The organism is Dinghuibacter silviterrae, from assembly GCF_004366355.1.
Classification (GTDB): Bacteria; Bacteroidota; Bacteroidia; order Chitinophagales; family Chitinophagaceae; genus Dinghuibacter; species Dinghuibacter silviterrae.
This window is the reverse complement of record NZ_SODV01000001.1, coordinates 1,146,586-1,204,256: the sequence shown is the minus strand read 5'-3', so window position 1 is coordinate 1,204,256 and position 57,671 is coordinate 1,146,586. Positions and strand designations below refer to the sequence as shown.

The following is a 57,671-nucleotide window of genomic DNA, read 5'->3' as shown; positions in this document are numbered from 1 at the left end:
CTGGTAACACCGATCCTTCAGCCTGACTTGCCACCAGCGCAAAAATCTTTCAGATATCGGGCTGCGACCCAAACCGATAAAACCCAGGTTATACATGCCGGAAAATAGCAGTTTTTGCTCCGGCAATGTTCCGGCGTAGTCCACCTCCATTGTCGTGATGTGTGGCGTAAGAAGGACGGGATATTCCGCCAATGGCAAGTAAATGCTGTTTAATGTTGCGAAGACCAATATATCGGGATCGAAATAAACAATAGCATCCATGGGATACTTTTCGAATAGATAGTCGAAACACCATGGTTTTATCGCCGTACAAAATTCGGTAATTTCATATTTAAAGCACATCCGATACCATTCATCCTTTGCTATGTCCAATACGTCTTTCGCCACCAACACGTTGCCGGGCAATTCTTCCGTAGCATCACCGGGGCCGAATTCATCTGCGACAAAAATAAAAAAGTCGGTTTCAGGCGAGTGTTTCCTGATCGATTGCTCTAAAGTTTGAGCCAGACCTATGTAATTTTTCGCGCAAATAGTAAAAGCTGCCTGCTTCATGAAAATGTCAAATTAATAGTCGTTCAATCGTATCCAGGAATCAGGGTAAACATCACTAGTGGTGTCGCTGTTTAGAAACCGGCCCGGCGAAATAACGATCTTTTCAGGGTTTTCATTGAGCCATGCAGCCCACCAGCTAAAGGTGCTGTTTGCTATGATGTTGTGCTTGCAAATTGACATGAGGTACATATCCTTCCAGGATTCGCCACCGGCATTACCGGTAACATAGGTGGCATTTTCCACCGGAAGGTTCTCTCGCACCCAGTCGGCATCGTTTGAAAAAATAAAAAACCTGGGAGACCGGACGCTTCCCTTTATCCGGTCGATGGCCTTCTCATAATAATCCAGGGTGCAAACTTCTCCAAACAATTTGAGGTTTGCGGGGCTCAGGTAGTCGCCCCGCCGGATATGGATGGAAACACTGTTCCCCTCTCCGATGTCCTGGATATATTCCCCATTGTCCGGATCTGTAGGTACTTTGAATGTAAATGCCTTCTTGATCTCTTCCCTTACCTCGGGGAAATACTGTTCAGAATGCCAGCCGCCATAGTAAAACCTAACACCCCTGGAAGGTATTAAAAATTCGTGCTTAAAACTATAGTCGAAATTCTCCTTGACGATCTCCATGCCCATCCGGTTAAGGATCCGCCCGAGTGGCCGGGTGATCCAGCCGATTTTCTCGGTAAGGAGGATTCTGAACAACGCATAAATGCGACGAGGGGATTTCGTCCCCCGGAGATCGACGTCAAATACCTTAGTCAGCTCAAATCCATTATGGTCACTGCAAAACAAAAGAATCTTTGAGGAGTCCTCTGTTCTCCGTTTTTGAAGATAAAACGCATATTGGGACATCTGGTTGCCAAGACCGTTAAATAATACGACAACATCCATATCAATCCCGGTTTCTGATAAACTTCGCGGGATTTCCACCCCAAATCTGATTGTCCGGTATATCCCTGGCGACAACGGATCCTGCTGCAACAACTACGTTTGATCCGATGGTTACACCTTTTAGTATAATCGAGTCCATACCTATAAAAACGTTATCCCCAATCTTTACGGGTGCACTGTTCATATTTTTATCATCTTCGGCGGTATGCCAATGGGCCGAATTCAGAGAGTGGAAATCTGTATCAACGATGGTTACACCGCCCCCAATCAGAATATTGTCCCCGATCGTGATTGACTTTGACACAATGATAGCGGCACTGCTCATTCCCACGTGCCGTCCGATCGACAGGGATGCCCCCTCTGCCACCAACAACTTGCACCGGTTGGGCTTTCCCAGGGTCGCATACCGGGCGCAATTCACCATCCGAAAACCGTCACCCAGTACACAGCACGCACCGGGATGAATGTCGAGCAGGGGCACGCCTAAAGAAACGAACTCACCTCTTTCCACCCGGTTCAAATAGAAAATGGCCGCTGTCAATAGACAGCTCCATCGAAGGTATACGGCCCTGCGTACCCGTCCGGCAAACCGATATAACGATATCAGTATCATTTAATTTTTAATATCCTGCTCATCTTAATAGTCATAGCATTTACAAATATCTTCGGAAATTTAAGGGCGGTTTTCCACCTCAATCTTAACGCCACGTACATCTGGATATTGGGTTGATAGTGGTTTTCTACCTCCAAATGAAGGTCTGAGAAAGCCTCATAGTCCACATATTCTTTCCTTCCTACCCGTTTACTGACGTTATTCTCTAGTAAATATCGAAGCTCATCGTTAAATACCAACGGGGGAATGACGCATCGTTTCAAATGATCACCCTCCTCCCTCCGGTAGGTTTCATCGTCGCACAGCCGCTTGCCCCTTGCATAAAAACCCTCCAGGGAAGTATCGGTTATATGTGCTTGATCCTGGTGGCAAACCAACCCCTCGATCATATTTATCCCAAGCTTGGGGTCGGTATACGCCAGGATGGCCTTGCCACTTACTGCCGCATACTGGGACATCAGCCCTCCGCAAATAGGGTATGTACCCAGATAAAAATCGCAAGTCTGAAAAACCCCGTCTATATCACCCCGGTTGCCCAGCAGAATTACACGATCTACCAACCCGTTTTCTTTTATATACCGCTTTAACTTCGAGCCGTTGCCAGCCCCTGCATACAACACCACGGCTTGAGGATTTTCGCTTAGCAGCCGCCTAACCATATCGAAATATAATCCCTTTTCCCCGTAGATCTTGTAGAATGATCCCCCTGAAAATACTTTTACCGCATCTTCCGGGATCCGAGCGGGAAAACCCTTGAACGCCGCCCCGTTTGAGATGGGATAATACGGCAGCATCAACAGTTGGCTCTTTTTTAACCCTCGTTGTTCCAGGGATACGGTATATCCATAGTCCCGGAATTCTATGCAATAGTCGATGCATGAAGCCCCCAGCCAAAACGCATGATCAGTGGCATTAATATTGTACCGGTCCACCCCTTTCAATAAATTACACACCATCACAGCCACCGCATCCCAGGGCAAAATATGCATTATATATTTTCGGGGGCGGTATTCCCTTATAAAGTCCGCGATAGCCCTGGTCTTATGGATATCCGAGTTGCCCTTTTCAAAGGTAATCACCGTCGCCTTGGGGTAGTCCCGGATTTCTCCTAAAATCGTTTTTATGCGACCCAGATCGGCGTCTTCATATACATATGCAAACTCAGCCCCAGCCGCGATCAATGCCCGTATATATTGCTGGGTCAGCCCGTGATTGTCACTTCCGTCCGTATCTATGAAGACCAGTCTATCTCCCGGAGTATCCGCTTCCACACGGATATCGCCCCCGCAGACGACCTGCGCGATGTCTCTCAGCAGCCCATCCAGTTCGGGATCGGTATAAAAGAAATTCGAATGATAGGCGATACGGCTACACGCCGACACCCATTCAATGGCCTTATCATGATCGCCACTTTCAAAAGAAGCATGGGCCGATTTTTTGAAATGGTCGTATACGCGTATAATATCCTCTTTTCCGAGATTCCTCATTTCGCAAATATTAAGCGCCGGAAAATGACTAACATCACCAGCAGATAAATAAAATAATTCGCCGCAAAGGCGATGGTTATACCACTGAGCTTGAAATAATCGACACACAGGTAACCCAGCAGTACATAACCGGCGCTGAACATGACCTCCGTCAGTATGTAAATCCGGGTCATGGACTTGGCGAGCATCAAAAAGGCTAGTACGTATGCAGTAATCTTGAAAAAATCCCCCAGTAATTGCCAGAAGAACAGGGTTTCCATGGGCAGAAAAGCCTTTGTAAACAACACTCTTACGATGATATACCGCAAAAAATAGATTACCATGCAGCTCGCCAGTACGACGGGTACAATGATTTTATACCCAAAAAAAATTTCGTGCCGCAACTCCTCCCGACTGTGAAGCCCTGACAATTTGGGCAGGTAGTAGGTCAGCAAGGACGTCGTGATCAACAGCAAATACCCATCCGAGATGCGCATCATTGCTTGCCAGTAACCCGCGCTGTCAATTCCCAGCTTTGAGATCACCATATTCCTAAGAAATATTTGGGACAAAGGACCAGTGATCGAACTCACGAGTGTCATCAGGCTGTACTTCGAAAGCTTTATGGCCATCCCTTTGTCAAAAACACGGTTGAAGTAGGACCAGGAGAACCAGTCGCTTTTGACGATCATGCCGACCGTAACAAAAAACACGATCGACTGAGACAAGACTAGCGCATAAAGGGCGCCCTCTATCTTGAAGAAATACACCAGACTGACGGTAAACAGTAATGCTACAAGGCTCCCCACCGTATTGACGACAGTATAAGTGCTGATTTGCTTTCTGCCATTTAAAATGGAGATTAATAAGGTATTGAGCGAGTACAGGATAATGGTTACACCCAGAACACGAACGGGATTCACATAGACCCGACCGTCGAAAATCCATTTCGCACACCAAGGTGCCGTCAACAACAAGACCGATCCGAACACCGCTGAACAATAGACACTTATCTTCAGGGAGGTGCTGAAAAGCTGTTTTAACCTGTTTTCATCCCCTTCATATTCCGCCGTATACTTGACAACACCTGTATTGATGGCCCCGTTGGCAAAAGTCAGTACAATAGTAATAAAATTGTTAAATTGACCGATGAGGGCAACACCTGACGGCCCCGTAAACAAGGCAACTATTTTCCCGGCTACAAAACCAGAAGCCGTTCTGATAAAAGTAATGATGGCGGAAAAAATAGTTGTCTTAACAAGTTTCACTTCAATAATTATTCAATACATCGATAATATAAGAGACCTCTTCGTCCTTTAGCACCGGGCTCATGGGTAGGCTCAGCACCTCCCGGTGAATTTGCTCGCTAATCGGAAAGATTAATCCTTGCAGTTCGCGGTAAGCCTCCTGGCGGTGGGGCGGGATCGGATAGTGAATGACTGTCTGAATCCCCTTGGCCTTCAAATATTCCTGCAAACCATCCCTATCTTCCGACCTGATGACAAACAGATGCCAGACATGGGTACCTTCGCCCCCTGGTTCTGGTATTACGATCTTTGGGTTTTTTATCCCCTCGATATACCGCCGTGCCACTGCCTTTCGGCGTTTGTTCTGTTCATCCAGATTTTTCAACTTGACGCTCAAAAGAGCCGCTTGCAATTCATCCAGTCTGCTGTTGACGCCTTTATACAGGTTCCGATATTTTACGTGGGAACCATAGTTTAACAACGCTCGAATACATCCCGCCAATGCATCGTCCCCGGTGGTCACCAATCCGGCATCGCCCAGTGCACCCAAGTTCTTTCCAGGGTAAAAACTGAACCCCGCTGCATCCCCAAGTTGGCCGGCGCGCCTCCCATCCGAAAGTTGGGCGCCTTGAGACTGGGCGCAATCTTCTATTACCTTCAGGTTATACTTCCCGGCAATCGCCATAATGGGTTCCATATCGCAAAGCCGGCCATATAAATGAACAGGCAGTATAGCCCTGGTCCTCGGGGTGATGGCCGCCTCGATCAGCCGAGGGTCGATATTATACGACAAAATATCCGGTTCCACCAATACAGGCGTCAGATCGTTGGCGGAAACGGAAAGGATACTGGCTATATAGGTATTGGCCGGGACAATAATCTCGTCTCCGTCCGCGAAAATTCCCAGCTCTTTATAAGCCTTAATGATCAGGGTAAGAGCGTCCAGGCCATTTGCTACACCAATAGCATGTTTGACACCGCAGAAGGCCGCAAATTCCTCCTCGAATGATTTTAGCTCGCTGCCCATGATGAGCCAGCCGGAATCGAGGACCCGATCGAAGGCTACCCTCAATTCTTCGCGGTATTGCGCATTGATACCCTTTATATCCAAAAAGTATATCATTCCTTTACAAGCTTTTCTCCTTCTAATCTGTATTGTACCCCGGTCTTATTGTCCACCAGTTTCATATCCAGCAGCACCGAGTCCCCGGTAATATAGCCCCTATGCCTGGCCGGGTTCCCGTACCACACGGTATAGGGAGGCACGTCCCTGGTCACCACGCTCCCGGCGCCGACCAGCGCAAACCGTCCTATGGTCACCCCCACAAGGATCGTGGCATTGGCCCCGATCGATGCGTGCGATTGCAATGTGGTCTTTTCATATTTCCCCAAGTACACTTTTGAGCGAGGCACGGGGTCGTTGGTAAAAGTCACATTGGGTCCGATGAAGACATTCTCTTCCACCCTGAGGCCATCCCATAGTTGAACACCCGATTTTACAGTCACATTGTCTCCGATCACCACGTCATTCTCGATAAAACAATGACAATTCACATTGCAGTTAGCGCCAATCACTGCGCCTTGTAGTACGACAGAAAACTGCCAAATGCTGGTATTCTCGCCGATATGACTGGTATGAACGTCTGAAAGCGGATGAATCATTTTGGCGGGTTTATGTAACTCAAATATTCTTGATAATCCCTTATATAATCAGACTCATCGTAATAGTTAGAAGCCAGCACAAGACATATAGACCCTGATGAGAAATTAATCTCTGAGGCCCATATACCCGGCGGAATGTGCAAACCGATATAAGGCCTGTTCAACTGAACCGTCCGCCTGGTCTTGCTGTCGTCCAGCAAAACCTCGAAGCTGCCGCTGGTGGCGATCAGAAATTGGTGACATGCCTTGTGTGAATGAGCCCCCCTGGATTCTCCTCCCGGAATGTCATACAAATAAAAAACCCTTTTTATGGCAAAAGGAATCTCTATATCATTGTGAACAGGTGTGATATTCCCCGCCCGGTTTTTGATTTTCGGCAGCTCATAAATAGAGCAATCGTACACACTAGGATTCCTGGGATGCATTATTCAACATTAAAAATTGAGAATAATCGCGCTGATAGTCATGCTCGCTATACACCGTCGAAGCCACGATAAAAGCGAGGGAATTGGTAGAAAAATTCTCCATCGATCTCCAGATTCCTTTGGGTATGTACAACCCGTAGTATGATCGGTTCAGGCTTATCCTTTGTTTATTGCGCCCATCGTCGATCAGTACGTCAAAACTACCGGACAGCGCTACAATGAATTCTTCCGTAGTTATGTACGCATGTCCGCCCCGCTGTTCCCCGCCAGGAACGTCGTAAATCCAGTAAGACCGCTTTATTTCGAACGGGATATGCTTATTGGCTTCCAAAAACGAAAGGTTGCCCCGTTCATCAAAAACCTTTGGCAGATTTATAAGTTGAACATTAGATATTTGCACTGGATTTCATCATTTCTTTGAACGAATTGGCGACCAACAAAACGATAGCGCAAAGAATCCCCGCTATCAACCCGCCCAGGATAATACCCTTTAATTTTCCAAACTTCATCCTGACCAAGGGCGTCCTTGGCTCATCTATAATTTGATACAGCGGCATTTCTTTCTGAAGCGTAATCTTGGCGATTTCAAGGTTTCTTATGACTTCCCCATACGCAGTGCCCAGCACTTGGGACTGAATCTGATGTTGCTGCACAGGCGCACGTTGTACCTGTAATGCGGGGTTCAGGTTGAAGGTATTGTCAACCTTGTTAGCCGTGCTGTAGATCGCTCCCTCTAATTTAATCCTCAGGCTGTCTGCCTCGTGCTGTAACATGTCCAAATTGGCCTTGGCGGTTGCTGTTTTTGTCTCAATATATAAATGAGCCGCTTCCTCTACGAGATAGCGGGTCAGGTATATGGAAATATCCTCGTCCGGCGTAGTCGCGCTGACCAAATAAAAGCTCAGCTTTTTGTCGGGCTTTGATATATCGAGGTAATTCTTCATGATATAACCGTGAAGGACGGAGATCAAGCTATCTTGAATGGGCACCGTCGTGTCTGCCGAAAAAGGGATCAGTCCGGAGACACGTTCATTTTGCATCCAGCGTCTGAATAAACCCGATTTTTCGCCAATCAGGTTGATCAGCAGCGTCCCCCTGGGTGGAACGGTTTTGAAAATAGCGCCCCGAATAATCCGCTCGGATTTTAACAATTGGGTGATATTCTCCCCCTCGAAGGCGCCGCTGTTCTCCCCCTCCGAACCGATATCAATGCCGAATTGACCCGCAATACTGCTCAGCCCACCGGCCCGGCTCTCGTTGGACAATACAAAAGTCAGCGCCCCTGTATACGTCGGTTGCTTCAAAAACGCATACGCCAAGCCGATCCCTCCACCCGCAATGCCGGCAATCAACAGGATCAACCATTTCGACACCAGGTAACGAACCCACTCTCCAACCCTCAGGATGATTTCCTTTAACGATATTTCATTTTTACCCACGGACATTTCCAGTTAACGTTTCGTCATTTCAGAACCGTGATCATCAGCGCCGCCACCGTGGCTACCGCAGTTACGATCCCCACGATGGAAGTCGTATCGAGGCCTTTACGTTCTTTTCTGGCTGGCACAAATATCTCCGAACCAGGCTTCACCCTGGGATAATGATTGAAGAACAATATTTTGGTGGTGCTGGACACTTCCCCATTCGGATATACAACATAGCTCCTTCGCCGAAGGGCTTTGGGTGTAAATCCGCCCCCTTGACCTATAAAATCCTTAAACCTAAACCGTTTGTCAAAGCGCACTTGTTTCGGATAAAATATTTCACCATAAAGGGTGACGGTTTCCAACTTCTTGGGAACTTCTATGATGTCCTGCTCTTCCAGCAAAAGGTCATACTTGGATCCCGGCGACTGGAGGGCCTTGTCCAGGTTGATGCCCACCAGTTGAACATTGGCCGTTTCATTTTTTGCCCTTAATACTTTTGCTAATTCTGCCGAATCATTTCCCTTGTTTGCATCCCGGAATACGTCGAGTTTGTTCTGCTCGAAAATGGCGGTCGCACCGTCCTGGTTGCCCTGTCTTAACAACAACGCGCCCTCGGAAAAAGCGACAGGTTTCAGTCCACCGGCTTTGCGGATCAGGTTGCTCAACCGCTCATTCCTTGAATCGATGACGTAGGAACCGGGATAGGTGACCTCACCTTCCACCGACACGATGATCTGTTCGTGATAACCAGGGGCGTGACGCACCATAATACGGTCAAAGGGCTCCACCGAAAATGAAGCGGCTGCGGGGTTTTCGCTCATGTCGCTTTGGATTGAAAAGCGCTGCACGATGGCCAGGTTGGTGTCCGCGGGGCTATATTGCTGGGAGCGGATGCGCCGGCCGACCTCGATCTGATTGAGGGAAGCTGCGTCCTTCAATCCACCGGCCAGCAAAATCACATCTCCTAGACGCATGCTGTCGGCATAGGGTATGGTGTCGGGGTGATTCACTTCCCCTGCTACGATGACATAGTAGGGTTCCCTGATCTTAAACTTAGAATAGATAAATATGCTGTCCTCCCTTTGAAGGGGGACGGATACTGTGCCCGACTCCACATCTCGTACATTAAAATTCAATATCTCCGGAGAATAGTCGGCCCTCAGCCTTTTAATAAGCCCCCTACTCATAAATGCATCCTCCTTCAGCCCGGCGGCCTTGGAGATCAGGTCTTTCGCCGTCATACCAGGTTCCAGGGCAAAAGGCCCGGGATGAAACACCGAACCGCTGATAACTACCCTGTTGGAGAACCGGTTGAGGATGGAATCCACATAAAAAATATCCCCGGAGCGCAACGAATAAGCCCGTGCGGAATCCGCAGGCACGGTAAGGATTTCCCGTTCTTGGTCGTTGATTCGGACGGCCCGGATAAAGCCTTTGTAGGCATTGGCGGTATACCCTCCGGCATAGGTAATCATATCCCCCAATGTTTCCCCCGGCTTGGCTTCGAAAATCGCGGGGTGTTTTACCTCCCCGGACAACTCTACCCGGACCTGGTAGGGATTGACCTTGATAATATCCTGCTCCCTGAGCAACACATTATTCGCCAATGTACCGTGAACGAGGAAATCGTACAGATCAAAGGTAACGATGGGTTTCCCGCCCCGAATCACCTGAATGTCGCGGAATGAACCGTTGACGTTGGGGCCCCCCGATACATACAGGGCGTTGGCTACAGTGGCCAGGGAAGGGAGCGTATAGGTCCCTGGTCGCATAATCTCACCGATGACGATGACCCGGATACTCCGGATATTACCAAGCAATAACTGGACGTGTGTGTTCCCGGAGGCAATCCCCGGATAGATGGTTTCCAGACGGTGTGTAAGACGATCCCGCGCTTCGTCAATGGTCAATCCGCTGACCACCACCGGACCGATGTTGGGGACGTTGATATTGCCTTCAGGAGTGACGGTCAAACGGCTGCTTTTTTCAGAATAACCAAAGATGTCCAGGGTCAATTGGTCCCCCGGGCCTATGACATAATTCCCCGGAGTGGCGATATTCAGGTTGGGTTCAAAAGTGAGGTTGGCGTTAGAAAAAAGACTCGCGCCGAATATCCGGGCGCGGATGGCCTCGTGCTTTTGGTTTTCGAGTATTTTGAGGGAATCATCCGGCGTCCTGGGCACGTATCCATATTTTCGGCTATAAATGGCTTCGCCGGCCTGGATGTTATCCCCTTGCGGCTGTCCATTCCCCTGACTTATCTGGGCCAACCGGTCCCTCAATTTGGCCGCCTGATCAGCAGGCATACCCTTGGCCTGGGCTTGTTGTACTATGTCGTCCACACTCAACCCATTCTGCTGGGCTTTTTCCCAAAGTTGCTGGATCTGCTGGTCGCTAAGCTCGTCGACGTTTTGGGTGGCGATATTTATATTAGAGGGAAGCTGTTGCGCGTGAAGCCGGACCGAACTGATGCACATGCCTATGAAAAACAATGCAATACAACGTCGTATATCGGTTTTAAGAAGATGGTACATCTATAGGTTTAACTGTTTCAGAAATTACGCAAATATAAGCCCATCTTGGACATTATAGCTGTTATCTGTTTAATACCGAATATATATTATATATATTTGACATATATCGCTCTATCGTGAAATGCTCCCGGACCGATTGAATACAATTCTTACGCATTTTATCGCCCAACCCGCGTTCTGTAAGTAACCATTTCATTTTTTCGGATAGCTCCACAGAACCCCCCTCGTAGAAAAGGCCGTTATGATGGTCAACAATGATCTCTCTGGTCCCCCCGGCATTATAGCCGATGACCGGAATACCGTAACTCATCGCTTCAATGGTAACCCGTCCCAATGCCTCGTTGTGGGAACACATGAGGAGCACATCGATTTTTTCATAAATCGAGGACATGTCTTCTACAAAACCGGTGAATTGAATATCCGCCCCCAGCCCAGTATCACTGACAAATCCTTTTAGCAATTTCATGTAGTCATAGTCTTGGCCATCACCGACGACCAGCAGACGCGTATTCTTGAAATCCATGCGAACCAGTGCAAACGCCTCCAGTGCCTCCAGAATGTTCTTGGGGGCCACGACCCCACCGACGATGGCGAACGTCGTTTTGCCATTCACGATCTTCTGGCGACTTTCCAGGTAAGACAGGTGTTTTTCAAAAACCACGCCGTTATATACGACCTGTTCAAACGGCAACTTTACACTGCTGACCCTTTTATCGCGGACCGCCTTACTGACACTCACCACAGCAGATGCGCGCTTTAACCAAAATTCGAAATATTTCCTTCCAAAATTATACTGGAGACCGTAGTCATCCCAGGCAAACTCCCTGATATGCCATATATGATCCACGCGTAGAAAAAAGGCGAAATAAGCGCCGATAAATGTCACCGAAGAATTGGTGTGGATCATGGTTTTCCCCTTGCCTTTGATGGTCCAAAAGTGACGAAATACCAACCCCCAGTTATACAAAAATTTATAAAGGTCTCCTATGGTGTGGAGCTTCCTTTTCCAACTGGCGTCAAATATCTCGTTGAAGAACGGCAGGACAATGCATTTAACATTTAACCCCCTTGCTTTTTGCAAAACGGGGCCTTCCTCGGGCGCTACCAACACCAGCTCCATATCCTTCTCCCTGGACAGGCCTTCCAACAGGTTCAATAAAGACCTGTTTGCCCCGTAAAGGGAAGTATAGTGCGTGAAGTAGACACTTCTGAGCCTGGGGGTCGTGTCCATTTTGCGATTCATACGAAGAAAAGGTTTAAGCAGGAAATGCCGGTCAACAGAGCCATTATCGCAAGGTTATATATTTGTTGATCTCTTGAATATGTCGTTCCAGGGTAAAATGTTCCCTGATCCGTTTACGGGCGGCGGTGCCCATTTGCCTTGCGAGCGACGGGTCGTCCGCCAGTGCGCCCATGGCGATGGCCATCGCCTCCACGTCACCTTCTTCCACAAGAAAGCCGGTTAGCCCGTCTATGACCACATCCGGTATGCCCGCGTGTCTGGTCGCCACCACGGGAAGACCACCGGCCCCGGCCTCCAGGACGGCGACGGGGGTTCCTTCCGAATCCCCGTCGGGTGCAACCCGGGAATGCTGTACAAAGGCGATGGCTTCCTCGAACAAGGGCAGCAACGCCGCTGGGGATAACACCCCGGCGAAAACGACATGGTCCTCCATCTGTAATTCCCGCACCCGGCCCCTGCATTGTTCCAGCAGGGGGCCGTCTCCCACCATCGTAAGGATGGCATCAGGAAACCGTTCCCGTATTTTGCCAAATGCCTCGATCGTAAGGGACGGGGCTTTTTTCTCTACAAACCGCCCCACCGACACAAAGCACCCCGGCCTATACCTGTTGACAACGTCAAAAAAGAATTCTCCCGGGCCGTAATGATTAAGTACCAATCGCTCTGGATCGCAGCCCAACGTCAGCAACTGCCGGCGCATGTGTTCCGAAACGACAAAGATCCTGGTTGCCAGGCCGAACATTTCCCGGTATCGCGCTCCATAGTCCCTCAGAATATCGAATTTATAGGCATCCAAACCATGAAAATGAACGAAAAGGGGCAAACCCGTCTTTTTCGCAACCCCCATCAAACTGGCCCCCGTCATGCCAAATTCAGCCAGTACCACGTCGACCTTGCGGGCTTTAAGAAATTTGACCAGCTTTCGCTCATGAATGTTTAAAAGACGGGGAAACAGAAGGCTAAAAATCTTTCGGAAAGCCCTGGCGGGCAATGAGGAAGCAAGGAGGGGGCCTTCTTCTGAACGCCTTGGCAAAAGTCCCTCGTAAAGAAGGAATACCTCTGCGTCTATCCTCGTTCTATGAAAACGGATAAAAGTCTCGGAATAAGCGTCCTTTTGAGGACATATCAGAGCCAGCCTTATTTTCCTGTTGGGTTGCATTATCGGGTTACCTCAACGCGGTACCTGCGATCCCGGTGATCATATACCCATCGTCAAATGTCTGGGGGGGACGATCCAGTCTCAGCAGCAGTCGCATGACAGGCAAAAATAGGAAACTAATCAATACACGAATGGGTCTTCTAAGTCCTCTTCGCCTCGCCCAAAGCCCCATCATCTGTGCAAGGCTTGCATCCCAGCCCCCCATGGCGGACAAACGCAGGGACGAAAAGCCTTCTGCGGTCAGCAGGCGCTCCAGGGCGAAGGGTGTATAGCGGTACTCGTCGTGAGGAATTTCGTGCAGGGGCCACAGGAAGGGCACGGTAAAAAAAAGAATTCCTCCGGGCCGGAGGACCCGGTATATCTCGGCCATCACCAATCCCGGGTCCGGACAATGCTCGAAGACTTCCGTGGCCATGACACTGTCGAAGGAAGCATCGGGGAACGGCATGCGGATGCCGTCCCAGGTGACGTCGGGCGGTGGTCCTCCGTAGTCGATGGCCGTTGCTATATCCAAACCCGTATACGTGCGAACCTGGCCGAGGATCAGCTCCTTATAGGGCATTCTGCCGCATCCTACGTCGAGAAGATCTCCCTTTAGTTCCGGGAGGGTCTTCCGGAGTGCGTCCAGGATGGACTTCCGCACAATATACTTGTCCAACGAGCCAACGCTCCAATGCAGGTCTGTAAACGCACCCATACAATCAATTGAATCTTATTTTAAGTTTTCCCGCGGCATCCCGGACCATCAGGGACACTTCCCCATAAAATGGCCTGTTGAGCCACCGGTTGACAAGACCGGCCAAACCGATCATCGCCACACCGCCCAACGCCAGTTTGGCCAGCGGGTGAGGCAGGTTCGCCAGGCTACAGGCGTACAACGCCAATCCCGCCACCAAAGCCACCAGAAGAGGCCGCAAAAGGGCGCCCAGGTACTCGCCAAGGGTGGCCTGGCAGCCTGGGTATATCAACCATCGCCAGGCCGGTAGGATCAATAAAATTTGCAGCAACGTCAGCGCCAATCCTACCGCCCAAAGGGAAAACCGCGCCCCCACAAAGACCGCCACCGGAACCAGGCACAACATGGCAACATTCCACCAGAACGTCTTTCTGACCATGCCCCGGGCCAGCATCAGGGAGCCGATCGGATTAAAGATAGACCTTGTCATCGTATACAGGGACAGGATTTCCAGGATCGGCGCCGCCGGACCCCATTTAGCGCCAAACAAAACCCTGACCAGGGGATCTGCGAAAGCGATCAGAAAAACATACACGGGGAAGTTGACGGAACAGAGATAATTCAGCCCCTTCAGGTAGATCGCCTTGAGACGGGGAAGGTCATTTTGGGCCTTGGCCATGACCGGGAACGACACCTGGGTCACCACCGGGTTGATCATTTGAAAAGGGCGGAAGGCGATGGTTTTGGCAACGTTGTAGATGCCGAGTTCAGTGACGCCCAATATCCTGCCGACGACCAGGACGTCTATTTGGGAATTGAAATAGTTACAAATACCCTCCCCCGTCTGGTACAACCCGAAATGCAGGAATGGTTTTATGTCGCTCCAACGGAAATGCAAACCCGGCCGGTGGTGTTTCAAACCGGCGCTGGTGAGCAGGAGAACGGATACAAGGGCGTAGGAAAGTTGTGCCCAAACCAAGGCATAAACGCCCCACCCGCGCATGGCGCAGACAATCGCCACGAACATCCCCACCACTTTTGCGAAAATATCCCGCTTGGCGATGGCGTCGAAATGAAGCTCCTTTTTCAGGAGCGCATAAAACTGTTGCTCGAAGGATTGCAGGATAAACGAAAAGGAAACCAGGTAGAGGACGGGCCGTAAGGCAGGCTGATCGTAAAAACGGCAGATGGCCGGCGCAGCCAGGACCACCAGGGCAAATACCGTCGATCCCATAATGACATTGAACCAGAAAAGGCTGCTGAGCTGAGGGTGCGAAATATCCTGGCGGTGTATGATCGCATTGGATACCCCCAAGTCAATGAACAACTGGGAAAACCCGATGACGACGGACGCCAGCGCCATCAATCCGAAATCCCGCGGGCTCAGGAACCGGGTGACGACCATCAACTGCAATGTCTGAATACCCACGCTTATAACCGCAGACAATGACGTCCACCTGACCCCCTTTAGCGCCTTCTCTTTTAACATCCGGCTAAAACTACTACAAATAAAGAAATCCGGCCCTTAGGGAGCCGGATTTCCAAAATTCAATTCCATTCTATTGCTGGGGGATATTTTGCTGGGGGATATTCAATCTTTCTGTCAGCACGGCCCGTTCACTCTTCAGCTGCGCATCCAGCCGTTCGAACTTGGAATTGTTGCTGACGAATTCCGGGATCATCCTTTTCATCCACCGGACGGTCTTCCAGTCGCTTTCGAACATGGCCGACTCGATCAGGGAGAGGGTATACTCCTGGACAATCTCGAAGTCGTATTCCCGGGTTTCCGCGATCATGATCTTTGGGTTATAGGTGGGCCTGGTGGGCTCCACAGCGCTCAAGACTTCCTCATAGAGTTTCTCGCCGGGTCGCAGACCGGTGAACTTGATCTCAATGTCGCGGTCGGGCTCCAGCCCGGCCAGCACAATCATTTTGCGGGCCATATCGGCGATCCGGACGGACTTGCCCATGTCAAACACAAAGATCTCACCGCCCTTGCCCATGGCCGATGCTTCCAGGACGAGCTGGCAGGCCTCGGAAATAGTCATGAAATACCGGGTGATGTCGGGATGGGTGACGGTAACAGGTCCGCCCTTTTCTATCTGGGCCTTGAAACGGGGGATGACGGAGCCGTTGGAGCCCAAAACGTTCCCAAAACGGGTTGTGATAAAACGGGTTTTGTTTTTCGCGTCGGGCTGGGCCGCAAGGCTTTTGCTGTAGGACTGGGTATACATTTCCGCGAGGCGCTTGGACGCACCCATGATGTTGGTGGGATTGACCGCTTTGTCGGTGGACACCATGACGAACTTGTCCACGCCGTATTGAACGGAAAGATCGGCGATCACTTTTGTTCCCATGACATTATTAATCACGGCTTCCCGGGGATGATCTTCCATCATGGGAACGTGTTTGAAAGCAGCGGCGTGGTACACCAGGTCGGGACTGAAATTTTCAAAAATATATTCCATCCGGAGCTTGTCGGTCACAGACCCGATAAACGTCCGGAAACTCAGCCCGTCGAATTCTTCCCGGAGCTGGAGTCCCAGGTCGTTGAGAGGGGATTCGGCCTGGTCCACTAAGATGAGCACGTGGGGGGAATAGCGCGCCAGCTGACGGACGATCTCGCTGCCGATGGACCCGGCGGCGCCGGTCACCAGGATGCGTTTGTTCCGTATCTGGCGGCCGATTTCCTCGTCGTCGAGTTGTATAGGCTCCCGTTCCAGCAGATCCTCGATCTTGATGTTTTGGATCTGGTGTACCTGGAAGGTGCCGTTGAGCCATTCTTTGACGCTGGGCACGGCCGACGCCTTCGCCCCGTTTTCCAGGGACAGGTCGATCACCTCGCCCCGGCGTTTCATACTCAGGTCCTGAACAGCCATGATGACCTGGCGGGCCTGGTACCTTTTGATCAGCTGGGGCAGTTGGTGGGTAGGGAAAATATCGATCCCGTCCAGCTTCTTTTGCGCCTTTTTGGGGTTGTCGTCCACAAAAGCGACCACCCTCCAGGGATGCAGGCGTTCCTGGGTAATCACCCGGAGGGTGGTCAATCCCAGGTCCCCTGCGCCGAAAATGACCACGTTTTCCTTTTTACTGGCAAAACGGGGGGCGTAGGCAAATATCTCCTTGATCAGCAAACGGTAGCCCGAAAGCAACAGGAAGACGGTGAAGTAATTGATGATGATCACCGAAGCGGGCATCAACAGAAAGGGGGGGTAAAAGTGCTCAGTTGCCGTGTTGGACACATACAACAAAAGGGCGGCGATGGTGGACGTCAGCCAGATCCGCACCGCGTCCTGGGTGTTGGTATGCCGTATGATACCGGCATAGGAGCGGAAGGCCAGGAAACAGACACCGTAGACAATCAGCCCGTAGGAGACCCCGCGGGTAAAGTCGTTGCCATCGATCAATTCCGTTTTGAAATTGTAGCGCAGAAGGTAAGCGAGCACCAGAGCATTGCCCGTAAGAAAAAGGTCAATAAAGAATATGACCCATCTGGGCATAAAGCGCAGGTACGAAATCGGGTTCATAGAGTCGGATTTAAAGCCAGTCGGTTTTTACTATAGGATACTTTACGAGCCTAAGATATTCAATAATTTCATATTATCGCAGGCTGTCGGTGTCTATTTACATGCAATTAACTAAGGCGTTGATATTGTGTTCGTTTGGAATAGTTTTAGGAGAACGGCCCGGACCCTTTCCAGGTCTCCGGGGGTGAGACTGGTGCCCGACGGCAGGCAAAGCCCCTGTTCAAACAACCGGTCGGCGGTTCCGTCCCCGTAAAAGGGGCAGCCTTCGAAGACGGGTTGCCGGTGCATCGGTTTCCACAACGGCCGGGATTCGATATTGTCCGCAGCAAGGGCCAGCCGGAGGTCTTCCCGGGTGACGCCGCCCGGACTGCACGCGGGGTCGACCAGGATCGTCGTCAGCCAGCGGTTGCTGTACGCGCCCTCGGCCTCCGGTTGAAAAGAGAACCCGGGGACGCCCGCCAGCCAGTCATAATAAAAGGCAAAATTGGCCCTTCTTTGCAGGACCCGGTCCTCCAGCACCTGCATTTGTCCGCGCCCGATCCCGGCGCAGATATTGCTCATCCGGTAGTTGTACCCTAAGACAGAATGTTCATAGTGCGGCGCCGGGTCCCTGGCCTGGGTGGCTAAGTAGCGGGCGCGTTTGATCCAACCGGCGTCCCCGGATACCAGGGCACCGCCTCCGGAGGTGGTGATGATTTTATTGCCGTTGAAGGACAAGATCGACAGGTCTCCCAGCGTCCCCATCTGGCGGCCCTTCAACGTAGACCCCAGGGCCTCGGCGGCGTCTTCCACGATGGGTATGCCATAATGCTGCGCGATGGCCTGGATGCGGTCCATGCGGGCGGGCATGCCGTACAAATGAACGGGGATGATCGCCTTTATTTTTTTGCCCTTGGCTTGTCTGTCGCGGATGGCTTTCTCCAGCAGGTCCGGGGACATGTTCCAGGTATCGGTCTCGGAATCCACGAAAACGGGCGTGGCGCCAAGATAGCCAATGGGGTTGGCGGAAGCGGAAAAGGTCATGCTCTGGCAGATGACCTCGTCACCCCGGTCCACGCCGAGTAAAATCAGCGCCAGATGCAGGGCGGCGGTCCCGGACGACAGGGCGGTGACGTGCCGGTCCCTGCCCAGGAAAATGGACAGGTCTGCTTCAAAACCGTCGACATGGGGTCCCAGCGGAGCCACCCAGTTGGTGGCAAAGGCTTCCTCGACAAACGACTGCTCCGCACCACCCATGTGGGGAGCGGAAAGCCAGATTTTGGGGGAATGTTGTTTATCCGACATGGGGGGTGTTTTCTGTTTCGGGCGTCATCGTCACCTGTATAAAGTATTTCCGGCCGTCTTCGATGAGATAGGCGGCTTCTTCTGTCTTATTGGTCGTCAGGGCCCGGAGCCTTTTCAACAGGTCCCCGGTGCGCACGTTTTCTTCCGGATCGAGGGGTTGTAGCAACCCCAGGTCCCGGCGGGCGTGCGCTGTCCCGGCGCTATTCTGTGGCTGCCGGGGCGGGTTCAGGGTGGCCAGCAGGGGGATGGCCTCCGCAAACATAGCGCCCTCCAGCGCCAGGACCCTTTGGTAAAGGCTATGCGCCGTGTCTCCCGGTAGCGGCGGACATTCGCGCTGAAGGACAACGTCCCCTTCGTCCAGTGCCTCAGTCATGAAATGGAGGGTGGCGCCATAAGGGGTCCCTTCCACGATCGCCCAACTGGGCGTATGCCACCCCCTGTTGTACGGGAGAAAGGCAGGGTGGAGGTTCAGGACACCGATCCGGGGAATCCCCAGGACTTCTGCCGGAACCACGTAGGGGAAATGGATACCAATGATATAATCCAGGTTGAGGCTTTTGAGCAGGTTCCGGCCTTTCTCTTCTTTAAAGGCCGTTCCTTCCAGCACGTGGTCCGGGTCAAGACCGCTCAGCTTCGTCAGTTCGCCGGCGTGGCTGGCCTTATCCGGTCCGGACACCAGTAAGGCGAGCGGGGCATATCCGCGCTTTTTCAATTCCATCAGTGCCGTTACCGCTATCGCCCTGTCGCCGGCAAACGCATATCTCATAGTACTTCTTGTTTGTGTCCGTTGCCACGGAAATAAGCCACCGTAGCCTGGCCTTGTTGGTTAACGCCCTTCGACGACCCCACCTTCCATACCGTCATCCACACGATCCGGAGGTCCAGCCCCGCGGAAAGGTGATCCACGTACCAGACGTCCAGAGCGAAACGTTCGTCCCACCCGATGGCATTGCGGCCATTGACCTGGGCCCAGCCGGTGATCCCCGGGCGTACCTCGTGCCGCCGGGCCTGAAAGTCGTTGTAGAGCTCCAGGTATTCCATCAGCAAGGGCCGGGGGCCGATGAGGCTCATCTCGCCCCTGACGACGTTGAGCAACTGCGGCAGCTCGTCCAGGGACGTCTTCCGGATAAACTTCCCCAGGGGCGTGAGCCGCCGCTCGTCCGGCAGCAACACCCCGTTCCCGTCCCGGAGGTCAAGCATCGTTTTGAGCTTGATGATCCGGAAGGGTTTCCCCCTTTTTCCAGGCCGGACTTGTACAAAAAAAGGATTTTTTCCCGAAACGGCGACGATCAGTAGCATTACGAGTACAAGAACCGGTGACAAACACAGGAAGACTGTCCCTGCAAGGAGGATGTCCATCGTACGCTTTATAAAACGCTTATAAAGCATGGGCCCTCCTTTTCTGTTCCTGATATTCCCGGTGCAAGGCATCCCAGACAACTTCCCGCCCATAGCGGCCGGTGATACGGTCCCGCGCGTTTTTTGCACAACGGTCGCGCAAACCCGGTTCATCGATCATCCGTTCCAAGGCCCGCCGGAGGGCGTTGGTGTCCTTGGCCGGGACCACCAGGCCGTTGATCCCTTCCTCCACGATCTCATTACAGCCGTTGATGTCCGAAACGATGGAGGGCAGGCCCAGACAACCCGCCTGCAAAGGAACATTCGGAAAACCCTCACGGTAGGAGGGGAATGCCAGCACGTCTGCCGCCACCAGGAAAGGACGCACGTCCTGTTGATACCCGGTCACGTGGATGGAGGGGTTCCGTTCGATCTCCTCCCGGCAGGCATCGTCCACCGGATCCAGGTCGTCTTCGAAGGGCCCTACGAGGAGAAGGTGGGCCTTCAGAGGTTTACATGCAGCCACGAGCTCCTGTATCCCCTTGTCCCGGACGATCCGGCCGATAAAAACAAAGACGAAGGCGTCACCGGGTATACCGTACGTCTTCCGCACCTCCTCGGCGCGCGCTTCCAGTTCGGGGGTCCGGCTAAAGTAATGCGCATCGATCCCGTTGGAACTGCCGGACGCGATCACTTTGAGCTTGCCGGGCCGGCAAAAACGCTGATCGCTGATGTATTGCAGGAGACGATAGGAATTAGGATAGACGCCCGAGGAAAATCCGTACGTGATCTTTTCCACCAGGACCAGCAGCCTGCGCCGCATACCGGTGGATTCCATCAGGGGAAGACCCGCGACGGTATGCATCCGCACGGGTACGCGGCACCACCAGGCCGCCATCATCCCCACCAGGCCGGCCTTTGGGGTGTGGGTATGGACGATATCCGGCCGCAGCGATCGAAACAGGCGCACCATTCGCCAGACGCTGACCAAATCCCGGACGGGTGAAATAACCCTCGTCATAGACACAACGTAATACGGACAACCTTCACGGGCGGCGATGGCTTCCCTTCTCGGTCCGTCCGAGCTGACCATCGCCACGTCCATCCCCCGGGTTTTCATAAAACCCATCTGCCCCTCCAGCAATTTGTCCAGGGAGAGCGGGACGGTCGTTATCCTTACCAGTTTATCCATGTTGATACACTCTTTTATACCAAACCTCCAGGCAGAGGAGGGCGTAGAGCATCTTGGCCCTCCGCTCCTCCGAGAGGTTGACTTTCCGTTTAAACACATCGGTTACAAAAGACTTCCGGATCAGGGTGGGATACAACGCTCCCGCCGAACCAAAGAGATAGTCTTCGGTCATCTCGCCGAGCACCCCGTTCATCCAGTCCTTCAGGGGAATTTCGAACCCCCGTTTGGGCTGGTCGATCAGCGCTTCGGGGAGGTAACGCCCGGCCAGGGACCGGAGCAGGACCTTCGACCGGCGGCCGCGGATCTTATATCCGTCCTTTAGCGTTGGGGCAAATTCCAGCAGCTCTTTCGACAGGAACGGGCTCCTGCCTTCCAGGGAATGCGCCATGGTGGCAATGTCCATTTTGACAAGGAGGTCGCTGAACAGGATCGTGTCGAAATCCGCGATCAGGATCTTCGACAGCGAAGACACCGGCAACCGGCTGACCCGGTCCAACAGTTCGGTCAGTCCCTGCAAACGGGGTGGGGTTTCAAATTCGTTTTTGTAGCCTGTAAACAGGTCTGTGGTGGCGCCCCCGTATATATCGGTGAGCTCCTTATACCCGGCGAATTTCAACAGCCGGTAGACATAGGTATACACATCCTGTTTCCGGTGTCCCGGCGGCAAGAGGTTCCCGGCGGTACGGGCAAACCAGGAGACGGGCCCTTTCCGCCCAAAAAAATCATAATACCGGAAAGGCATATACCGTCTGTACCCGCCAAACAGTTCGTCCGCCCCATCCCCGTTCAGGACGACGGTGATGTGCTTTCTGGCCTCCTGGGAGACATAGTAGCTGGGGATGGCGGAACTGTCGAAAAACGGTTCGCCATAGTTGGACACAATCCGGGTAAAGTCATCCCGCAACCCGTCAAAGGAGATCTCGATGGTCGTATGGCGTGTACCGTACTTCTCCGCCACGGACTGCGCAAGGACGGATTCGTCGTAAGCGCCCGGCATCTTTACCGTGAACGTTTTCAGGTCTTTGGTATAGGCCGAGGCAATGGCCGTCACCAGGCCGCTGTCGATCCCCCCGCTGAGAAAGGATCCGACCTCCAGGTCCGAGCTGTCGATCCTTCTTTGCACGGCGAGGTGCAGCCGTTCGTCAAGACCGGCCAGCGCTTCTTCGGGAGTGAGGTCCAGGGGCCGGCTATACGCGTCGGCGATGTCAAACCAACGCACCTTTTTGCGGTCCAGGGTGTCGAGGTCGACCTCTAAAAAAGTGCCGGCTTCCAGTTCCTCGATCTCCCGGTAGGGGGTGGCGGCGCGGAAGTGATACCCCAGGTAGAGGTAGTCCGCGATCGACGCCTCGTCCAGGGACGGCCGGACGACGTCCTTCAGGGCGTTTAGTTCCGATGAGAAGGCCAGGCTGCGTCCCCGGCTCCAGAGGTAGAGGGGTTTTTTCCCCGCCCGGTCCCTTGCCAGGAGCAGCTTTCCGTTTGCCGTGTCGTGGATGGCCAGCGCAAACATGCCATCGATGGTTTCGAACATGGCCGTCCCCAGCGCCTCGTACAGCAAAAGAAGCGTCATCGTATCCGAACGCGAGGCGCTGGAAAGACCGTATTTCTTTCTGAGCTCCCAATGGTTGTAGATCTCCCCGTTAAACGTGATGTACACGCCGTTGTGCTGCATCGGCTGTCTGCCCGAGGGCGTCAGGTCCTGTATGGCCAGCCGCGTATGGTAAAGGCTGACGCGCTCACCGGCCAGGTGGTTTTGTTCATCCGGCCCGCGGTGGGCCAGCGCGGAAAGCACCACCCCCGGTTGGGGTGCCTGGAAATGGATCGTGCCGAATATCCCACACATAGTTTAGTTCTTTAAAGGTTGCAGGATGTTCATCCAGAGTGTCCCCGCCGCCTTCGTGTTGTACTGCTCCTCGACCATCCTGCGGCCCGCCCTGCCCATGGACAGCCGGAGCCCGGGGTCGCGGATGAGCTTGCTCAGGGCCGTTTTCCAGGCCTCGGGCGTCGCAGCCAGGAAACCGTTGTCGCCATCCCGGATGATGTCGCTGTTGACGCCGACGGGGCTTCCCACGACGGGTAAGCCGCAACCCATATACTGGATCAGTTTATACCCACATTTCCCCAATTCCCAAGGGCTGTCGTGCAACGGCATGACCCCGATGTCGAATTGTCCGACCAGCACCGTCTCCGTGTCTTCGGACCAATCCAGGACACTTTCCCGTTCCCCCAGGCCGATGCCTTTTTTGCCACCGACAATGTGCAGGCGGACGGGGTACTCGCGCATCAGGTCCTCCAACACAGGCTTTAACTCAGCCAGGTAGCGCATGGAGGTCGGGGAGCCGATCCAACCGATGACGACTTCTTTTGGTGCGTGCCCGCTTTTGGGCACATAACGTTCCGGCTCGATGACGGTTGGGATAAGGTGTACCCTTTCGGTTGCCCGCCTGGCGTAGTCCGCCAGGTAATGGTTGCCGCAGGTGACAGCGGCCGCGTGCCGCATCACCTCTGCGATCTTCTTTTTGAACAGTCTCCGTACGAGCGGTTGAGGATGCAGGTCATAGTTGTGAAAGATCGCGTCGTCGTAATCTACGACATAAGGAACGCGTTTCCAGGCCAGCCATCGTTCCGCCCAGGCCGGTAAAAAAGGGAATATTTCTTTTTCGATGAGGACCAGGTCGTAGTTCGCCGCGCGGTAGACCTGCCGGGCCATGGCCCAATAACAACGGGCAAGGTTGCCACGGCTGACGCGCCCGTTTCCATATAATTCCTGTAAATAACGGTCGTTGAATAAGGGGTGTATCCTGCAATCGATACCCTGCGCCTCGAAATAGGGGATGTACTGGTACAACCGCAAACGGCTGCTGGCGCCCATACGCGAATACCTGGACAGGATAAGGATTTTCAAAAGGATATTTTCCAACAATATACGAATTAATTGTGAGTTAAGGTTGCGCGGGCCGCCAGTTCCGCCTTCCTTCGGCTGATAGACCAGGTGCAGTACATGAGCAAATAAATCATCGTCATATTTTTCATCCGCATGATAATCCCCAGGTTTCCCAGGCTGCTGGAAAAAACGACCATGGCAAACAGGAAGATCAGCAACCCCGTCCGCATCCACATGGGCATGGCCCCTATGTCTCTCCGGCGCAGGTTGGGCAAGGCTTTTATAAGGATCACGAGATAAGCCAGGTTTTCGAAGGAGCTGACGAGGGTGAGCACGTTGTGGACATCGAAAAAAAGCGGCCGGAACAGGTAGGTGAAAAACTTCAGGGGCAATGGGTAGGACTGTATGTCCACAGCAGAGCCGGTGAGCCCCTGTTCCAGCAGACCCGCCGTATCGCTGGCGACCCCGGACAGGCTTTTCGTACTTAGGTCTTCGATCCGAAGATACCCCAGCACCTGTTTGTAGACGACGGCGGCCCCTGCGGCCACCAGGGCCAGGAACAGGATTTTATAGATCGCCTTCATCCTACCGGAAAAGACCACGCATATCGCCAGGCTCGCGCCCATCATAAAGGCCACGTGGGGCCGGATGAAATAGACCAGGGCCGCGGCAAGCGCCATCGAAATGATGCGTCTTCTATAAAACTGGATCCCGTATACAAAGCAGGCGATGCCAAAGAAACAAAGGGTATCCTTCCCCACACCCGCGGTCCAGAAATTCAGGTTGGGCAGGTAAAAGAGAAAGGGCACCGTCCGCACGCCAAACACAAGAATATCCAGGTTCAGGGATTTGTAGTAGAGAAGGAACAGGTAACGCAGCCCGCAAAAACCCAGAAGCCCGTACATGATGTTCCCCGTCAGGAAGGACAGCCCCATGACCTTGACCGGTATAAAGTCAAGGAAAAGCAGGAATGGCGTACCCAGCCCGAAATAGTCAAACATATTGTTGGAATGCACGGTGACCTGTTGCAGGGTAAATCCCCAATAGCCGCTGGCATCCCCGGGTAAAAGGGGGAAAAGAAAGGAAAAGGCGGTATGATAGGCCAGTAACCGGTTCAAATTCTGTTCCAGCCACTTTGCATGAATGGTCTCGTTGGCGTAGGCCAGCCTCCGGTTGGTCATGACCACCAGGCTCAACAAAATCACTATGACAAGCAGGTCAAGCATCCAATGCGCGCTTATAGGTTCGTATACTTTCCTCCAGGCTAAACCGGGCGAGCCCCAGCCGGCGCGCGGCGGTTTTCAGGTCCGGTCGTGCGGCTGCCGACACCGCCCAAAGGGCGGCTTTTTCAAGGGAAGCGGGCGCATGGTTTTCCAGGAGCAGACAGGAGGCTTCTCCTCCCAGCAGGGTCCCGGTGTCGCCTATCCCCGCGGTGGCGATCACCGGTAGTCCGCACAGCAGGTATTCACCCAGCTTTATGGGAAACACGCCCTGCATGGACGTTTTGGGTTCCCGGAGGGCCAACCCAATATCGGCGGCGCCTAAGTAGGCCGCCACTTCTCCCGGCGGGAGCTTGCGGACGATGACCCCCTGCCGTTCGGGCGCTGCTTCGGGGTTGCCCGTCAGCAGCAAGAGGACGGATCCCGGTGGCGCTTTTTCAAAAAGGGTCAGCATCTCCTGCAAGCAATATTGCGGCCCCAAAGATCCGGCATACGCCAGGACGATGCCCTGGTCCGTTACGCCCCATTCTTTGCGGCGCCGGGCACGGTCTTCGGGGGTGGCCGGGAGATACCGCTGCGGGTCACGGCCGTTGGTGACGACTTTGAACGGGCCTTCCGCCAGAAAGGGTATGGCTTTTTCGGACCGTACCAGCACCGCGTCAGACCTGTGTATCATTTTACTTTCCACGCTTTTCAACCACCGGAACTCCAGCCCCCGGGGGTTCATCCCCGCGAAATCCACGCGTTCTTCCAGCGGCAACCCGTCGGCATCGAAGACCCACCGCCTGGAGCGGTCCCTGGCGGCCAACCCCGACACCATCAGTGCGGGAAAGATACTCCGGGGCAACACGACGTCTATTTTTTGTGCGCGGATATAGCGTGTCAGAAAACGCTTCCCTTTGAAAAGGGTCAGCAAAACGCCGGCGGCCACGACAGGTTTCCGGCGTATCTCGAAGCGGGTATAGGCAATCCCGGCATGTTGCAAAAGGGATTGCAAACGGCCCCCGTCCGAAGGGCCCCAGGTGAACTGAACGATATGTATGCGGTAGTCGTCGCCCAAGCCTTGCAAGATCGGCATAAAAAGCCCTTCCAGGTAGCCGACCTGGGGACCGTCCCAACTGATGAAGAGTAACGTTTTCAAGAGGACAACCCTTTTTCTTCCGCCAGCTCCAGGTAAAGCCTTTGGACCTTTTCCACATATATATCGGAGGTGAAGTTCCCCATCGCGCGTTCCCAGCCGGCCTGTCCAAAAGCCTTTCTCCCGGCCGGATCGCGGTAAAGCGTTTCGATGGCAACGGCCATGGCGGGCGGGTCGTTTTTGGGCACCAGGAGACCGGTCTTGCCGTCTTCCACGACATAGGGAATACCGCCCACCGCGGTCGCGACGACCGGAAGGTGCAGGTACATGGCTTCCACCAGGACCATCCCAAACGATTCGTGTTGGGAGGCCAGGACGAACAGGTCCATACAGGCATAATAGGGGGCCGTATCGCCCTGGTAGCCCGCGAATATGACCGACGCCCGGATCCCCAGGGTGTCGCAAAGCGCTTCCAGCATGTCCTGGTCCGAACCGTCCCCGACAATCAGCAGCTTTAAGGGGATGCCGCGTTTTATCAGGAGGGCCGTGGCCTTGATGATGACACTGACTTTTTTGACCTCGTCGAACAACCTTCCCACACTTCCGATCACGAAATCACCCTCCGCAATGCCCAGGCGGCCCCTTAGTTTTTTTACGGCCTCCGGGTCCGGGACTTCCGGTATGGATACGCCATTGTCGATCACCTTCAACTTAGGTTCCTTTACACCCACGACTTTACGGATATAGCTGCCGGCGGTTTCAGAGACCGCGACAATACGATCTGCGTAACCCGCATAAAGACGCATCAGCGTGTTTCCCCTCCAGGTCCGGTCGATCGGATCGGAGGTCTCCTCGATGATGACCGCCGGGATGCGGCTGAAGCGGGAGGCTACGACGGCCATGCTACAGCCTTCGAAAACCGCTCCGTGTATGATGTGTGGTTTGTAAGACCGGACGACCCTTAGCACGGCCTTGTACCGGCTCCAGTGAAAAGGTGTTTTCAGTTTGCCGACGGGGATGATCTCCACGCCGGTCTCCCTCATCCTGCCCGGCAAAACCCCCAGGGTTTGCGTGCAGATAATCTTTAGCTCGAAGCGATCCTTATCGATGCCTTTGCACAGGTTATACCGCAATTGTTCGACCCCGCCGGAACCGATGGTTTCTATACATTGGAGTATCCTGATCTTGTTCATACCGCCTGTGGGTTCGGATGATTACGCTGGTACAAACTCCAGATGCGCTCCATATACAGATCGGGGGGAAAATTCGCGCGTATGTTGACGCCGGCCAGGCGACCCACCTCGCGCCGTTGGGCGTCCGGTAGCCGCGCAATGTGTTCCAGCTTGTCGGTAAACCCTTCGAGGTCGAGGGGATCCATCATCCAGCCGGTCTTGCCTTCTTCGATGATTTCGGGCACGCCCCCGCCCCGGGTGACGATGCATGGGGTTTCCATCATCATAGCCTCCAGTACGGAAATCGGGTGTCCCTCCGAATACGAGGGCAGGACAAACAACGTGGCTTGTGTCAGGAATTGCACCCGTTCTTCCTGGAAGCCCCAGAATTTGACGCTGTCCCCTAAGCCGAGGCTGGCCGCCAGTTCCTCCAGACCGGCACGGCTGGGTCCGTCACCGACGACCCACAGCTCGACGTTGAGCTCCGGGGCGCGGCGCCGCAGTGCCGCGGCCGCCTTAATCATGACGTCCAGGTTTTTGGCCGGGGTATGGCGGCAGATCGACACCATCCTGAAACGGCCGGCCTCGGGGGCATTTTTCGTCACCCCGAAAATCCGGAAGTCGACCGGGTTATAGATCATCGCCACTTTGTGGGGTGGCGCTTCTTTGGTCTCTGTCAGGAAATCCTCGACCTGTCCCGCCACCGCGATCACCGCCGAAGACATCCCGTAGACCATACGGAAGGCCAGTCGGGCCATACGGCTGTGCACGGGCATACCGATCTCCTCCCCGACGCGCACGGGTATCCGGCAGATACGGGCGGCGATCAGACCGTGAAAATTGGCTTCCGCACCCGTGGTGTGGACCACATCCGGTTGCTCCTGTTTGATAAATTTGACGAGCTTGGGGATGAGCTTCCAATTGGGAATCTTGGTGGGCATGTTCCAGATCACCACCCTGAAGCCGGCCTCGGTGATCACCTTGGCCGCGGTACCGCCGCCGCCCATGGCCAGGAAGATAATATCGTCTTTGCTCCCTTGATAATACCGGGCGGTGATCTCGAAAACCGTTTCGATACCGCCAAAGCCGAGGGAAGGGATGATCTTTATGACTTTCATGCGTCGAGTTTTTGCAGGATATATCGTTTGAAAAAGGTATAGAACAGATAAGGTTGTGTCTTGAAAAGGACCAGCGACAGGACCGGGCGGGGCATAACCTTATATCCGCGCACCAGCTTCCGCCAGCGGATGTGGGACCGCACCTTTGCCAGAAAGGTCCCGACGTCCCGGTACCGGTCCGAATGAACAAAGGCATTGAAGACCAGCGTTTGTATGTTCAGGTATTCATACCGGAAAAAGGCCAGGTCCCATTCCGGCCGCGCCAGCCGCTCGCCCAAGCGCTCCTGCAGCTCTTTCATCCCCTCCAGGTTCTTGTATATTTCCGGGCGGAAGCCCCTCGTAATCGATCCGTCGCGCTGTTCGTAGTTATACAGGACATCCGGGATAAACGAAACCGTTTGGGCACGAAGGAAAAGAAAAGGCAACCGCAACCGGTCCTCGTAAATCCGGCCTTCCGGGAACCGCAGGCCCTCGAACAGACTCCTCCGGAACAGTTGCATGCAAAGATAGGCCCGGCATTTCCCCATCAGCAACGCCAGCACCGCTCCTTCCCCGTCCAGGTTTCCCTGGACCTCGGGTATGTCATTGACGGGCGGTTTGCGGCCGTCTTCGTATACGCTTCTGGACCCGCACATGACGATGTCCGCACCGGTTTCCCGGCTTTGGGTATACAACCGTTCGAGCATATTGGACTCTATATAATCGTCGCTGTCGGGGAAGTAGATGTATTCCCCCCGGGCGGCGTCGACACCCGAATTCCGGGCGGCGGATACGCCCCGGTTGTGCTCGTGCCGGACGAGGGTGTAGGGTACCTGTCCGTCCTGGCGGAGGACCGTTTCGGCCACCCGGATGCTGCCGTCCGCGGACCCGTCGTCCACCAGGATCACTTCAATATCCCTGAAGGTCTGGGCGAGCACGGACTGGATGCAGCGTCCGATATACCGCTCGACGTTAAACATGGGGATGATGACGCTGATCAAAGGCATGGCGCGGCAGTTTTTTTGGATAGTGTAAACGGACTGTAATGGTACCAGGCCCAGAGGAAAGGATAACAAACCAGGGTCAGGACACGTCTCCGTTGGATCCAGGGCAACAGGTCGTCGAAACGCATCACCAGGTACAACAGGTAGGACCTTTGCCTGGCCAGCGGAAAACGGGTTTGACGGTCAAACCGTCTATTGGCCTCCAGGTATCCGTCCAGGGCCCGGCCGGCCTTTCTTTGTATAGAACCGTTGTGGATCCGGTAGGCGACCGTTTTGCGGTTCAGACCGTCCAGCCGTATCCCCGAGACCAGCAGCTTTGTCCACAAGGGCAGGTCCTCCATCATCGGGAAACTGGGATCAAAACCACCGGTCTCTTCCAGCACCCTGCGGGCGATAAACGCGGAGGGCGCGCCTAAATAGTTCCTGCGGAGCAAATGGGTCAGCTGCCTTTTGGCATCCATGGTGAAGAAATGGCTGGGGAAAAAGTATTCTCCCATGGAGCTCCCCTTGTCGTCGATCTTCTCCATACGTGAAAAGACCACTTTCGCGTCCGGCGTTTTTTGCGCGAAGGCTACATTATCGGCGATACAGGTATCGAGCAGGAGGTCGTCCGCGGCGATCAATTTTATCCAGTCACCGGTAGATGCCCGCCAGCCGTTATTACAGTTTTGCGACAAGCCGGCGTTCGTTTCCGCCCGGACGATAGTCCAGGTGGAGAACCTGTCCCCGTGGCGTTGCAACCAGGCGTTCGCGAGTTCCACCGTGTCGTCCATAGAGGCGTCGTCGGCGATGACCAGCTCTATCGGGGAATAGGTCTGCCGCCGGATGCTCTCCAGGGTCGCTTCTATGAAACGGGCGGAATCGAAGGCGACCACGATCACGGATACAAGGGGCTGCGGGGTCATGCGGGTTCCGTTGTTTTGAAAATTTTTCTAAAAAAGTGCGCCCGGAATCCTTCCTCCAGGAATATACGGGAAGGGCTGTATCGTTTAAAGCGATCTATGGTCGTGGGTTTGTACCACCGGGCCTGGAGCAAAAAGCGGACAACGGCCGCTTCCAGCATAATCAGCGCTTCGGGAAAAGACGTCCAGCGCAGGTAAGGCTTCCGGTACCTGCGGTAGCTCTCCATCAGGGCCAGGCGGAACGCCCTGCTTTGCCCGCCCATCGTACTGTGTGCGCTGATGCGGTAATGGACCGTGACGTGGTCCAGGTAAACGGGGATGTATCCAGCGGCCATCGCCTTACAAAGAAACGGCTGGTCTTCGAGCAACCGGATATCCTCGTCGTAGGTCCCGATCTTGTCGTAGAGTTCCTTCCGGATAAAAAGGGTAGGCACATTTAGGAAAATGGGCGTCCGGATGTATTGCCGGAAACGTTGTTCGGGCGGCAGCGCAAAAAAGGCGGTGAGGTCCCTCCGATCCGACGGGAGGATGGGCCGGAGCGCGCCCCCGGCCAGGCAAAGCAGGTCGGAGCAGGCCAGCATGGCCTGTCCGATATGCTTCACGTTATAATCGATACAATCGTCTGTCAGTACGTCGTCCCCGGCAATGATCTTGATGTATTCACCCCGGGCCTGCGCCAGCCCGCGGTTGCAATTGGCCGGTATGCCCCCGTTGCGCGGCGCCGCCACGATGTCCGCCCTTTCAAACCGGGAGCCATGCTGCCCGATCCAGTCACCGGCAAGTGCCACCGTTCCATCCGAGGACCCGTCATCGGCGATGATCAACTCGATCCTGCGATAGGTCTGGCGGTAGATGCTGTCCAGCGTTTCCCCGACCGTAGCCAGGGAATGGTAGGTAATGACGATGACGGAGACTAAGGGTTCCTGGGTCATGACCTGTGGGTTTTAAAAAATGTGTGGATCTGGCCGGCGACCTCGTCCAGTGCCGCTTCGGTCATCCCCGGCCAGAGCGGAAGACTCAGACAGGTACCGGCGATGGTTTCGGCAATGGGGAAGTCGCCCTGTTGATAGCCTAAGAACCGGTAGGCTTCCTGCAGGTGAGGGGGCAAGGGGTAGTGGATCAACGTGCCGATCCCCTTGTCCTGCAAAAAGGCTTGAAGGGCGTCCCGCTGCCGGGTGCGCACCATATAGACGTGGTAGACGTGCGTGGCCCCGGGGGCGGTGACCGGCAATACCAGGTCGCCCGCACCTTGCAACCTTTGGGTGTAGCCTTCGGCCAGCGTCTGTCTCGCCTCGGTCCATTTCTTTAAATACGGCAGCTTGACCGACAACAGCGCCGCCTGGAGCTCGTCCAGCCGCATATTGTGCCCGATGACCTCGTTGAAATATTTCTTTTGCGAGCCGTAGTTCCTCAGGATTTCGGCTTTTCTGGCGAGTTCCGGGTCGTTGGTGGTGATGGCGCCGCCGTCGCCTAAGGCGCCTAAATTTTTGCCCGGGTAAAAGCTGGTGGCATTGATGTGTCCCCAGGCGCCTGTCAGCTTTCCGTTAAAGGCGGCTCCGTGTGCCTGGGCATTGTCTTCTACGACGCTTATGTGGTGGCGGGCCGCCAGATCCATGATCGCCTGCATGTCGCAGGCTTGTCCGTACAGGTGGACGGGCAGGATGACCTTTGTCTTACCGGTGATCGCTTCCGCCACGCGGACGGGATCGAGGTTGTAGGTCCCGGGATCGGGCTCCGAAAACACCGGCGTCGCCCCGGTATAGGATACGGCGAGAACGGTGGCGATATAAGTATTGGAGGGTACGATCACTTCGTCCCCCGGACCAACACCCAGTACTTTTAAGGACAGGTGTAGGGCGTCGAGGCCATTGCTGAGCCCTTTGCAAAATGCGGTCCCGTTAAAGCCGGCATACTGGCTTTCGAAGGCCTCCACCTTTTTGCCCAATACATACCAATGGCTGTCGTACACCGCGCTAAAGGCCTGGTGCATTTCTTCCCGGATGGAATCGTGCATGCCGGTAAAGGACAGGTAGGGTATGTTCATATCAAGGTTGTTTCGTCAGTTTGTTTCCTTTTTCGTCGACCCAGCCGCATATCTTGGCGGGACAGCCCTTGACCAGCGCGTATGCCGGTACATCCTTTGTCACCACGCTCCCCGCACCCACCACGGCGTAAGCGCCCACGGTCGAGCCCCCCAGGATAGTGGCGCCTCCCCCGATGGAGCAACCCCGTTCCAGCAATGTCGTCTGGAACTTTGCCGGATATTGTTTCGAGCGGGGATATTTGTCGTTGGTAAAGGTGACGTTGGGCCCGATGAAGACATCGTCCTCCACCCTGAGCCCGTTCCATAGGTAAACACCCGCCTTGACGGTCACGTTATTCCCCACGACGACGTCTCCTTCGATAAAGGTGTGGCAATTGACATTGCAGCCCGAACCGATCCGCGCCCCTTTCAACACCACGGCAAATTGCCAGATGACCGTGCCTTGCCCGATCTCCTCCGTCTGGACGTCCGCCGTGGGGTGTATGAATCGTTCCTGTGTCATATCAATGCCTTTTGCGCCTGGGACCATTCGAGGTATTCGTCATAGTCCCGGATATAATCCTTGTCGTCGTATTTCTCGCTGGTCAGCACGAGACAAATAGACCCGGAGGAGAAGTTGACTTCCGACGCCCAGATACCGGGGGGTATATGCAGCCCCATATAAGGGCGGTTCAACTGAACGAGCCGTTGCGTCCGGCCGTCGTTGAGCAGCACCTCAAAGGCGCCGCTGGCTGCCACCAGGAACTGATGACACGTCCGGTGCGCGTGCGCGCCCCTGGACTCACCCCCGGGGATGTCGTAGAGATAAAAGACCCGCTTTACCGTAAAAGGCAACTGGCCCTGGCCCTCTACCACCGATATGAATCCCTTCCCCGTGTCGAGGCGGTTCAGGTAAAAAAGGGTGCAGTCAAATACGGTCTTTCGCATATCCTTTATATCGTTCGAAGTCATATATATAGTCTTCTCTGTCGAAAGGCGTACTGGCCAGGTGAAGCGCCAGCGAGTTGGTGGAGAAGTTCTCCATCTGCCGCCAGGTCATGGCGGGTACATAGATCCCATAGTAAGATCGGTTCAAATGAAATTTTTCCGTGCTCCCGTCCATCCTGGTCACCACCACGTCAAAGCTCCCGCTGAGCGCGATGATGATTTCTTCCTGCCGGTGATACGCATGACCGCCCCTGGTCTCCCCTCCCGGCACGTCATAGGTCCAGAAGACGCGCTCCATCTCAAAGGGGAGTTGCCCCGGGAACTGGGTGAACGTGAGGTTCCCCCGCGGGTCGAGGATCTTTGGGAATTGGATTATGCGGCAACCTTCCATGGCTTCAATTTTTGAACAAGTCCTTTTAACACCAGCTCCCTGAAATCCCTGATTTCGGTTGTCCGGAAAGCAAAGAATAAGGCCAGGTACACCACCCCATAAAAGGTGCATACAACAACGATCCGTAGGATGTCGTGTAAACCGGTCAACCGTTGATCCGCCATATAGGCCGGCAGGGCCGCAATCGCGGTAATGCCAAAAATGGGGGCGATGTCCTTCAGTTGCTCGTATAATGGATAACCGACCAGTTTTCCCGCAATGTACCCGTTGACGGCGAACAAAACCACGGAAGAAAATACCTGGTAATACAAAAGGCCTTTTATCCCGAAGGGGAATACCGAGCAAATCCCCAGGGTGATCAATACCTTTTCTATGATCATGACCTTTAGCAGCAGATCGCTTCTGCCCTTGGCCATCAAAATATTCTGGAAATACCCGTTCCCGGACAACACCATACCCGCCAGGCACAACAGCCTGAAATAGGGCACGGCGGGCAACCATTTGTCCGTCAGCAGCCACCGGAACAACGGCTCCGCCGTCAGGATCATCATCATCATGACGGGCAACAGGATAAAAAGCGCCTGCTGCATCAGCTTACGGTGGGCCCTCAGCAATTTTTCGGTATCGCTTTGTATAGACGCAAAGGCGGGGAATGTAACGTTGACAAGGGCCTGGAAAAGATTATCCACCGGGATCATCACCAGGCTATACGACCTCGTGTAATAGCCTACCTGGGCGGGTTGATAAAATTTACTGATGACGACGGCATAGATATTCTGATAGACCCGGTCCAGGAGGGTGGTCAGCAGGAAATTGGCCCCGAACGTAAAGTGTTTGCGGAATCGCGTCCGGCTGAAGGCAAGTCCGGGACGCCAGCCCGATGCCGTCCAGATAAACACGGTAAATAAGGCTGCCTGCGCGAAATTCATCCAGACCAGGCTCCAGACACCGTACCCCTTATAGGCAAGGACCACCCCGAGGATTCCGCTCAACAGTTCCGACGGCAGCAAACAGGCGGCCAGTTTTTTAAAATTCATTTCCCGGGTCAACCGGGTGGACTGTATCCCGGAAAAGGAGAACATGAGGATCGTGAGCATATAGACCCGGATGATGGGGGTCAATACCTCCTGTCTGAAAAAGGCGGCGATCAAAGGGGCTGTGGCAAACAAAAGGACATACAGGAAAACGCCGACACCGACATTGGAAATAAAGACGGTGGAATAGTCCAGTGCGTCCGGGTCTTTGTCCCGGATCAGGGCGGCGCCCAGGCCCCCACCGATAAGGGCTTCTCCTACCGCAATAAAAATGGCGACCATGCCGATCAGACCGAATTGAGACGGCGGCATCAGCCTGGCCAGAATGACCGATACGCCCAGGTTCAGCCCCAGCATGGTGAATTGCTGTCCTACGGACCAGAATATACCTGCTATGGTCTTTTTCCTAAGACTCATGACGGTACCATTCAAGGGTGACGGATAGGCCTTTTTCAATATCGAACCGGGGGGCGTAATCCAGCATGCGGGCCGCTTTCCCGATATCGGCCAGGGAATGCTTTATGTCCCCCTGACGGGGTGGGCCGTAAGTGGGCTGCCGGTGGGTGCCCGTTTGCGCTGTCAGGAGACGCCACAACCCATTGAGGGTAATATTCCGGCCGTAAGCGATGTTGAAGACCTCGTGCTTGTCCAGCGACCGCCCCTTTAACAAGGCGAGGATGTTTGCCTGGACGGCATTTTCTACAAAGGTGAAGTCCCGGGTTTGCTCCCCGTCCCCATTGATGGTCGGGGCGTTCCCTTGCAACGCGGCGCGGATGAACAGCGGTATGACCGCCGCGTAGGGCCCGTCCGGGTCCTGGCGTGGACCAAATACGTTAAAGTAACGCAGCCCCACGGTATGGAAGCCGTATACATCCGAAAAGACCTGGGCGTAGCGTTCATTGACAAATTTCGTCACCGCATAAGGGGACAGCGGGTTGCCGATCCGGTCCTCGACCTTTGGCAACTCCCGGGAATCCCCATAGGTGGATGAAGAGGCCGCATAGACCATTTTCAGCGTACTACCGGATTCCCGGGCGGCCTGTAATACATGAAGATGGCCCGTGATGTTGACGTCGTTGGTGGTCACCGGGTCCTTGACTGAACGCGGAACGGAACCCAGTGCCGCCTGGTGCGACACGAACTGAATCCCCTCGCAGGCGCGCCGGCAGGTGTCCATGTCCCGGATATCCCCTTCCATCCATTCGAAACCCGGATAGTCCCTAAATTCCCTGAGGTTGTCCAGGTGCCCGGTCGACAGGTTGTCCAGGACACGGATCCTGCCGGCCTTATGGCGGACCAGGTATTCCACGAGGTTGGAACCGATAAAGCCGGCCCCACCCGTGACGAGGAAGGAATGATCGGAAAGCGAACCGGTATGAAAGGGGTGTTCGAACATGGGTTATTTGGATGACGCTTGCTTGGAGAATATTTTTTGCCAGGGTTTGGATTTGGTATCGTCGTCGCTGTAATAACCGGACCCATAGCCGTACCCATACCCGTAGCCATAGCCATACCCCCCTCTTTTTTCCGCCTTGACGTCGTTGATGACGACAGAAAGCCCTTTCATCTTCCGGGAGAGGTACAACTCTTCGATCAGGCCTACCTGGCCTTTGCGCGTATACCCCTGGCGGGTGATGTAGATACAGGCATCTGCATACGGCGCGACCAGCAAGGCATCCGATACGAGCCCCACCGGGGGGGTATCGATGACGATAAAGTCGAAATTGGCGTGCAGGTACTCGAAAAGCGCATTGACTTTGTCCTGCATCAGCAGCTCCGCGGGATTCGGCGGTACCGGACCCGATCCGATGACAAACAAACCGGGCATACTGGGTACCGGTTTGGCCAGGTTTTTCATATCCTCGTTGGACACGACATAGTTGCTAAACCCCTGGTTGTTGTCCATGCCGAGGTCCGAGGACACCTTGGGTTTCCGGAGGTCCAGTTCCAGGAGCACGACTTTTTTACCGGTGATCGCCAAAGCGCCGGCGATGTTCATCGAGATAAAGGTCTTTCCCTCCCCGCTCATGCTCGACGTGACGAGGATCACCTGGTGCCGGCGGCCGGTTAGCATAAATTGCAGGTTGGCGCGCAGGATCCGGAACTGTTCTGCGAGGATGCTGCGGGCGTTGCCCCCCATGATCAGCGCTTCGCCGGTGCGGTTGTGCCCGACCTCCCCTAATATGGGCGCATCTGTGCGGGCAGTCACGTCTTTTTTGCCGGCGATCCGGTTGTTGATCAGCGACAGCAGGTAGATCAGGACCCCGGGGATAAGCACACCGACCGCCAGACCGGTCATGTAGATGTTACGGGCGTTGGGGCTAAACGGCGCGGCGTCCCTGCGGGCCGGTTCGATCAGCCTGGAGTTGGCAAGGGTGCCGGACTTTGAAATGGCGGTTTCTTCCCTTTTTTGCAAAAGGAACAGGTAGAGCTGTTGCTTGACCTGCTGTTCTCTGGAAATGTCGAGGAACGTCCGTTCCTTGGCAGGCGTTTGCCGGATGGTGCCCCCCACTTGGTCGAGTTTCCGGACCAACCCCTGGCTGGTGATCTGGAGGGTTTGCCGGACATTGTCCAGGCTGGCGAGGAGGTCATGTTTCAGGGTATCGATCCGGGCATTCATCTGCACCACCACCGGGTTGCGCGGAGCGGCGTTCGCCAGGAGGTTATCCCTTTCCGTTACTGCGGCGTTATATCTTTGGGCAAGCGCGGCATAAGCCGGATCCTGGTCTATAAGCGAAGGGGGCACCACCCTTTTGTCGTTTTTCCGCAAATAGTCTTCCACGGAATTCAATACTTCCAACCGGACCCCTTGTTGCACGACCTGTTGCTCCAGGTCATGATTGTCCCCGAGTGCCAGCTTGGACTGTTCTCCCAGGTCGGTGACCTGGTTGCGGGTTTTGAAATCCTGGATATGGTTCTCTACTCCCGACAGCTCCCTTTGCACGATTTCCAGGCGGTTGTTGATAAAATCGATGGTATTGTCCGCTGTCGAATTCTGGTCTTCCACGTTGGCCTGGGTATAGACGTCGTAAAGGGTGTTGAGGACGTCTTCCCCTCTTTTGGGAAGCGCGTCGGTAATATCCATCTCCACCACGTTGGTACCGTCCGAGCTTTGGGCAATCTTTGTCCGGGCCATATACGCCAGGGTTGTCTGGTCTTCCGGGGAGATAAAGACCTCGTACTGGCCTTCGGTCGTAAAAAAGGGTTGGTTTTTCAGGACGGTCATGACAATCCCTCCTTCCCGGATGGTGTCCCCCCACTGGCGTAACGCAGTGCCCTGGCCGGCCAACAGAATGCCGTCCCCTGCAGGACTCATGGTGATCGTCATGGCCCGGCCGGCGGCGGTGTCCTCCATGGATACCAACTGTATGTCAAAGGGGGCGTTCCGGTAGCGCTCGGTATGTTTAAACCGGCCCATGGAAAAACACGTGACGTTGAGCTGCAAGCGGTGGACCGTCCGTTTCATGAGCAGCTTTGTCCGGAGAATCTCCACGCCGTTACCGACGTCGTTGTTGTTATCGATGATGCTGAGCTGTGAAAGCTCCTCCGCCTGCGGGTTCGTGTTCTGCTTTTTGATGAGGAACCGGCACTGGACGTTATATACGGGTACGCTGTACCTCAAGTATATCTTGGCACAGGCCACGCAAAAGATGATGGACACAATAAACCAGTACCAGTAATGCACAAACCTGGAGAGTACCTCCATCAGGACGTTGACTTCCTTGGGGCTCCCTGAAGGCTGTCCTTGCAGGCGGTTTTCTATGGCGAGGGGTCCGTTCATGCGGGTTATTTTAGAAGATATACGAGGGAAAGGACCACAGCCAGCATGCCTGCCGCGAGGGAAACACCCCGGATCACGCGGTCGTCGGAGGCCGCGGACTTAGCCTTGTTGGGCTCCACATATACAACGTCGTTTTGGTGCAGGTAGAAATAAGGGGAACGGAATACCTGGCTGGACGTCAGGTCCAGTTTGGCGAAAGTCCTCACCCCCCCCTCTTCCCGGATAACGGTGACATTTTTACGCTTGCCGAAGATGGTCAGGTCCCCCGCCATCCCCAGGGCGTCCAGCAGCGTTGCTTTGCCGTCGGTGATCGGATAGGTGGCCGGACGCGCAACCTCTCCCAACACGGTGATCTTATAGTTCAGGTATTGTACGCTGACGTGTGGTTCTTTCAGGTAGTCCGAGTCCGCCAACCGCGCCATCAGCGTATCCCTCAGAACGGCGGTTGTCAGACCCGCAGCGTGGATCTTGCCCAGGATGGGAAAGTCGATGGTGCCGTCCGGGTCCACCTGGTAGGCATGGGCCCCGGTTGCTACAGCGCCCCCGGCTCCCGTACCCTGGGCGCTGCCTGGATTAAACGGCGCGCTGGCCACGGCATCGGCGCTGCTGACCTGAATACCTAAGACGTCACCCTGCTGGATGCGGGCTTCGAAATGTTGAATGGAATCTTGTACGTGGATCCTCGCAGTATCGTCCAGGTCGCGGAAGTAAACGATATTCCTGGAAGGGGTGCAGTAAGAAAGGGTTAACAGCACGGTCGTCGCCAAGCCAAAGGACACCCCATGGTTTTTCAAACGCTTCATAGAAGGATCTCGTGAGAGTGGATAATGGATTTTTCGCTAAACACAACAAATATAATCATTTTTAAAAGCTGTTGCCTATTTTTTTAGCCCAAAAGGGCCGCTGCCATCAAAAAGGACCAGCTCCCGTCCCCCCGCTCATACGCCCCGTGTGCCGCCGGTTTCCTCCTCAAAAGACGCCGGTCCAGAATACGCCGGTCGACCAGAAGTCCTATAGACGACCGTACCGCCCCGGCCACCTCCGCGTCGGTCATCCATGACCGTTGGGGAGGTTCAAAACCCACCTTGACCCGTCTCCAGGCGATTTCGCCCGGCAGGTCGTTTTCAAAAGCCGTTCTCAAAAGGTACTTGCTCCAGGGTCCGTGAATCTTCCACACCCCCGGCAGGGTAAAGATGTATGCCGCCAGCTCGTGGTCCAGGTAGGGTAAGCGTACTTCCCTGGAATGGGCGTTGGCATTGCGGTCCGCGTATCTCAACAGTTCCGGCAAACCCGTGACAAAGGTCTCGTTGTACAACAACTCCGACAACCCTCCTCCCGGTGAAGACACAGGACAAGGAGTCCTGCCGGCCTCATAAAAATCCCGGTTAAAGAGCGGTTGTAACGCTTGCCTCCAGGCCATCCTGGCCGTCTTATACCGCGCTGGCAAGAACGGTAAGTCCGGCGACAAAACTTTAAACGTTTCCTGGATTAACCGAAAATTAACAGACCTCCGCAGATGCGAAAGCGCCGCATTCAGCGCCGCCCGCGGGTTTTCGCGCCGGGCTTCCCTTATAAACTGCGGGTAGTGGTGACCGTAACCCCCGAGGATTTCATCCGCGCCCTGGCCATCGAGCAGCACCGTTACACCATGTTGCTTAGCCGCGCGCATGACCTCGAACTGGGCCAGTATACCCGCCGACCCAAAGGGCTCCTCCTGGTAATGCATCACTTCCCTTATTTTTTCCGGCAGATCCTTCCCCCCCGGAAAAACATCAACCTGGTCCGTGTCCGCGGCATGCGATGCCAGTCGTATGTACCGTCCTTCGTCCCTCGCAAAACCGGGGAACCGGGCGGAAAAAGTAGTCAGCCGGCTACCCTGTTCCCTCAGGTGCTTTGCCGCCAGTTGGACGACGATGCTGCTGTCCAGGCCGCCGGAGAGGCTCGATCCGACGGGAACGTCGGAGCGCAGGCGGCGGGTGACCGAGCGGGTCAATAACTCGTGCACCTTTAGGGCGGCTTCTTCCAGCGCGCCGCTTTCCCGGGCGCCGCCGTTTCGTGTCACGCCCCTGGCGATGCCGCCGCCCCGGCCGCCTTCCCCGGGCCCGCCCACCCGGGGAATGTCCCAGTAGCGGCGCTTTTCCAACCGTAAGGTATCCAAATCCAGCCGCAGGCAGTGGCTGCCTTCCAGGCTGTGTATGTCCGCGAAAAAGGTCCGTTCCGGTCTGCCCGCATCCAGGACCAGGCCGTAGGCCAGGTAATTGTACAGCATCCCCGGATCGACCTCCCTCCGGAAACCCGCGGCCCACAAGGCCTTCATTTCTGAGCCGAAAAGAAAGGACCGCCCCGGCGCATAGGCGTAATAAAACGGCCTTTCGCCAAATCGGTCCCGGGCGCAGAAAAGAGACCGTTCCCGGGCGTCGTGGATCGCAAAAGCAAACATCCCGTCCAGGCTGGAAAGACAGTCCTCCCCCCTCCATTCATACATGGCCAGGAGGACTTCCGTGTCCGATGTCGAGCGGAAGGAAACACCCCGGGCCTCCAGCTCTTTTTTTAGCTCTATGTAGTTATAGATCTCTCCGTTGTACACAAGGGTATACCTGCCCGAGGGATCGTGCATGGGCTGGGCCCCCGCCCCCGACAGGTCGATGACGGAAAGCCGCCTGCTGCCAAGGGCAATCCTGCCCTCCGGATCGATCCAGCCGCCTTCCCCATCGGGGCCGCGGTGGGCGATCGCATCCGTCATTTTTTTTAACCGGGGCGCGGAGACCTCGCGGGGGTCTACGCTGACGATACCGGCTATTCCGCACATAGACTCCGATTTATGCCTTGTAAAAGCGCTCGATCAGATCCACCACCTTCCACCCGTCCATGGGATCTATCGCCTGCTCCGCCCTGCCTTGCAGTACATCGACCACGCCGCTGAAAAAAAGCCGGTGGTTCTCCAACGACGTATGGCCGGTTTCGGGCGGGGGCGCCCCGTCCCGGAGGTGACAATAATCCACGCGTTCCATGTATTGGCCCCCCAGGCGGATTGTTCCGTATTCAGCCACAAGGGTAAGGCTGGTGTCCAGGTTCTTGTCCCACACCGCCGTCGAGAAATGAAAGGCGCCCATGGCGCCTCCTTTCAGGCTAAACTGGACCATACCCGAGTCCTGGAATTCCGCCAGCCCTTTATGGGTAAAGTCCGCCCAGCGGGACCGGATATCCGATAGGTCTCCAAACAACCAGTACAGCAAGTCGACCAGGTGGGAAAACTGGGTAAACAGCACGCCGCCATCCAGGTCTTTTCGCCCATGCCAGCCGCCCGGCACATAATAACGGCCGTCCCTGTTCCAAAAAGCATTGACCTGGACGAGGAAGATTTTTCCCAGCCGGCCCCCGCTGACGAGCGAGTGGAGCCAGTGCGCCGCCGATGCATACCTGTTTTGCATGACCACAAAAACCCGCTTGTCCATCCGCACCCCTGTTTCGATGATTCTCCGCGCATCCGCTCCCGTCAGGGCCAGGGGCTTTTCCACGATCACGTGTTTCCCCGCTTCCAGCGCCCGGCAGGCCTGGACGGCGTGATAGCCGTTGGGGGTGGCGATGTCCACTACGTCGATAGACGCGGACAGGGGGGATTCCAGGAGACTGTCCAGGGAGTCGAAGTGCGCGACCGGGGGTCCGCTGATTTCGCCGGGACCACTTTCGGGCGAGCTGTTTTCGCCCGGGCCTTTTTCGTACGGGTCCGCCACGGCCCGGAGCACGGTCTCAGGGTGCGACCCGATCAGGGAAGCATGGCGTTTCCCCATGCGACCATAGCCAACTACCGCAAATCCTATGGGCATCATTTGATTCTCGAAACCTTGTTGTTCTCCAACTTATACTCCTGCCCACTTTCCGGACAAACCGCGTGTCCGTTCCAGTCAAAGGCGAGGGCGTGACCGAACTCGCTGACCCAGCCCGTTTGACGGGCAGGGTTGCCCACCACCAACGCATAGTCGGGAACCGTTTTGGTCACCACGGCACCGGCCCCGATAAAAGCAAACTTGCCGATGTCGTGTCCGCAAACGATCGTCGCATTGGCGCCGATGGTGGCGCCCTCCCCGACATTCGTCTTTGAGAACTTTTCTTTCCGGACGACCGCGCTCCGGGGGTGGAGGACGTTTGTAAAGACGCAGGAAGGCCCGAGGAAAACATAGTCCCCCAAGGTGACGCCTGTGTAAATAGACACGTTGTTCTGTACTTTCACATAGTCCCCTAGGACGACATCCGCGGCTACGTGGACGTTTTGACCAAGGTTGCAGTGTTTCCCGATAACGGCCCCGGTCATGACGTGGCAAAAATGCCAGATGTTCGTCCCTTCTCCTATCCGGGAGCCCTCGTCGACGACGGAGCTTTCGTGTATGTAGTATCCTTTTTCGTTCATGGGTATTGTATTTTATAGCCGAAGCGCCCCCCAAGCCCGGGGCAACGCCGCTTTTACATCAAACAGGACCGCATCATCGCGCCCCATTTCACGGATGTCCATTTCCAAAAATTCCTCGTGGGCCACCGCCAGAATGATGGCATCAAAAACCTTGCCTTTGGGCAGGGCTTCCACCATCGGTATCCCGTACTCGGTGAGCACCTCATGGGCTGAGGCCCTCGGGTCGTGCAGGGTCACCCGTACATGATAACTCTCCAGCTCCCTGTATATATCAATCACCCGGGTATTGCGGACGTCAGGGCAATTTTCCTTAAACGTAAATCCCAACACCAGTACGTCCGAACCGTTGACGGGGATGTTGCTTCGGACCATTTGCTTGACAACCTGTTCGGCCACATAAGCACCCATGCCGTCGTTGAGCCTTCTTCCCGCCAGGATGATCTCGGGGTGATACCCGACCTCCTGCGCCTTTTGGGTAAGGTAATACGGGTCGACGCCGATGCAGTGTCCACCGACCAGTCCCGGTGTAAACCGCAAAAAATTCCACTTGGTCCCTGCCGCCTCCAACACCTCCCGGGTATCGATGCCCAAAAGGGTAAAGATCTTGGACAGTTCGTTGACAAAGGCAATGTTGATGTCCCGCTGGCTGTTCTCGATCACCTTGGCCGCTTCCGCCACCCGTATGCTCGATGCCTGGAACGTTCCCGCACTGATCACGCTTGCATACAGGTCGTTGATCGTCTTTGCCGCCTCCGGGGTGGAACCCGAGGTCACCTTCAGGATCTTGGTCACGGTGTGTTCCTTATCCCCCGGGTTGATCCGTTCGGGGGAATAACCCGCAAAGAAATCTACATTGAACCTGAGGCCTGAAACCCGCTCCAGCACCGGCACGCATTCCTCTTCCGTCACACCGGGATAAACGGTCGACTCATAGACCACGATGTCCCCCTTTTTGAGCACCTTCCCGACAGTCTCGCTGGCCTTGTACAAAGGCCCCAGGTCGGGGCGGTTGTACTTATCCACGGGTGTAGGCACCGTCACGATATAAAAGGTGGCGGTTTCCAGGTCTTCCCGGCGGTGGGTAACGAAAAGCCCCCGGGCGCCCTTGTCCGCTGCGCGCACCTCCTCCAGCTCTTTCTTACCGACCTCCAGCGTCTTGTCAAAACCCTTTGTCAATTCGGCCACGCGTTCCGGGTTGATGTCAAAACCCGTGACGACGTGTTTGCGGGCAAAAGCCGCGGCCAAAGGCAAGCCAACATAACCCAATCCAATAATGGCGATATTCCGGACGTCAGACATAAGATATTTTCGGAAGGGTAATATTACATAGAAAAAACAAGATTAAGTAGACATCGTACCTTTGCCCCCCATGCATTATGCTTCGGTAGACCATATCAGCAAATCTTTTGGCGCCAGGAATCTTTTTGAATCCATATCGTTCCACCTGGAAGAGGGGGACAAGATCGCCTTGATTGCCCGCAACGGCAGCGGCAAATCCACGCTGCTGCAGATCATCGCGGGCCTGGACACCCCGGATAACGGGACCGTATGGGTCCATAAGGACGTAAAAGTCGTCCTTCTTCCGCAGGAATCCGCCTACAACCCCGACCTCAGCGTTTGGGACAACCTCCTGAGCATGGATCACCCGGTCGTGCGGGCGGTCAAGGCGTATGAGTTGTACCTGGAGGAGGGCGCGGCGGCGCCTCCCGGGGGCGAGGCCCCCGCGGGAGCGGCGCCTTCTGGAAGCGCGGGCGGCGACGACGCCCGGCTGGGCGACCTCTTGCACGAGCTCGACCGGCTGGACGCCTGGCAATTCGAAGCCCAGGTCAAGCAGATCCTCGGGCGGCTCTCCCTTCACCACCTGAAAGCACCGATGCGGCAATTGTCCGGCGGACAACGCAAACGCGTCGCCCTGGCGCAAGCCCTTCTGGAAGCCCAGCTCCACGGCCCCCAAACCCTGATGCTGCTGGACGAACCGACCAACCACCTCGACGTAAGCATGATCGAATGGCTGCAGGAATACCTGTCGGCCGCCCGTTGCACGGTCTTGCTGGTTACCCACGACCGTTACTTCCTGGACAACGTTTGTAACGAGATCATCGAGCTCGATACGAATATGGCCTACGTCTACCGCGGGGACTATGACTTCTTTTTGACAACAAAGGCAGCCCGGCAGGAATCGGATGCCGCCACGGGGGCGAAAAACCAAAACCTCTTCCGGAAGGAGCTGGAGTGGATGCGCAAACAACCCAAGGCCCGGACCACCAAGTCCCGGTCGAGGGAGGAACAGTTCTATGCCCTGGAGGAAAAGGTCAAACAAAAGACGGAGTTTTCCGAATTGACCCTCCAGGCAAAAATGACGCGTCTGGGCGGGAAAATCATGGAGTTGAAAAAGGTCTACAAGGCCTACGGCCCCCACGTCATCCTCAAAGGCTTCGACTATACGTTCAAACGGGGAGAGCGCATCGGTATCGTCGGTAAAAACGGGGTGGGCAAGTCCACCTTTATCCGGATGCTCATGGGGCTGGAGGAAGCGGACAGCGGGAAGATCAACCCCGGGGAAACGGTGGTTTTTGGTCACTTCTCCCAGGACGGGCTGGAATGGACGGAGGACATGCGGGTCATCGAATACGTCAAAACGATGGCTGAGTTTTTTCCCCTGGCAGACGGCACCAAGATCAGCGCGGCCCAGTTCCTGCAGCTTTTTGCTTTTCCCCCCGAACAGCAATACACCTATCTTTCCAAGCTGAGCGGGGGAGAGAAAAAACGGCTTCAGCTCCTGACCATACTTTTCCGGAATCCCAATTTCCTCGTTCTCGACGAACCCACCAACGACCTGGACCTGCAAACACTGCGGATCCTCGAAGATTTTCTGGCCGACTTCGGGGGGTGCCTGCTGATCGTTTCCCACGACCGGTACTTTATGGACAGGGTGGTGGACCACCTCTTCGTCTTTGAAGGCGAGGGCCAGGTAAGGGACTTCCCGGGGAATTATACCCAGTACCGGGAGGCGGTGCGCGCAGAAGAGCGCGCCGCGGCGACCGGCGGGGCTTCCGCTGCCGCGGCCACCGCCCCGTCCGGGCCTGGCGCCACATCTGCCGGCGGAGCCGCCGGCACTTCCGGCGCTGCCGCGCCGGCTTCGGCCGCATCCGGCGGCGCAGCGGCGCCAAAGGCGCCCAAGCTCACCTTCAAGGAGAAACGCGAATTTGAACAACTTGAACAGGAACTGCCCGCGCTCGAAAAAGAGAAAAAGGAACTCGAAGACAAGATGAGCAGCGGGGCACAGTCTTACGAACAGCTCCAACAGGCAGGCGCGCGTATCCAGGAAATCGCCGCATTGCTGGAAGAAAAGGAGATGCGCTGGCTGGAGCTGAGCGAGCGCCAGGGCTAGAGCAGCTCCTTCTCGCTGATCAGTTTATTTTTCAGGGCGTAGATGACAACCCCCGCGGTATTCTTGACATTCATCTTTTCCAGGATGCGCGTCCTGTACCCCTCGACGGTACGCCGGCTGAGAAAAAGGCTTTCCCCCATCTCCTGGGCGGTGAATTGTCTGCATATCAGTTTTATGATCTCCATTTCACGATCGGAAAATTCGACGACCTCACGTTTCCGGAAGGGGTTGAAATTGCTCTTTACGATCATGCCGGCCAGGGTGGCGGACGTATCCCTGCAATAATATTCCCTGTTGTCCATCACGGAAGCGATGGCGTCCAGGATCTCTTGTTTGTCGGCATTTTTCAGCAGGTATCCTTTGGCGCCCGCTTCGAGCATCTCCACGATCAGGTTTTCCTCGGAAAACATCGACAGTGCGATGATCCGGAGGTCGGGGAATTCCTTGAGCAGTACCTTGGTGGCCTCGATGCCATCCATATTCGGCATCTTTATATCAGCCAGGACGACGTCTACATTGGGCGTCGTCTCCCGGACGAGCGAGAGCAGCTCTGTCCCGTCCGACGCCTGTCCGGCGAGGATCATGTGTTTCTGTCGGGACAGCATCAGAGCCAGCCCGTCCCTAAAGATCTCATGGTCATCGGCGATGACCAACCGGATCGGAGCAGTCATACGTAAGCAATTTACTACAAAGGTATTTCAATATAGTATCGGGTCCCCTCCTGGGGCTTACTTTCGATGCTCAGGGTCCCCCTGAGGATTTCTGCCCGGCTTTCCAGACTTCTTAGCCCTAACCCTCCCGATGTTTCTCTCGCCTTTTGCGCGTCAAAACCGTGTCCGTCGTCCTTGGTCATGACCAGGAGGCGGTTGCTCTCATGGGAAATACCGATGTGGAGGTGTCTGGCCCCGGAATGTTTGATCGTATTGTGTACGATTTCCTGGACCATCCGGAATACGTGGATCTCCTTTTCCTTCGGGATAGCGATCTCCTTCCAGCAGTGGAGCTGGATCCGGACAGGCGCCGTCCCGTTCAGGTGGCCGATAAATTCCTTCACCGCCTCCAGCAGCCCCTTTCGTTCCAGGGAAATGGGCAGGAGGTTGTACGAGATCTCCCTCATGTTCGATATGATCTCGTCTATGTATTTGCCGGATTTTTCCAACACCTGCCGCTCGAAGACATTCTCCGTTTCGATGCTTCCCATGTTCAGTTTCACCGTGCTGAGCAAGGGGCCCAGGCTGTCATGCAGGTCACCGGCAATGCGCTTACGCTCGTTTTCGAGGATGGTCACTTCTGCCAGAATGCGGTCCCTTTGGAGCCGGACATACCGCCGGTGGTAACGAATGATGGATACCACAAAGAACAGAAGGATCACCCCTACCAGGCAACCGGTTAGCAAAGTGGTATATAGGATCTTATCCCCCATGATCAATTGTCGTCCCCGATCTGGTCGAAGATCCGTTCAAATGCCGAGCTCCGTTTCCGGGGTATCAGCAGGACTGCCACTACAAATACGACATTTACAAAAGCATTCACGTAACTGAACAAACTGATGATTTTATAATTAACCCCTTTGGTCTGGTCTGACCCGCTAGCAAGGGACGCTCCTTCGTACAGGACCTGGTACAGGAAAAAGATAATAAAAGCAAGGCAAATGACAAAACGGGCATTCTTATACAGGTTGCGGCTTTCGTGGGTGATCATGCGGTTGATCTCGTTTATGCTTAACAAAACAATCACGAACGGATAAAGGATCCTGTAAAAGGGGAAGTCAAAATCATTTAAATGGAAAAACACAAGATTGCACACCGTCCACACAACAAGGCTGCCGGCCTGGAGCGCATAAAACCACTTCAATGGTGAACCAAATGAACGGAGACTATTCCAGCAATAAAACTGCCAGAAAATGACCGAACACTCCAGCAATCCATAAATATTGACGCTGGGCGCATTGCCGATATGTGGAAGCCTTGAGATCAACCAGAAGGAAACGACCTCCTGGATGACCCCAAGGCTCAACAGGACAAAAAACGGGTAAAATGCCTTGTCTATCCTCCTCAAGCGAAACAATGCAACGCAAAACGGGATAAGCAGGATTTCGCTCAGTAAAAAGTGGAAAAACGAATGTGTGTTCAAGTTCTTTTTTGATTGACGATATCAATCACACTGTGTGGGACAACGCTGTCCGATGTCCACCCCCTGCGTATCATCGGTTGAGGAAGCAGACCTCGGCGCGGTCTGACCTGTATTGGTTGCCGGCAATTTGACGAGCACCGTGTGTATGTCTCGCCCATCTTTATTGACGGGGAAAAGGACCAGCCGGACCTGACCGGAATCGTCCCGGCCGAGGTAGATCCGGATCCCCGTTGCCCCGTCCGCGTTCAACAAGGCGGCGATGGCATCCCGGTTAAAGGACTCCCCGATCGGAAGCTGGAATTCCTTGTTCAGGAAAGAGTCGTTGGCGGCCACCCGCAGCAACTCCTGCTTAGCCACGGCGAAGGATTTGATGTACGCCTCTGCTTTGGTGGTAGAAATGATGTGTTCCGCGGCCTTTTCTTCGTTTACGGGAATTTTCCCATCCCCGGGACGGCAACCGGTTAACATCCCGGCCAGAACGGCGCCGGCGAGTAAGAGTTGGACATTGATTGGTTTCATTGATTTGCGTTTTTTTTGTCAGTATACCCGGCCCAAAATAAAACAAGTCCTGGCTAAAACAAACACGTAAGAATGCCCATAAGTCTTGCGTAGTTATACGCGAAGCGCCCATGGGGCGCTGGCGGGGCGCGACGCCCCTCACCCACGGGCCACAAAAAAGCCCCTCGCGGGAGGGGCTTTGACTATGCTTATGCTTTTGGCGGTTGTTCACCTTGTGGCTGCCGGCCACCGGACCGGTCGCCCTGGGAGCGCTCTCCTTGCGGCCGGTCGCTCTGCGGGCGTTCTCCTTGCGGCCGATCCCCCTGGGATCTTTCCCCCTGGGGGCGTTCTCCTTGCGGCCGATCCCCCTGGGGGCGCCCACCTTGTTGGGGCCGCCCACCGGAGCGGTCCCCCTGCGGGCGGTCGCCCTGGGGTTTGTCTCCTTGGGGCCGGTCGCCCTTCCGGCGGTCCTGACCGCGTTGGTCATTCCGACGATCGCCGCCGCCTTGACCCTGACGTTCGCCGCCGCCCTGACCCTGACGGTCACCGCCTTGACGATCGTGGCCGCCCTGGCGTTCGCTACCCTGACGATCCGGGTTACCCTGGCGGTCGCCACCCCCCTGGCGCTCGGGCGCGCCTTCCTTTTTCCTTGCCTCCTGGGGACGCCCACCACCTTGCCCTTCGGGGCGGCGGCCCTGGTCGGACCGGCGCTGTTCGCCCCGGCCACCCTGGCGGTTGCCACCGTCCGGCCGTGCGCCTCCGCCGTCCGGCCGTGCGCCGCCACCTGGCCCGGCTTCCGGTTTCCCGGCTGTTTCGGGTTTGGCTTCCCGGCGGTTTTCCTTGCGCCCCTCGCGTTCTTTTTGTTTGCGGCGTTTGCTGTTTCTTTCCAGGCTGCGCAGGCTGATGTGCCCTACCAGCTCCACGAACTCGGGTTCGGTTTCCTTGGCTTTAGACACGGAGACCTCGGCTATCTGGAGCTCTTCCGGCCGTTGCCCCTGGTGGTTGAGGTGCTGGATCTGCCGGACCCGCTCTATGGTCAGGGGATATTGTTTGTTGCTGTCGGGCAGGGTATACCACATGAGGCTGCGGAAGATGTCCTTTTTGACCAGGGTCGCCGTGCCCTTGGCCATGATGAGGGTTTCGACCCCTTCCGGGAACCCCTGGAGTGCGTCCAGGTAGGTATCCAGCTCGTAGTTGAGACAGCACTTCAGGCGGCCGCATTGGCCGCTGAGTTTTGTCTGGTTGATGCTCAGGTTCTGATAACGCGCGGCCGTCGTATTCACACTTTTGAAGTCAGTCAGCCAGGTGGAGCAACAAAGCTCCCGGCCGCAGCTGCCGATGCCCCCCACCTTCGCCGCCTCCTGGCGGATCCCGATCTGGCGCATCTCGACCTTGACCCGGAACTCTGAGGCGTAGACCTTGATGAGCTCCCGGAAATCCACGCGGTCGTCCGCGGTATAAAAAAAAGTAGCTTTTTTGCCGTCCGCCTGGAATTCTACCTCGCACACCTTCATCTGAAGGTTCAGCTGGCGCGCGATCGCCCTGGAGCGGATCATAGCGGCGGGTTCGCGCTTTTTGTTCTCCTGCCATTTGGCAAGGTCCTGTTCTCCGGCCCGGCGGAGTATCTTTTTGATGTCGGGGTTACGCTCGTCGATATTCCTTTTCTTGAGCTGCAAACGCACCAGTTCCCCCGTAAGGCTGACCGATCCTACGTCATAACCGCTGACGCCCTCCACGGCCACCATGTCCCCCTTCTCGAAATGGTGGAGGGTCGTATTCCGGTAATAATCCTTACGGCTTCCGTTATTAAAAGAAATCTCGACAATTGAACAACTGCTCCCGGGGTCACTGAACGGCAGATTGGCGAGCCAATCGTGTACGTTCATTCTGTTACATCCACCCGAACTACATCCCCCGTTACTCTTACATCCTGCCGGTTTACCATTCACAACAGTACCACAACTTCCACATCCCATATATAGATTTATATTATAGTGATAACGGCCCCCTTCTTTCCAAACCTCTACTAGTCAGGGCCTAATTAACCAAAATTAGCGATTTGTTGGCAATGATATGGTACAATTTAAGGGTCAGGGCATGGAAGAGCATCTTCGCGTTGGCATTCCGCTCGATATAATAACTGGCCTCGTCCAGGATCTTCAACAAGGCCTCTTGTTGCTCTCTGGACGCTATTCGGTTCAATCTCAGGGCGAAATCGCGCTCTGTTTCGGGCATTTGGCCCTCCTGGTCCCCCATACACCCCAGCCGGATGGCAGTCTCCAGGAGGTGGTTGAAATAGCGCAAAAACTGTTTTTGACGCTCCCGGCCCAGCTTGCTGATGGCCTCCACCCATTTGACCTGTGCCACCGGTCCGTTTTTCAGGACGGCGTTGAGCCATTCCCGGAGCAATGCCTGCCAGTCGTCGTCGGCATGCTGGAGCTGTTGCAACGCCTCCCGGTAGTTCCCCTCGCTGATGCTCGCGATCATGACGGCCTTTTCGTTGTCCAGACCCGCCCGCGCCATGAGCCCGGCCGACACATCGGGGTCTGACAGCGGGGGCACCTTGATCAACTGGGTGCGCGAAAGGATCGTCGGCAGGATCAGACCCTCCTGTTCCGCGACCAGGATAAACAAGGTATTGTCAGGGGGTTCTTCGATGATCTTCAGCAGTTTATTCCCTTCGTTTCCCAGGTATTCGGGCATCCACAGCACGAGGACCTTGGTGGGGCTTTCAAAACTTTTCAGGTTGAGCTTCCGGACGATCTCCCCGCACTCCTGGGCGGTGATGTTCCCTTGTTTGTTCTCCGCCCCGATCGATTGCAACCAGTCGTAGGCATTCCCATAAGGGCGCTGACGGATAAACTCCCGCCATTCCGTGATATAGTCGGTACTTACGGGTTTGTCCCCTGGTTTGCGGGGTATGACGGGATACGTAAAGTGGATGTCGGGATGGATCAGGCCGGCGGCCTTCTGACAGGAGGGGCAGACGCCGCAGGCGTCGTCGGGGTACACCACCGCGGCGGGCGCGGGTGCCGGGTCGCCAAACAGCGAAGCCGCCGCGCTCGCCGCCTTGCGCTGTGGCAACCGCTCGCAAGTCACATACTGCGCCAGCGCCAGCGCCAGGGACAACCCGCCGGCACCTTCCGGCCCTAGCAGGAGCAAGGCGTGGCTGAGGCGGTTCGCGCTGACCATCCCCCGGATGTGGGCCTTGAGGTCGGTCTGGCCTATGACGTCTTTAAATTGCACGACCGCAATATAGGTTATCGCGGCCGGACTGCCGCTATTCGTACCGCAACGCCTCGATGGGATCCAACCGCGAAGCCTTCTGTGCCGGGTAGTACCCAAAAAATATCCCGGTGACCGCGCAAACCAGGAAAGAGAGAAGGATGGATGATTCCGACACCAGGGTGGGCCAGGTCAGGAAGATGGTCACGAGCTTGGCCGCGGTGACGCCGAGGATAACGCCGATGATGCCTCCCGTAATGGAGATCAGGAGGGCTTCCAGCAGGAACTGAAGGAGGATGTCGATGCCCCGGGCACCGATCGACATGCGAAGCCCGATTTCCTTTGTCCGTTCTGTTACGGAGACGTACATGATGTTCATGATGCCGATACCGCCGATGACCAGGGAGATCCCGGCGATGGCGGTCAGCAGGACGGTCAGGAGCTGGCTGGTGGAAGAGAATGTATTGAGGAGCTCGGCCTGGGACCGGACCTGGAAGTCGTCCTGGTCGGTGGACCGGAGCCGGTGGGACGCGCGCAGGATCTGGCTCATCTCGTCGACGGCCTGGTCGGCGGAATTTTCGTCCACGGCGGCGGCGTAGATGTTTTGCAGGTAAATGGTAGAAAGAATGCGCTTCATGACGGTGGTGTAGGGCGCGATCACAATGTCGTCCTGGTCCTGGCCAAAAGCATTCTCCCCCTTGACACTGAGCAGGCCGATCACTTTGAACGGGACGGCATTAAACCGGATAATTTTTCCGACCGGACTTTCTCCTCCGGGGAAAAGATTGGAAGCGACCGTCTGACCGATCAGGCATACCTTGGCGGCGGCGTTAACGTCGTCGTCCGAAAAGGCGATCCCGTCTTTGAGGGGCCACTCCCGGATGTCGAGGTACTCGGGACTGACGCCCTGGATCGTGGTCGGCCAGTTTTGGGAACCGTTGATGGTTTGTCCTTTGGTGGAAATCCCGGGGGAAACGGCGTTTACGAAGTGTGCTTGTTTCTGCAGGGCGGTCACGTCGGCTAAGGTAAGGGTCTGGACCGACGTGGCGTCCAGGCGGGCACCGGCGGCCACGTTGCTGTTGGGACGGACCGTGATCATGTTGGACCCCATGGAGGCGATCGATTGCTGGATGCTTTGTTTGGATCCCTGGCCGATGGCTACCATGGTGATCACCGCGGCGACCCCGATAATGATGCCGAGCATGGTCAGGAAGGCGCGCAGCTTGTTGCGCAGCAACGCCCGCCAGGCGATTTGTATTAGGTTAAATGCGTTCATATTAGTAGTCGTCCGACACGGGAAGCGCAGCGAGCACTTCGCGCGCGGATCGTTTATTCTCGTTGGCGTAATCCTTCATCAATTTGCCATCGCGAAGCATGACCGTACGGCTGCTGAACGAGGCGATATCCGGTTCGTGGGTGACAAAGACGATGGTCTTTTGCTGTGTTGCGTTGAGCTCCTGGAAAAGGGCCATGATCTCGTAGGACGTCCGGGAATCGAGGTTCCCCGTGGCTTCGTCGGCAAGGATCATGACGGGCTCATTGACCAGGGCGCGGGCGATGGCCACGCGTTGTTGCTGACCACCGGATAGCTGGCTGGGGGTGTGGTCGAGGCGGTCGGCGAGCTTGACCGCTTCCAGGGCCTTGATGGCCCGTTCCCGCCGGTCGTGGGCGGAGACGGAAGAGTTGTACAACAACGGCAGCTCCACGTTTTCGAGGGCGGAGGTCCGGGGGAGCAGGTTGTAGGCCTGGAAAACGAACCCGATCTTGAGGTTGCGCAGCCGTGCCAGGTCGTTTCTGGACAAGGCGCCGATGTCGACCCCGTCGAGCAGGTATTTCCCGTCCGTGGGTTTGTCCAGACAGCCCAGGATATTGAGCATCGTCGTTTTGCCCGATCCGCTGCTGCCCATGATCGTCACGAACTCCCCGGCGGTCACGTCGAAGGTGACGCCTTTGAGCGCCCGGACGACTTCCGTGCCCATGTGGAACTCGCGCTTCAGGTTTTGTATTTCCAGAATTTTGTTCGCCATAGTTCGAATTTGTTGACGTGCAAAGCCGGGCGCTAATTTGCCGCCGGCTTTTTCGTCGTGCTGCTCCCACCCCGGCGCGGCATAAACGGACTGGTGGCCGTGGTGGTCGCGGCGGGGGCGGTGCCCGCGGCCTGTGTGCCGACCACGATCGTCTCGTCCCCCGAAAGCCCGCTCACTACCTCCACGTTGGTATCATCGTTGAGCCCGGTCCGGATGACCTTTTGTACCAGGGAGTCTCCACTCCGGATCCAGATGGCGGCACGCCGGCCTTTGTTCGAATTTTTTTTCACGACCTCCCCGGCAAGGCCGATGGTGTCCAGGCGGGCAGTCGTTCTGATATGGGCGGCCTCCGGATTTTCGACGACCTTATAATTCTTTGCGAGCGAGGGGTCGGGGCTAAACTTGAGCGCCTTGGCGGGGATCAGCATCACGCCCGAGTCTACTTGGGTGAAAATAGAGATGTTGGCCGTCATGCCGGGCTTCAGCTTTTTGTCCTGGTTCGGCGCGGCGATGATCGTCGTGTAGGTGACCACGTTGGAGGAGGTCGTCGGGTTGAGCCGTACGTCCTGTACGATCCCTTCGAATACATTATTCGGGAAAGCATCCACCGTAAAGGTGACGTTTTGCCCGTTGGTGACGTTGCCGATGTCGGCTTCGTCTACCGCGGCCTGGACCTGCATCTTTGTAAGGTCGCGGGCGATGATGAATAAGGTCGGGGTACTAAAACTGGCGGCCACTGTCTGCCCGGCGCTGATGGCCCGGGACAACACCGTTCCGTCGATGGGTGAATAGATGCTGGCGTAGGCCAGGTTTTGCCGGGCGCCCCTGAGCTGCGACGCAATGCTGTTCACCGAGCCTTCGGCCGCCTGGTATTGGTATTCCGCCGTCTCATAGTCCGCTTTGCTGATGGCGCCCGTATTATAAAGGAGTTGCTGGCGTTCGAAGTTGGCTTTTTCAAAAACCACCTGACTTTGGGCCGCGGCCAGGGAGCCCTCGAACTGAGCGACGCTGGCGTTTAGGAGGGATTTGTCGAGCTCGGCCAGCAATTGTCCCTTTTTGACGACCGAATTGAAATCCACGTATACCTTGGCAATGGTACCCGATTCCTGGGTGCCGACCGCCACGGTATCCACGGGCTGCAAAGAGCCCGTTGCCGTCACGCTTTGGGTAATGGTCCCCATAAACGCTGTAGCGGTAAGCACCTGTGCGGGCTTGTCTTTTTTGACAAACCCAAAAAACCAAACGGCCGCACCCGCCAGGACAACGAGCCCTGCGATCCACCAGCCTATATAATTTTTTTTCTTCTTCATAAATGTATCAGTTCAGGTTTATGGGTGCACCGGTATAAAAGTCGTAGATCTTGACATCCAGGACAGCATTGTATTTGGCCTGTACATACGCTTGCAGTGCCTGTATATAGGCGTTCTTTTGCTGGAGGAATTGTACCGTATTGGTCGCCCCGACCTTGAGCTCTTCGGTGGCGATCCGGTAGCTTTCTTCCGTATACCGGAGCTGGTCTACGGCTGCGTTGTATTGTCCCTGGGCGTTGACGACGTTGATGTAATACTGTTCAACCGTTTGGGAGAGGGCCGTGGTGGCGCTCTTAAGGTTGAGCTCCTGCTGCCGGATCTCGATCCTGGCGTTCTCTACATTGGTCCGGTTGATCCTGTTGGCAAAAATAGGGATTGACAAGGTCACCCCTATCTCCTGGAAAAAGTTGTCGTCGAGCTGCTGGAAATAGGCGTCTTTGCTGTTGTTGGAAAACCCCGTCGATAGTTCAGCATTTGCTTTCAGCGTCGGGTAGTAACCAGCCCTGGCTTTTGCCAGGTCCAGCCGGGCGCTTTGTACACCCATCTGTCCGATCTGGATCTCGGGTCTTGTCCGGTAGGCGGCCTGCTGGGCGCTGTCCAGCGAAGGCACCAACGCGGTAGCCATCAGGGTATCTTTGGGTGTGGCGATGTCAAAGGTGGTACCGTAGGGCAGTTGCAACAGCACCTTGAGGTTGAGTAATGCCTGCCGGAGGTTGCTCTGACCCGTGACCAGCGTGTACTGGTCCGTAGCCAGTTGGGCCTGGAGCTGCGCCAGGTTTACTTTGGCGATGCTGCCCGCGTCATATTCCTGCTGGGCTTGTTTGACCTGGGCTTCCGAAGTGGTGACCAGGTCCTTTTCATAAACGATCGTTTCCTTGGCCAAAAGGATGTTCAGATAAGCCGCCGTGATCTGCACGTCTATGTTGGCGATGTCTTCTATGACGGCAAGGTTGTCGGATTTAACGATAAGTTGATTTTGGCGGACGACGTCGTTCAGGTAGCCGCCCTGGTAGAGGGTCATCCCCGAAGTTGCACTATAGTCGCTGGCAAAGCTGGATTGGGTTTGAAAGCCACCCACGACCGGGTTGGCATTCTTGCTGTGTGTATAGGTTTGACTCGTGGAACCGTAAAGGTTGGGTAGTTTGGCCGCCTTGGAAAGGAGCAGTTCCTGTTGACCGGTCTCCACGTTCAAACGGGCGGAGCTGATGGTAATGTTGTTATCCCTGGCATACGTCAGGCAGGTTTTAAGATCCCAGACAGTAGAATCCTGTGCCCTGGAAGGATGCGCCAGACATAAGCCCCAACCCAGCAGGATCGCCGGCAGACGATGTGGTATCATAAGAAATTTAAAATACAACAATTAAGTTTACACAGACACGCTGAAAATTAGTATTTTCATGGGGTGCGTTTGACTTGTGCCGAAAGTATATAAATATCGTCTTTATCCCTCCAAAAAGCAAGCCAGCCGGATCGATAGGTCCATTGACGTTTGCCGGTTGGTTTATAATCTAGCCCTCGAAGTAAAAATTTGGGCTTACCGCAATGGGACAAACATTTCAGCCATTGACCTTTGTTATCAACTGGTCGATCTTAGGCAAACCTTTGATTGGATAAAGGAAGTAGATAGCCAGGCGTTACAGGCATCTGTCAAAAAGGTAGACGTTGCTTTCAAGAATTTCTTCCGTGGAAGTGGATTTCCCAAGTTCAAAAGCAAACGGAACGGTGGGAGTTTTCAATGTCCCAACAACACCAGGAAGATAGATTGGGGGAATGGAACTTTGACCATCCCCAAAATAAAGGACATTCCCATTGTACTATCCAGGAAATTCGAGGGTAAGATCAAAACCGTGACGATCAGCAGGACGGCTACGGGCAAATATTTTGCGTCCATTCTGGCTGAATTGGCCCATGA

General features: G+C 55.1%; 52 protein-coding genes and 2 pseudogenes (2 of these 54 only partly in view). 2 read left to right on the top strand and 52 right to left on the bottom strand.

All coding sequences use genetic code 11. The features are described from left to right. The 42 genes and pseudogenes from EDB95_RS05330 to EDB95_RS05130 all read right to left on the bottom strand — a co-directional run. Positions 1-552: the 5' end (the start) of a hypothetical protein gene (locus EDB95_RS05330; protein ID WP_133991308.1), read on the bottom strand. The gene continues 738 nt to the left of window position 1, outside the view; the window shows 552 of its 1,290 coding nt (coding positions 1-552); it begins with the start codon at positions 550-552; its stop codon lies beyond the left edge, outside the window. A 12-nt stretch (positions 553-564) separates the two neighbouring features. After that, positions 565-1,443, bottom strand: a complete 879-nt coding sequence (locus tag EDB95_RS27680) for an alpha-1,2-fucosyltransferase (protein WP_133991306.1) — start codon at positions 1,441-1,443, stop codon at positions 565-567. A gap of 1 nt (position 1,444) precedes the next feature. Beyond that, the gene (locus EDB95_RS27675) at positions 1,445-1,627 is read right to left on the bottom strand and encodes an acyltransferase (protein WP_262710533.1); all 183 of its coding nucleotides are present in this window, start codon (positions 1,625-1,627) and stop codon (positions 1,445-1,447) included. 425 nt (positions 1,628-2,052) lie between these two features. Further along, positions 2,053-3,543 (bottom strand): glycosyltransferase family protein, encoded by a 1,491-nt coding sequence (locus tag EDB95_RS05315; protein WP_133991302.1) that lies wholly within the window; start codon positions 3,541-3,543, stop codon positions 2,053-2,055. Further along, positions 3,540-4,790: an O-antigen translocase gene (locus tag EDB95_RS05310; RefSeq protein ID WP_133991300.1), complete on the bottom strand. Its 1,251-nt coding sequence runs from the start codon at positions 4,788-4,790 to the stop codon at positions 3,540-3,542. The genes EDB95_RS05315 and EDB95_RS05310 overlap by 4 nt, the downstream gene beginning before the upstream one ends. Position 4,791: 1 nt before the next feature. Next, positions 4,792-5,892, bottom strand: coding sequence for a DegT/DnrJ/EryC1/StrS family aminotransferase (locus tag EDB95_RS05305; protein ID WP_133991298.1), 1,101 nt, complete (start codon positions 5,890-5,892; stop codon positions 4,792-4,794). 110 nt (positions 5,893-6,002) lie between these two features. Beyond that, a pseudogene (locus tag EDB95_RS27980) lies at positions 6,003-6,116 on the bottom strand (acyltransferase); the annotation flags it as partial. A gap of 87 nt (positions 6,117-6,203) precedes the next feature. Then, a pseudogene (locus EDB95_RS27975) lies at positions 6,204-6,431 on the bottom strand (hypothetical protein); the annotation flags it as partial. Next, entirely contained in the window at positions 6,428-6,856 is a 429-nt protein-coding gene (locus EDB95_RS05295; RefSeq protein ID WP_133991294.1) for a sugar 3,4-ketoisomerase, read from the bottom strand. The pseudogene EDB95_RS27975 and the gene EDB95_RS05295, both read right to left, overlap by 4 nt. Further along, complete coding sequence (locus EDB95_RS05290; protein ID WP_133991293.1) at positions 6,837-7,256, bottom strand: sugar 3,4-ketoisomerase; 420 nt, start codon at positions 7,254-7,256, stop codon at positions 6,837-6,839. The genes EDB95_RS05295 and EDB95_RS05290 overlap by 20 nt, the downstream gene beginning before the upstream one ends. After that, positions 7,243-8,301, bottom strand: coding sequence for a lipopolysaccharide biosynthesis protein (locus EDB95_RS05285; protein WP_133991291.1), 1,059 nt, complete (start codon positions 8,299-8,301; stop codon positions 7,243-7,245). The genes EDB95_RS05290 and EDB95_RS05285 overlap by 14 nt, the downstream gene beginning before the upstream one ends. Positions 8,302-8,318: 17 nt before the next feature. Then, positions 8,319-10,760 (bottom strand): SLBB domain-containing protein, encoded by a 2,442-nt coding sequence (locus EDB95_RS05280; protein ID WP_162852487.1) that lies wholly within the window; start codon positions 10,758-10,760, stop codon positions 8,319-8,321. A 118-nt stretch (positions 10,761-10,878) separates the two neighbouring features. After that, a complete protein-coding gene (locus tag EDB95_RS05275) occupies positions 10,879-12,060 on the bottom strand; it encodes a glycosyltransferase family 4 protein (protein WP_133991287.1) in 1,182 nt (393 codons plus the stop codon). A gap of 43 nt (positions 12,061-12,103) precedes the next feature. Next, complete coding sequence (locus tag EDB95_RS05270; RefSeq protein ID WP_133991285.1) at positions 12,104-13,219, bottom strand: glycosyltransferase; 1,116 nt, start codon at positions 13,217-13,219, stop codon at positions 12,104-12,106. Between the two features lie 7 nt (positions 13,220-13,226). Next, positions 13,227-13,916, bottom strand: coding sequence for a class I SAM-dependent methyltransferase (locus tag EDB95_RS05265; protein WP_133991283.1), 690 nt, complete (start codon positions 13,914-13,916; stop codon positions 13,227-13,229). A 4-nt stretch (positions 13,917-13,920) separates the two neighbouring features. Further along, positions 13,921-15,384 (bottom strand): MOP flippase family protein, encoded by a 1,464-nt coding sequence (locus tag EDB95_RS05260; RefSeq protein WP_133991281.1) that lies wholly within the window; start codon positions 15,382-15,384, stop codon positions 13,921-13,923. Positions 15,385-15,454: 70 nt separating this feature from the next. Next, a complete protein-coding gene (locus EDB95_RS05255; RefSeq protein WP_211352050.1) occupies positions 15,455-17,422 on the bottom strand; it encodes a polysaccharide biosynthesis protein in 1,968 nt (655 codons plus the stop codon). A 111-nt stretch (positions 17,423-17,533) separates the two neighbouring features. Continuing rightward, the gene (locus tag EDB95_RS05250) at positions 17,534-18,706 is read right to left on the bottom strand and encodes a DegT/DnrJ/EryC1/StrS family aminotransferase (RefSeq protein WP_133991279.1); all 1,173 of its coding nucleotides are present in this window, start codon (positions 18,704-18,706) and stop codon (positions 17,534-17,536) included. Further along, positions 18,696-19,472 (bottom strand): formyltransferase family protein, encoded by a 777-nt coding sequence (locus EDB95_RS05245; protein WP_133991277.1) that lies wholly within the window; start codon positions 19,470-19,472, stop codon positions 18,696-18,698. The genes EDB95_RS05250 and EDB95_RS05245 overlap by 11 nt, the downstream gene beginning before the upstream one ends. Continuing rightward, positions 19,469-20,065, bottom strand: a complete 597-nt coding sequence (locus tag EDB95_RS05240) for a sugar transferase (protein WP_246073525.1) — start codon at positions 20,063-20,065, stop codon at positions 19,469-19,471. Before EDB95_RS05240 ends, EDB95_RS05245 begins: the two co-directional genes overlap by 4 nt. A gap of 19 nt (positions 20,066-20,084) precedes the next feature. After that, positions 20,085-21,236 (bottom strand): glycosyltransferase family 4 protein, encoded by a 1,152-nt coding sequence (locus EDB95_RS05235; RefSeq protein ID WP_133991273.1) that lies wholly within the window; start codon positions 21,234-21,236, stop codon positions 20,085-20,087. Beyond that, complete coding sequence (gene asnB / locus EDB95_RS05230; protein ID WP_133991271.1) at positions 21,229-23,076, bottom strand: asparagine synthase (glutamine-hydrolyzing); 1,848 nt, start codon at positions 23,074-23,076, stop codon at positions 21,229-21,231. Before asnB (EDB95_RS05230) ends, EDB95_RS05235 begins: the two co-directional genes overlap by 8 nt. Positions 23,077-23,079: 3 nt before the next feature. Beyond that, positions 23,080-24,138: a glycosyltransferase family 4 protein gene (locus tag EDB95_RS05225; protein WP_133991269.1), complete on the bottom strand. Its 1,059-nt coding sequence runs from the start codon at positions 24,136-24,138 to the stop codon at positions 23,080-23,082. Positions 24,139-24,164: 26 nt separating this feature from the next. Beyond that, complete coding sequence (locus tag EDB95_RS05220) at positions 24,165-25,343, bottom strand: hypothetical protein (RefSeq protein ID WP_133991267.1); 1,179 nt, start codon at positions 25,341-25,343, stop codon at positions 24,165-24,167. After that, positions 25,336-26,478 (bottom strand): glycosyltransferase, encoded by a 1,143-nt coding sequence (locus tag EDB95_RS05215; protein ID WP_133991265.1) that lies wholly within the window; start codon positions 26,476-26,478, stop codon positions 25,336-25,338. Before EDB95_RS05215 ends, EDB95_RS05220 begins: the two co-directional genes overlap by 8 nt. Further along, positions 26,475-27,608: a glycosyltransferase gene (locus EDB95_RS05210; RefSeq protein ID WP_133991263.1), complete on the bottom strand. Its 1,134-nt coding sequence runs from the start codon at positions 27,606-27,608 to the stop codon at positions 26,475-26,477. The genes EDB95_RS05215 and EDB95_RS05210 overlap by 4 nt, the downstream gene beginning before the upstream one ends. Then, positions 27,605-28,705 (bottom strand): glycosyltransferase, encoded by a 1,101-nt coding sequence (locus tag EDB95_RS05205; RefSeq protein WP_133991261.1) that lies wholly within the window; start codon positions 28,703-28,705, stop codon positions 27,605-27,607. The genes EDB95_RS05210 and EDB95_RS05205 overlap by 4 nt, the downstream gene beginning before the upstream one ends. Beyond that, positions 28,702-29,691 (bottom strand): glycosyltransferase family 2 protein, encoded by a 990-nt coding sequence (locus EDB95_RS05200; protein WP_133991259.1) that lies wholly within the window; start codon positions 29,689-29,691, stop codon positions 28,702-28,704. Before EDB95_RS05200 ends, EDB95_RS05205 begins: the two co-directional genes overlap by 4 nt. After that, on the bottom strand, positions 29,682-30,593 hold the full coding sequence (locus EDB95_RS05195) for a glycosyltransferase (protein ID WP_133991257.1): 912 nt from the start codon (positions 30,591-30,593) through the stop codon (positions 29,682-29,684). The genes EDB95_RS05200 and EDB95_RS05195 overlap by 10 nt, the downstream gene beginning before the upstream one ends. After that, a complete protein-coding gene (locus tag EDB95_RS05190) occupies positions 30,590-31,522 on the bottom strand; it encodes a glycosyltransferase (protein WP_133991255.1) in 933 nt (310 codons plus the stop codon). Before EDB95_RS05190 ends, EDB95_RS05195 begins: the two co-directional genes overlap by 4 nt. After that, the gene (locus EDB95_RS05185; protein ID WP_133991253.1) at positions 31,519-32,634 is read right to left on the bottom strand and encodes a DegT/DnrJ/EryC1/StrS family aminotransferase; all 1,116 of its coding nucleotides are present in this window, start codon (positions 32,632-32,634) and stop codon (positions 31,519-31,521) included. The genes EDB95_RS05190 and EDB95_RS05185 overlap by 4 nt, the downstream gene beginning before the upstream one ends. A 1-nt stretch (position 32,635) precedes the next feature. Continuing rightward, complete coding sequence (locus tag EDB95_RS27840; protein WP_133991251.1) at positions 32,636-33,136, bottom strand: acyltransferase; 501 nt, start codon at positions 33,134-33,136, stop codon at positions 32,636-32,638. After that, positions 33,133-33,561: a sugar 3,4-ketoisomerase gene (locus tag EDB95_RS05175; RefSeq protein WP_133991249.1), complete on the bottom strand. Its 429-nt coding sequence runs from the start codon at positions 33,559-33,561 to the stop codon at positions 33,133-33,135. The genes EDB95_RS27840 and EDB95_RS05175 overlap by 4 nt, the downstream gene beginning before the upstream one ends. Then, on the bottom strand, positions 33,542-33,952 hold the full coding sequence (locus EDB95_RS05170; protein WP_133991247.1) for a sugar 3,4-ketoisomerase: 411 nt from the start codon (positions 33,950-33,952) through the stop codon (positions 33,542-33,544). Before EDB95_RS05170 ends, EDB95_RS05175 begins: the two co-directional genes overlap by 20 nt. Further along, on the bottom strand, positions 33,934-35,403 hold the full coding sequence (locus tag EDB95_RS05165; protein ID WP_133991245.1) for a lipopolysaccharide biosynthesis protein: 1,470 nt from the start codon (positions 35,401-35,403) through the stop codon (positions 33,934-33,936). Before EDB95_RS05165 ends, EDB95_RS05170 begins: the two co-directional genes overlap by 19 nt. Further along, positions 35,393-36,382, bottom strand: coding sequence for an SDR family oxidoreductase (locus EDB95_RS05160; protein ID WP_133991243.1), 990 nt, complete (start codon positions 36,380-36,382; stop codon positions 35,393-35,395). The genes EDB95_RS05165 and EDB95_RS05160 overlap by 11 nt, the downstream gene beginning before the upstream one ends. Before the next feature lie 3 nt (positions 36,383-36,385). Continuing rightward, positions 36,386-38,767, bottom strand: a complete 2,382-nt coding sequence (locus tag EDB95_RS05155; protein ID WP_133991241.1) for a GumC family protein — start codon at positions 38,765-38,767, stop codon at positions 36,386-36,388. Positions 38,768-38,772: 5 nt separating this feature from the next. Beyond that, positions 38,773-39,570 (bottom strand): polysaccharide biosynthesis/export family protein, encoded by a 798-nt coding sequence (locus tag EDB95_RS05150; RefSeq protein ID WP_133991239.1) that lies wholly within the window; start codon positions 39,568-39,570, stop codon positions 38,773-38,775. Positions 39,571-39,653: 83 nt separating this feature from the next. Beyond that, entirely contained in the window at positions 39,654-41,576 is a 1,923-nt protein-coding gene (gene asnB, locus EDB95_RS05145; RefSeq protein WP_133991237.1) for an asparagine synthase (glutamine-hydrolyzing), read from the bottom strand. A gap of 10 nt (positions 41,577-41,586) precedes the next feature. After that, on the bottom strand, positions 41,587-42,597 hold the full coding sequence (locus EDB95_RS05140) for a Gfo/Idh/MocA family protein (protein WP_133991235.1): 1,011 nt from the start codon (positions 42,595-42,597) through the stop codon (positions 41,587-41,589). Continuing rightward, complete coding sequence (locus EDB95_RS05135; RefSeq protein WP_133991233.1) at positions 42,594-43,175, bottom strand: acyltransferase; 582 nt, start codon at positions 43,173-43,175, stop codon at positions 42,594-42,596. The genes EDB95_RS05140 and EDB95_RS05135 overlap by 4 nt, the downstream gene beginning before the upstream one ends. A 12-nt stretch (positions 43,176-43,187) precedes the next feature. After that, a complete protein-coding gene (locus EDB95_RS05130; RefSeq protein ID WP_133991232.1) occupies positions 43,188-44,474 on the bottom strand; it encodes a nucleotide sugar dehydrogenase in 1,287 nt (428 codons plus the stop codon). Between the two features lie 70 nt (positions 44,475-44,544). On the opposite strand from EDB95_RS05130, the gene EDB95_RS05125 reads away from it, so the two are divergent. Further along, positions 44,545-46,566 carry an ABC-F family ATP-binding cassette domain-containing protein gene (locus EDB95_RS05125; protein WP_133991230.1) on the top strand — a complete coding sequence of 674 codons (2,022 nt, stop codon included), beginning with the start codon at positions 44,545-44,547 and terminating at the stop codon, positions 46,564-46,566. Here the strand turns inward: EDB95_RS05125 and EDB95_RS05120 are convergent. The 10 genes from EDB95_RS05120 to EDB95_RS05075 form a co-directional block, all read right to left on the bottom strand. Then, positions 46,563-47,237 carry a response regulator transcription factor gene (locus EDB95_RS05120; protein WP_133991228.1) on the bottom strand — a complete coding sequence of 225 codons (675 nt, stop codon included), beginning with the start codon at positions 47,235-47,237 and terminating at the stop codon, positions 46,563-46,565. The genes EDB95_RS05125 and EDB95_RS05120 overlap by 4 nt on opposite strands. Before the next feature lie 14 nt (positions 47,238-47,251). Continuing rightward, the gene (locus EDB95_RS05115; RefSeq protein ID WP_133991226.1) at positions 47,252-47,989 is read right to left on the bottom strand and encodes a sensor histidine kinase; all 738 of its coding nucleotides are present in this window, start codon (positions 47,987-47,989) and stop codon (positions 47,252-47,254) included. 2 nt (positions 47,990-47,991) lie between these two features. Then, a complete protein-coding gene (locus EDB95_RS05110) occupies positions 47,992-48,624 on the bottom strand; it encodes a hypothetical protein (protein ID WP_133991224.1) in 633 nt (210 codons plus the stop codon). A 96-nt stretch (positions 48,625-48,720) separates the two neighbouring features. Next, positions 48,721-49,218 (bottom strand): hypothetical protein, encoded by a 498-nt coding sequence (locus tag EDB95_RS05105; protein WP_133991222.1) that lies wholly within the window; start codon positions 49,216-49,218, stop codon positions 48,721-48,723. 188 nt (positions 49,219-49,406) lie between these two features. Then, positions 49,407-51,083 carry a regulatory iron-sulfur-containing complex subunit RicT gene (ricT, locus tag EDB95_RS05100; protein WP_246073523.1) on the bottom strand — a complete coding sequence of 559 codons (1,677 nt, stop codon included), beginning with the start codon at positions 51,081-51,083 and terminating at the stop codon, positions 49,407-49,409. Positions 51,084-51,234: 151 nt separating this feature from the next. Further along, positions 51,235-52,443 (bottom strand): DNA polymerase III subunit, encoded by a 1,209-nt coding sequence (locus EDB95_RS05095; protein WP_133991218.1) that lies wholly within the window; start codon positions 52,441-52,443, stop codon positions 51,235-51,237. A 34-nt stretch (positions 52,444-52,477) separates the two neighbouring features. Next, a complete protein-coding gene (locus EDB95_RS05090) occupies positions 52,478-53,698 on the bottom strand; it encodes an ABC transporter permease (protein WP_133991216.1) in 1,221 nt (406 codons plus the stop codon). A gap of 1 nt (position 53,699) precedes the next feature. Then, positions 53,700-54,449 carry an ABC transporter ATP-binding protein gene (locus EDB95_RS05085; protein WP_133991214.1) on the bottom strand — a complete coding sequence of 250 codons (750 nt, stop codon included), beginning with the start codon at positions 54,447-54,449 and terminating at the stop codon, positions 53,700-53,702. 32 nt (positions 54,450-54,481) lie between these two features. Continuing rightward, positions 54,482-55,759, bottom strand: coding sequence for an efflux RND transporter periplasmic adaptor subunit (locus EDB95_RS05080; RefSeq protein ID WP_133991211.1), 1,278 nt, complete (start codon positions 55,757-55,759; stop codon positions 54,482-54,484). Between the two features lie 7 nt (positions 55,760-55,766). Further along, positions 55,767-57,098 carry a TolC family protein gene (locus tag EDB95_RS05075; protein ID WP_133991209.1) on the bottom strand — a complete coding sequence of 444 codons (1,332 nt, stop codon included), beginning with the start codon at positions 57,096-57,098 and terminating at the stop codon, positions 55,767-55,769. Positions 57,099-57,174: 76 nt separating this feature from the next. Between EDB95_RS05075 and EDB95_RS05070 the strand changes: the two genes are divergently transcribed. Continuing rightward, positions 57,175-57,671: the 5' portion of an RNA-guided endonuclease TnpB family protein gene (locus EDB95_RS05070; protein ID WP_211352048.1), read on the top strand. 667 nt of this gene lie beyond the right edge of the window; only the first 497 of its 1,164 coding nucleotides appear in the window; it begins with the start codon at positions 57,175-57,177; its stop codon lies off the right edge, out of view.

What these genes read in the sequence shown, in the direction of transcription:
- EDB95_RS05135 (WP_133991233.1), bottom strand. Translation starts at nt 43,175, where the DNA reads ATGAACGAAAAAGGATACTACATACACGAAAGCTCCGTCGTCGACGAG.
- EDB95_RS05090 (WP_133991216.1), bottom strand. Translation starts at nt 53,698, where the DNA reads ATGAACGCATTTAACCTAATACAAATCGCCTGGCGGGCGTTGCTGCGC.
- EDB95_RS05220 (WP_133991267.1), bottom strand. Translation starts at nt 25,343, where the DNA reads ATGCTTGACCTGCTTGTCATAGTGATTTTGTTGAGCCTGGTGGTCATG.
- EDB95_RS05285 (WP_133991291.1), bottom strand. Translation starts at nt 8,301, where the DNA reads ATGTCCGTGGGTAAAAATGAAATATCGTTAAAGGAAATCATCCTGAGG.
- EDB95_RS05305 (WP_133991298.1), bottom strand. Translation starts at nt 5,892, where the DNA reads ATGATATACTTTTTGGATATAAAGGGTATCAATGCGCAATACCGCGAA.
- EDB95_RS05200 (WP_133991259.1), bottom strand. Translation starts at nt 29,691, where the DNA reads ATGCCTTTGATCAGCGTCATCATCCCCATGTTTAACGTCGAGCGGTAT.
- EDB95_RS05275 (WP_133991287.1), bottom strand. Translation starts at nt 12,060, where the DNA reads ATGAATCGCAAAATGGACACGACCCCCAGGCTCAGAAGTGTCTACTTC.
- EDB95_RS05150 (WP_133991239.1), bottom strand. Translation starts at nt 39,570, where the DNA reads ATGAAGCGTTTGAAAAACCATGGGGTGTCCTTTGGCTTGGCGACGACC.
- ricT (WP_246073523.1), bottom strand. Translation starts at nt 51,083, where the DNA reads ATGAACGTACACGATTGGCTCGCCAATCTGCCGTTCAGTGACCCCGGG.
- EDB95_RS27675 (WP_262710533.1), bottom strand. Translation starts at nt 1,627, where the DNA reads ATGAACAGTGCACCCGTAAAGATTGGGGATAACGTTTTTATAGGTATG.
- EDB95_RS05315 (WP_133991302.1), bottom strand. Translation starts at nt 3,543, where the DNA reads ATGAGGAATCTCGGAAAAGAGGATATTATACGCGTATACGACCATTTC.
- asnB (WP_133991271.1), bottom strand. Translation starts at nt 23,076, where the DNA reads ATGTGTGGGATATTCGGCACGATCCATTTCCAGGCACCCCAACCGGGG.
- EDB95_RS05270 (WP_133991285.1), bottom strand. Translation starts at nt 13,219, where the DNA reads ATGCAACCCAACAGGAAAATAAGGCTGGCTCTGATATGTCCTCAAAAG.
- EDB95_RS05185 (WP_133991253.1), bottom strand. Translation starts at nt 32,634, where the DNA reads ATGAACATACCCTACCTGTCCTTTACCGGCATGCACGATTCCATCCGG.
- EDB95_RS05210 (WP_133991263.1), bottom strand. Translation starts at nt 27,608, where the DNA reads ATGAACAAGATCAGGATACTCCAATGTATAGAAACCATCGGTTCCGGC.
- EDB95_RS05125 (WP_133991230.1), top strand. Translation starts at nt 44,545, where the DNA reads ATGCATTATGCTTCGGTAGACCATATCAGCAAATCTTTTGGCGCCAGG.
- EDB95_RS05250 (WP_133991279.1), bottom strand. Translation starts at nt 18,706, where the DNA reads ATGTCGGATAAACAACATTCCCCCAAAATCTGGCTTTCCGCTCCCCAC.
- EDB95_RS05245 (WP_133991277.1), bottom strand. Translation starts at nt 19,472, where the DNA reads ATGAGATATGCGTTTGCCGGCGACAGGGCGATAGCGGTAACGGCACTG.
- EDB95_RS05140 (WP_133991235.1), bottom strand. Translation starts at nt 42,597, where the DNA reads ATGATGCCCATAGGATTTGCGGTAGTTGGCTATGGTCGCATGGGGAAA.
- EDB95_RS05240 (WP_246073525.1), bottom strand. Translation starts at nt 20,065, where the DNA reads ATGGACATCCTCCTTGCAGGGACAGTCTTCCTGTGTTTGTCACCGGTT.
- EDB95_RS05085 (WP_133991214.1), bottom strand. Translation starts at nt 54,449, where the DNA reads ATGGCGAACAAAATTCTGGAAATACAAAACCTGAAGCGCGAGTTCCAC.
- EDB95_RS05155 (WP_133991241.1), bottom strand. Translation starts at nt 38,767, where the DNA reads ATGAACGGACCCCTCGCCATAGAAAACCGCCTGCAAGGACAGCCTTCA.
- EDB95_RS27680 (WP_133991306.1), bottom strand. Translation starts at nt 1,443, where the DNA reads ATGGATGTTGTCGTATTATTTAACGGTCTTGGCAACCAGATGTCCCAA.
- EDB95_RS05255 (WP_211352050.1), bottom strand. Translation starts at nt 17,422, where the DNA reads ATGAACCCGATTTCGTACCTGCGCTTTATGCCCAGATGGGTCATATTC.
- EDB95_RS05165 (WP_133991245.1), bottom strand. Translation starts at nt 35,403, where the DNA reads ATGAGTCTTAGGAAAAAGACCATAGCAGGTATATTCTGGTCCGTAGGA.
- EDB95_RS05175 (WP_133991249.1), bottom strand. Translation starts at nt 33,561, where the DNA reads ATGCGAAAGACCGTATTTGACTGCACCCTTTTTTACCTGAACCGCCTC.
- EDB95_RS05075 (WP_133991209.1), bottom strand. Translation starts at nt 57,098, where the DNA reads ATGATACCACATCGTCTGCCGGCGATCCTGCTGGGTTGGGGCTTATGT.
- EDB95_RS05295 (WP_133991294.1), bottom strand. Translation starts at nt 6,856, where the DNA reads ATGCATCCCAGGAATCCTAGTGTGTACGATTGCTCTATTTATGAGCTG.
- EDB95_RS05280 (WP_162852487.1), bottom strand. Translation starts at nt 10,760, where the DNA reads ATGTGCATCAGTTCGGTCCGGCTTCACGCGCAACAGCTTCCCTCTAAT.
- EDB95_RS05160 (WP_133991243.1), bottom strand. Translation starts at nt 36,382, where the DNA reads ATGTTCGAACACCCCTTTCATACCGGTTCGCTTTCCGATCATTCCTTC.
- EDB95_RS05195 (WP_133991257.1), bottom strand. Translation starts at nt 30,593, where the DNA reads ATGACCCCGCAGCCCCTTGTATCCGTGATCGTGGTCGCCTTCGATTCC.
- asnB (WP_133991237.1), bottom strand. Translation starts at nt 41,576, where the DNA reads ATGTGCGGAATAGCCGGTATCGTCAGCGTAGACCCCCGCGAGGTCTCC.
- EDB95_RS05190 (WP_133991255.1), bottom strand. Translation starts at nt 31,522, where the DNA reads ATGACCCAGGAACCCTTAGTCTCCGTCATCGTCATTACCTACCATTCC.
- EDB95_RS05235 (WP_133991273.1), bottom strand. Translation starts at nt 21,236, where the DNA reads ATGGATAAACTGGTAAGGATAACGACCGTCCCGCTCTCCCTGGACAAA.
- EDB95_RS05130 (WP_133991232.1), bottom strand. Translation starts at nt 44,474, where the DNA reads ATGTCTGACGTCCGGAATATCGCCATTATTGGATTGGGTTATGTTGGC.
- EDB95_RS05265 (WP_133991283.1), bottom strand. Translation starts at nt 13,916, where the DNA reads ATGGGTGCGTTTACAGACCTGCATTGGAGCGTTGGCTCGTTGGACAAG.
- EDB95_RS27840 (WP_133991251.1), bottom strand. Translation starts at nt 33,136, where the DNA reads ATGACACAGGAACGATTCATACACCCCACGGCGGACGTCCAGACGGAG.
- EDB95_RS05120 (WP_133991228.1), bottom strand. Translation starts at nt 47,237, where the DNA reads ATGACTGCTCCGATCCGGTTGGTCATCGCCGATGACCATGAGATCTTT.
- EDB95_RS05080 (WP_133991211.1), bottom strand. Translation starts at nt 55,759, where the DNA reads ATGAAGAAGAAAAAAAATTATATAGGCTGGTGGATCGCAGGGCTCGTT.
- EDB95_RS05105 (WP_133991222.1), bottom strand. Translation starts at nt 49,218, where the DNA reads ATGAAACCAATCAATGTCCAACTCTTACTCGCCGGCGCCGTTCTGGCC.
- EDB95_RS05170 (WP_133991247.1), bottom strand. Translation starts at nt 33,952, where the DNA reads ATGGAAGGTTGCCGCATAATCCAATTCCCAAAGATCCTCGACCCGCGG.
- EDB95_RS05260 (WP_133991281.1), bottom strand. Translation starts at nt 15,384, where the DNA reads ATGTTAAAAGAGAAGGCGCTAAAGGGGGTCAGGTGGACGTCATTGTCT.
- EDB95_RS05205 (WP_133991261.1), bottom strand. Translation starts at nt 28,705, where the DNA reads ATGAAAGTCATAAAGATCATCCCTTCCCTCGGCTTTGGCGGTATCGAA.
- EDB95_RS05115 (WP_133991226.1), bottom strand. Translation starts at nt 47,989, where the DNA reads ATGGGGGATAAGATCCTATATACCACTTTGCTAACCGGTTGCCTGGTA.